Source organism: Mesorhizobium sp. B2-4-7, from assembly GCF_006442685.1.
Classification (GTDB): domain Bacteria; phylum Pseudomonadota; class Alphaproteobacteria; order Rhizobiales; family Rhizobiaceae; genus Mesorhizobium.
Map to the genome: position 1 here is coordinate 224,920 of NZ_VFVH01000007.1, position 56,736 is coordinate 281,655.

Below are 56,736 nucleotides of genomic sequence, written 5' to 3' on the forward strand. Positions count from 1 at the left end.
AGCCGCCAAGGGCTGTCAAGACCACCAGCGCGGCCGTGATACCAATACTCAACCTGACCCAAGGGTTTGTCGCTGAGAAGAGGCGTTCCGTCGACATTATCGGGCTCCAATGTAGACAGCCGGAACAGAGGTGCCCTGCCTGAACGCGAGTTGCAAGATTGGGAACCCATAATTGGTCACAGTGAGCCCGATCATCAGTGCCAGCCAAAGGCCATAGCTGTTAAGGGCAGCGGGCACAGAAACGGGAGCATGGACGGCCGTGCTGAAGCGATATTCGCCCGCATCCATCGCCGGGGCGCGCTGGCCTCGTATGAGGATGAGAATGAAGATCGCGCCGGAGATCAGCAGGATCAGCCCCCCAAAGGCCGACATGCTCACTGACATCGCTTCGGAGGCAAGTCCGGGGTCGGTATAATCGAAGTAAGCCATGCGGCGAGGCATGCCTAATATACCAACATAATGCCACGGGAAAGTTGTAATGATCATGCCCAGAAACCATAGCCAGAGCTGCAGGCGCATGAGGCGGAAGTCGATGAACGCGCGCCCCGTCAGATGTGGCCATAGATCGTAGGCGATGGCGAAATACATGATCACGATCGCGCCGCCGAAGATCAGATGGAAATGGCCGGTTATCCACTGCGTGTTGTGGATCGTGGTGTCGAGCTGATAGCTCATGTTAATGAGGCCTCCGGCGCCGCCGAAACCCAGAAGCACGAAGGAGAATGCCGTTGCCAGCATGATCGGATTGTTCCACGGCAATGTAGCGATCCATCCCAGTGGTCCTCTGCCCCCACGCAGGCGACCTGCGATTTCGACAGATGCGCAGATCGTGAAAACAGTCAGCAGGGTCGGCAGGGCCACAAGCGCCGTGAACGCCGAATGGATGAACTTGAAGCCGGCGCCGACCTGCGGATCGGCGAAAGCGTGATGGATGCCGATGGGCATCGCAACGACCAGAAAGAGGATGAAGGCAATCCTGCCCATGGAGTCGCTGTAGAGCTTCCCGCCAATGGCCCGCGGCACGATCGTGTAATAGGCGATATAGGTAGGCATCAGCCAGAAATAGACGATGGCATGAAGCGTCCATGAGAAGAAGACGCGGGCCAACCCAGCGTCTATGGTCGATTTCAAGCCGAGCGCTACCGGCAAAATCTGGAACAAAAGCTCTAGCGCCGCTCCAACGGCCGTCCAGGCCCAAAGATATGCGCCCGCTACATTGGCGAACATGGCGAGAGGCACCGGCGCGTCCGGGTTGTTTCGCTTCCAGATCCTCAGGTTGATGGACATGAGTGCGACCCATATCCATGACCCGAGCACCACCAGCACGACGCCGATATAGTAGAATGGGCTCCCAATCAGCGGCGGATAGAACGTGTAGAGTACGGATGCGCGGCCAAGCGACACGGGAACCATCGCCGTCACTGCGCCGATCACGATCAGCCAGAAGCCCGCCCAGGCCCATCGCCGTCCGATGAGTGGTTGCTTGAGCGCGCTTTCGGAAATGGCGTAGCCGAAGCCCATGGCCACGAGCGTCGGGAACACGTAACCCATAATGGTTCCGTGGGCCGTCAGCGAGCGATAATACCATTCCGGATTGGTGATCCAGGTATGAAGCGGGCTTCGAATGAACATCTGCCAGGCGCCCATGATAAGCGCGAGCCCAAAAACCGCAAACGCAAGCCAAAAATGAGCAAGTATCAGTCGCCGGCTATTTAACACAGCTCACCCTCTCTTGCTTGGTTGCCATGGTCATGAACTCGGCTTTGTCAATGACCTTGACTTTCCCCCACATTCCTTCGTGCCCGAAGCTGCAATATTCCTGGCATGGCATCAGGTACTCGCCCGGCTTGCGGAAGCGGGCGTTCTGCACGGAAATGTAGCCGGGGACGAGCATGGTGTTGACGTTCGTCCCCTGAATAAGAAGGCCGTGGATGACATCTGCACTGGTGGCGCGGATGGTTATCGTCGTGTCAGTCGGGACGAGAATGCACTGTGGCGCGAAGGAGTATTGTTGCCCGATTGCCCGGACAGTTACTGAACCGTCAGGCTCGATGGCGCTACCAAGGTTGGATTCGACGAACTCACCCGAAATGTGAAGCGTGGTTGGATCAGCGGTCTCCACCCGCGCCTGCGGCATCGTCGCCTGATGGATGCCGGCGAAGGCCGCCATGCCGGCGAGGAAGGCGATGATCAAGACCGCGATTATTGCCCAGTTTTTCTCGGCGCGAATCGCAGCCCCGGCATGGTCAACAGGATCCTCGGTCATCTGGATAGCCTCGAAGCCCTAAGGATTGGCGTGGGGGATGAATACGAGTAGGTAGAACGTCAACCACATGCCAAGCACAATGGCGGTCGTAATACCGGCGAGGAGAAAAGCTCCGCCTGGGCCCGATCGTAATATCCGCTCCAGTGCCTCCTTTTCGGATCCGGCTGCGCCTGTCGGCTCATCAGAGTTGATCATCCGGCCCTCAATTCAATGTCGCAGAGCGCAGCTGGTTTGCTTCCGACGGGCTGATCGCTGCTCCCCGATTGCCCCACGAGGTGCGGACATAAGTGACTACCGCCGCCACCTCGTTGTCTGACAAAGTGCCGGCAAACGGAGGCATGCCATACGGCATCGGATTGCCGGCGGTGCCGGGAGGATAACCGCCATTCAGTACCATCCGGATCGCGTTCACCGCCGACTGCATCTGGATGGACTGGTTGCCGGCCAATGGCGGGTAATGTGGCGGAGCCCCTTCGCCTCGCGCGCCGTGGCAGCTTGCGCATCGTTGATCGTACACCGTTTTGCCAAGGCTTATCAGCAGGCTTCCTTCGCTCGGCGGCACGGAAGGTTTAGCGACATCGGGGGCGCTGTCCTGAGCGATGCTCTTCAAGTAGACGGCCATTGCGCGCGTGTCTTCGTCGCTGAGATACTGGAGGCTGTTGTAAACGACTTCGGCCATCGGCCCGTAGACCGCGCCCCTGTTCGAGACCCCGGTGCGCAGCAGATCGGAAATGTCCTTGATGCTCCAGTCGCCGAGCCCCGCTTCCTTGTTCGAGGTGAGGGATGGGGCATACCAGTTCTGCATCGGGATAAGACCGCCCTTGAAGGCGTCGGACTGAGAGTTGCCTCCAAGGGCGTTGATCGGCGTATGGCACATGCCGCAGTGCCCGAGCCCCTCGACGAGGTAGGCGCCGCGATTCCACTCCTGCGACTTGCTTGGATCGGGCTGATATTCGCCTTCGGTAAAGAACAAGGTACGCCAGCCAAGGATTAGTGATCGGTTGTTGTATGGAAAACTGAGGTCATGGGGCCGGTTTCGCTGTTTCACCGCTTCGACAGACTTGAGATAGGCGTAAATCGCGTCGCTGTCTTCCCGGGTCACCTTGGTGTAGGAGGCGAACGGCATTGCCGGATAGATCAATCCCCCATCCCGTGAACGCCCGGTATGCATCATCCTGTAAAACTCGTCGGCCGTCCATTGGCCGATACCGGTCTCAGGATCCGGTGTGATGTTGGAAGTGTAGAGTGTGCCGAAGGGGGTGAGCATGGCGCGGCCGCCTGAAAACAACTTGCCTTCGGGCGCCGTATGGCAGGCGATGCAATCTCCGGCACGTGCCAGATACTCGCCTTTGAGAATAGTGGCCGCCGGGTTTGTCAATGTCCGTTCTTGCGCCCAGGCGGCGTCGTCCAGCTTGAGGGCGGCAAACGAAACCGCGCCTGAAAACGCCAGGAGGCCGACGAGAACTTTGGGCTTCAGCATAGCGTCCTCTCAGTTCGGCTGGCTTCCACAATCGAAGGGCAATGTGAAGGTGCCTTTCGGGGCTGGCGCGGCATTCGGCGGGGCCGGCAGGGAAGACAGCCACGCCGCCACGGATCTCACATCATCTTCCGTAAGGTGCCCTGCCACGACTTGCATGCAATCAGGAGCAGTCGCCGTCCGGGTCCCGTAGCGCCAGGCGCCGAGCTGAGCGCTTACATAGGCTGGGCGCAGACCAAGAAGGCCGGGAATTGCAGGCTCCATGCCCGTAAGCGAAGGGCCGTGACAGCTCGCGCACGCAGGTATGGAGCGCGCTGAGTCACCATGTGTCACCAGTTCCTTGCCATGCATCAAAGCGTCTTGCGAGACGTCGGGGGGCGCGGCAACAGGCAAGGCCGGCCGTTGGTCGGCAAAATAGTCCGCCATCTTCTTGAGATAGGACTGCGGCAGGAATTCGAGCAAGTAGTTCATCGGCGGATAATGGCGCCGTCCCGCTCTGAACGCGAGCAACTGATTATAGAGATATCCGGATGGCTTGCCCGCCAGTCGCGGGAAATAGACGTCGCTGGTGCCCTTGCCTTTGTCGCCATGACAAATGGTGCAGGCCTGCACGCGAGCTTCCATTGTGTCTGGAGCGTTGTTTGGCGGATTGTCTTGCGAAAGTGCGGAGACGGAGGTGAGCAACAGAGACGCAACAACAGCGAGCGGAATTGGGTTGCTCATACCTAAGCTCCATCGGCCTGGCTGAGACCATAACCAAGACAGCAAGGATATGGAACCCCCGCAGCGGCAACTCGCTTGTTTTCACAGACATGAGCTGATGGGCCACGGAAATTGCCGCAAACGGGTCGAGGAGCGCGTTGGAGAGGACGAGACGAAGCAGATGGAGCTTGAGCCGGAAAGGTAGCCTGAACCGCAGTGTTTGGCAGAAACGCGGGGTCGGAAACGGGCGGGGCAGCTTGGGGTTTCTCCAGGCGATTTCTGGGGCATCGACGCGTATTGTCAGCCAGACCGAAGGATCCTAGCTCATACTAACCCGCTTGAACCGGCAACTCCATGCGGAACCATTCTGCGCCGTACAGGTTGCTTTTGCAGAGTGTTCGATTCCCCGAGGATGCAGCCGCTTGAGGCCCGTTGTCCGTCCCTCCGGCAGCGGGCCTTCCTTGCTCAGTCAGCCCCCTAATGGGGCACCTCGGAATTTCCCCTCCTCGATAGCAGCCAGCTTGAAGCACTCTCGAGCCTTCCTGAGGTGTCGCTTGGCCAGCCAGAGCGGCCCAGCAAGCGCGCACCGCTTGTTTCCACTTAGGGCCACGCTTACTCCACTGAAGGAGATGCTCGGCGGCAGCCTCTACGCTGCTGACCATGTACGTCATGCCTGACGGGTTGCCGCTGACGGGACCGGTGGGGTGAACCAGTGGGTGGCCATCAAGGTGGCCATCAGCTGACGCTCCGATAGGAGAGCCTGCGTTTGAGTTCAGAGGCGTTCAGGAGCATCACGAGGTCCGTCGCGTAAGGTGACCTCAAGGCCGACCGCTGGGTGACCCTCGGGTTCAGCGGGTTTCCCGGTCTTTTGGTCGACCACCGTCCACCCCTTGGGGTCTCTTTTCCGTTCGTACCTTGGGGCCATGAGACCATTCGCTGTATTTCCGTCTCAGTTCTTCGAGCAGGGACCGATGCTCCTGGGGGAGATCGTGGTCTATCCGCAGCCCCAGCAACTGGCGAAGGTGGCGGCGGAACGCCTCTGTCTTGATCCACCGGCGAACAAGGTGGGCTATGGCCTGCTGCCGGGCTTTGTCGAGTTCTGCCATGGTCGGTCTGCACGAGTAGTTCAGCACCGAACTCCGGGTGCCCTGGATGGTTCCCAAGGCCAGAAAGCGCCCGAGAGCCCTGAGCTTCGTCATTCAGGCTAAACTGACGCCGGCAGGGACAACTACTTGCTGATGATCCAATCCACCAAGCCAACTTCGACCGGCACGCACCCGACGTATTCGAGTACCAGGCTCTTAGCCAGATCGCGCCATTGACACTCGGGCGCGTTCGTTCCCGAGACCAAATCTCGGAACACAGCGCGGAGAATATCGGCATCGAACGCTGAGATGGTAAGGGGAGCCGGGTCTGCATCTTCCCAAGGTCGGACGGTGTCATCGTTCTGGGACTGGTGAAGCCGTCTCAGAAGGTCGTGTGATGCCGTGGTTACGCTTCGGGTATGATTAATATCGCGCCGAAATGCGGCTCTTTCAGCAAAGGAGCGATGCCGCAGCAGGAAGGTGGCTTCGATGGCCGCGCGCGATGTCTGTATGCGCTGCAAGCATGGGGCTTCCTCCCCCTCGAAAGGATTTATTTACTCCCTGTTGAACGGACCCCACAAAGCAAATCAACACCCGAACCAAAGCGGCCGGGAATGTTTGAGCGCGAAGGATCAATCAAGCGTTGCCAAGCGTTCGCTTGCGATCAACCGCGTTCAAGACGGCCACCAAATCCTCGGCAAATTTCGGGACGCTTATGTGGTTCCTTACTCATGGAGGTCGAAGAGGACGAGCTTTTCACCTATTGACGCAAGGTGAACCACCCTCGTTCATCGGCGGAAGGATCGTTCCGAGTTTCACGCGCAACTGGCTCGTCCGCCAAGACACGACCGGCTGCCGACACAATTTGCCCAACTCGACATCGTGGCAATAGTCATCTCGGCCGTCGCGCTGGGCACGTGGTCGACCGCTCATGACGACAGCGCCTCAGGACTGTTTATGGCCGTGGCCGCTATCCGCCAGGCGTGGCGACCGTGGGCTGCGCTGGTCCTCCATCTTGCATGGGCCTCGTGCCGGTTGAAGTTGCCTTCATTTCGGCGCCGATCTTCTTTCCTGCCATGGTGCCGACCGCTGCCGGGCTATGCGCGCTCGGAACGGGTGCGGTGGGCGCTTTGACACCTGCTCTGATGACCAGCGCTCGGGCACACTGGGCGAGAGTTCAAAGCTGGAAATGGCGCCTTTGTTCATCTTCGTAGCCGTCCTTCTTGCGGGATCACTGGGAATTCTGATCGCCTTCGTCCCCAACTGGAGCGGCGGGTGCTGGCCGGATGGCGGCTTTTGCCGGCTTTATCCTGATCTATCGAACAGCATAGATGAGGCCAAAGACACCGTGAGCCCGGAGCAGCAATCGACCGACGAAACCAGAACGCAGCACTTGCTCCTGACTGTCAGGTAATGCCGAGATAGCTAAGGAAACGGTTGGCCCATCCACGATGCCCTCGCACCAGTCTGAATCCCAGATTGTCGGGGGGCAAGCCGACGGCGCAGCCTCCGCTTTTTCCGTCACTTACGAAATTCGACATATAGGCTCTGTGAAGGCCTTCAAGGACATGGACGCCACAATTGTCGACCGCGCTCACAACCCCGCTTCCGTCTTCGGCCAGCGTCGTGCGGACATAACAGGTCGAAGTCCACTCCCACACGTTGCCGGAAAAGTCGGCCAAGCCACGCGAATTCACACCAAAGGAACCCCGGCTCCTGGGCAACGGGTCCGGTTTGCGATTGAGGTCAAGCTCTGCCTGGTAGCTGGTGAGCCAACGCCTGGCAGGGTTGTTGGCATCGTTTTCGACACCTTCGAATTCGCCTGCAAACCGCTCAGCTGCCGCAAATGCCCATTCCTCGTCGGTGGGCAGCCGCCATTGGTCACCTGTTGCTTCTGAATACCACCGGGCGTAGGCAACGGCGTCGAGATAGCTCACTGTCGTTGCGGGTGCGTCATGCGGGATTGAGCGGGTCTCCTCCGCCGGCCGACAGGCCCCAGCCGACACGCAATCCGTATAGTCGGCTGCGCTGACCTGATAAGTCATGATCTCAAGCGGACCGTTGAGTTGCTGCTCGACCTTGGGATTGGTTTGCGGTCGTCCGTTCTTCAGGAACTCGCCGGGCATCGGATAGGTGATCGAACCGGGGAACAGGCTAACCGTTGTGGCAATGGCGTGGGGCTGTCGCTGGCCATCGGCGGCCTGTATCGAGAGTCCTACCGCTACCGCTGCGGCCACCACGGCCATTGGCACGAGCTTCAGGATGAAAGCCGACATAGTTCTTGTCCAAGCCCGGACAGGATCACTGTCCGGGCAAATGCGAGGGCCGTTCAGTTCATGGCGACGGGTTTGGGCGCTTCCACCTGCGTCATGAGGTCGTCGTTCCAATCGCCCTCGACCTTGAAGTGAGCGGTCGCTCCGAGCTCCACGGCCTCGATCAGATTGTGATTGACGTAGGCGTAGACGCCCGGCTGCAGGAAGGTGTAGAGCGCCGAGCCCGCGGAACCACCACGAATGAACCAGGTTTCCAGATCCTTGGCCGGCGGGTTGGCGAATTTACCCTGTTCCCAGACGTAATCGCCATGGCCGCCGATCAGATGCGGCCGCGTATCGCGGTTGGCCTGTGAGTGGACGATCAGCACGGTTTCGCCGACCTTCGACTTCATGGCGTTGTCGCCGGTGAGCGATCCGACCTTGCCGTTGAACACCACATGCGTGGGAATGAGCCCGCGCATCACCTTGACGGTGTCATCGTAGGCGTCGCCGGCGGATTCGTAGCTCTTGAAGTTGCCCTTCTCGTCGCGCGGGATATAGAAGTCACTCTCGCCCACGTAGAAGATCTTGTCGTACTTGACCGGTTCGCCCTTGTCGTTCCTCAAGCCGTCGCGCGGCAGCACCATGACCGCGCCGTTCATCCCAGACACGACATGCCAGGGGATCATCGCGCCGCCAGGGGCGCAGTGATAGATAAACGTTCCCGTCCGCGTCGCCTTGAAGCGCAGGGTCACCTGTTCGCCGGGGTTGATCAGCGTGAGCTCGCCGCCACCCAGAGCGCCGGTTGCGGCGTGGAAGTCGATGTTGTGGGCAAGCGAATTGGTTTCAGGATTGATGAGCGTCAGCTCGAGGTAGTCGTCCTGGTGCACGACCATCAGCGGGCCGGGGATCGAGCCGTTGTAGGTCATCGCGTTGAGCTTTGTGCCGTCGGCATCAATGACGATCGGCTTTTCTTCGATTGTCATGGTGAACTCGACGATCTTCGGTCCGCCCTTGGCAATCTGGTCATGCGAATGCACAAAAGGCGGCGCAACGAGCATGATCTTTTCGCGGGGCAGCCCCCGCACCTCTGCCTTTGTAACCGTTGCCGACAATGCGGGCAGCGCCGCAACGGCGGCAGCGCCAAACGCTGCTCCGAAGAGGGCTTCGCGTCGCGTAATCATGTCAATCTCCTGTCTCTCGACCATTGTGGATGAGGAGAAACTACCTGACCTGACCTAGCGTTTCTTTGCGTTGGCGCAAATTGGTGATGTTAATCGCGGAAACAACAGCTCGGAACGCAGCGATCTTATGTGTCACTATTTGAAGTGGAGAATTTTGGCGTCGCCGTTTTCTGCAAGGATGCGCCGTCACGGGCCACTTCTTGAATATCAGCGGCCGCTTTTATCTTCCGTATCGATCAGAATCCGTTCGGCGGCTCCGTCGAGATCTTCGTACTGGCCAGTTTTCAAAGCCCACAGGAAGCCCCCCAGGCCAAGCGCTCCAAGAAACAGCGCGACAGGTATGAGGTAGGTCAGTGTGGTCATTACGGTCCGACCCGTTCGTTGGAGTTGGACAGCCTATCGTGGCGAATATCGCTGGCCGGTGAGATTGGTTTCGACGATCGCAGTCGCAGCGCATTGCCGATGACAAGCAGCGATGAGGCGGACATGGCGATCGCCGCTATCAAGGGCGTAACGTGGCCAAGGATGGCGATCGGTACCGCGACCGCATTATAGACGATCGCGATGGCGATGTTTTGCCGGATCAGGCTTCCTGCCTTCCGCGAGATGTCCAGCGCGAGAGGCACGGCCAGAAGACTTTCGCGCAGGAAAACGAAATCCGCTGCATTCCGGCCGATATCGGCGGCGCTGGCCGGTGCGATCGAGACATGGGCCGCGCTCAGCGCCGGCGTATCGTTGAGCCCGTCGCCAACCATCAGAACCTTGTGCCCATCTCTCGCCAGACTCTCGATGCGTTCGACCTTGCCGGACGGCAGCAGGCAGGGAACGAAGTTATCGACACCCAGCACGTCCGCAACCTCGGCGCAGGCTTTAGCGGTATCGCCCGACAGCATTTCCACCGATACCCCGGCATCGTCCAACCGTTGGACGGCCGCTCTGGCGTGGGCGCGCAGCGCATCCTCGAAAACGAAGGATGCGGCAATCATGCCATTTTTCGTCAGCACCGTTCCGCCGTAGCCGTATTTGCCTTCGCCGCCAGTGCGAGCCTTCCAGCCGGCCCATCCGCGTCGACCCAAACGCCAGATGGTTCCGGCGTCGGTGGCTTCGATCCCGAAACCTGGTTGCTCGGTCACCGCATCGAATTTGTGCTGCCGGCTCGAAATGGCAAAGCCGGCTATGGCCTTTGAAAATGGATGACGGGAATGTGCGGCCAAGTCGGCTGCGATCGCCAGCATGCCTGGATCGATCGACGAAGCGTTGACCAGCCGGGGCCGGCCAAGGGTCAACGTGCCGGTCTTGTCGAACACCGTCGTGTCGATTGTCGCCAGGCGTTCCATGGCCGAACCATCCTTGACCATGATGCCGTTCTCGAACAGGCGTCGTGCTGCGACCACCTGAACGATCGGCACGGCGAGGCCGAGCGCGCATGGACATGTGATGATGAGAACCGCGATGGCGATCGTCACGGCCCGGTGCCAGTCGCCGGTCCCCGCCATCCAGCCCAGGAATGTCAAGAAGGCGGTGAGATGAACCACCGGGGCGTAGAGCGCCGAGACGCGATCGGCGACGCGGCGATAGCGCGCGCGACCGCCCTCGGCGGCCTCCATCAGCCGGACCATTTCCGCCAGGAACGAATCCTTTGCGGCGGCTGTCGCCTGAATCATCAGCGGGCCGGTAAGATTGAGCACGCCGGCCTGTACTGCTTCGCCCGGCGCCACGTTTTTCGGCGTGCTTTCGCCCGAGGCCAGCGAGCAGTCGAAATCCGACGTTCCCTGGATGATCTTGCCGTCGACGGGGATCCTCTCGCCGGCTGCGATCAACAATCGCATGCCTGGTTCGATCTCGCCGACCGGCAAATAGTCGCGCGCGCCGTCGCCGCGCAGCACCATGGCGCCACGCGCGGCCAGCTGAGACAGGCCTTTCACGGCAGTCCGGGCACGCTCCCGCATCACATGATCCAGCGTGCGTCCGATCAAAAGGAAGAACAGCAGCGATACCGACGCGTCGAAATAGGCGTGGTCGCCATGATTGACCGTCTCATAGAGGCTCATGGCGTAGGCGAGCGAAACACCGACCGCGATGGGCACGTCCATGTTCATGCGACCATGGCGCAGAGCATTCCAGGCCGAACGGAAGAAGATGCCGCCGGCAAAGGCGAGGGCAGGAATGGCGATCAACGCCGAGACCCAGTGAAACAGGTCGCGGGTAGCACCTTCGGCGCCGGACCAGACCGAAACCGAAAGCAGCATGATGTTGCCCGCCGCAAAGCCGGCAACAGCGACTGCGCGGATCAGTTCGGCAAGCGTCTTGTCCTTGTCGTCGATCTCGGGTGCGAACAGATGCGCCTCGTAGCCCAGCCTGCCAAGCGCGGCGACGAAGGGTGGCACCTCGTCTCCACGCCACCGGACCGCGACCCGTTTCGTCGACAGGTTGACGCGCGCGCTTTCGACGTGATCGAGCCTTCCAAGTGCCGCTTCGATCGTCTGGATGCAGGCGGCGCAATGAACCGTCGGCACTGAAAGGTCGGTCTGCCGAAGATCGTCGCCAAGCGATCGGCTCGCCAACCTGATCTCCTGGCTGGATGGCAGGACCGATGTGGCGCCGTTCAGATCTAGCGCCATTTCAGCGCCCGGTGCACAGCAGCTCACTGCAGCCTCCATGAGAAATCATGATCCTGCGGACGTCGCGATAGGGTCGTGCCTGGCCGGCATCGGCGTCGACTTCGACGATCCAGACACCGTCCTTCGGCATATGCTGCGCTGCGAATTCCTGGCCGGAGGCAAGCGCGAGCGTGACGGACTCGTCCTCTTTCTCGTAGGCGGGATGACGAAACAGCACCTTGACGCCGTGCAGAGGAACCGGCTTGCCGGCTGCGTCGGAGAGGCCGTAGCGGACTTCGCCCCATGCGATGGTCAGCTTGCCGGTCCAACCGAGCGCTGCTTGGGCGCGGCCGGCCTCGGCCTCCTTGTTGAATTGCTGGCTGGCCACATAGGTGTTTTCGACGACGAGGCCGGTCCAACTCGTATTGGCGAGCGTGGCCATGGTCAGGTTGACCGCGATGACCACCCCGAAAAAGGTGAGAATGATGGCCAGCATGTGCCTGCCGGTGAATTCGCGAGGCTTTTGGGCATTGGCGGTCATTTGGCGGCCTCTGGCGCGTTGAATGTGGCGGTGTACTCGTTCGACTCGAAGCTCGCCTTGTCCTCGACACGGAGCTTGAAGGTCTGGGCCGGGGCGTGGATCTGGTCCGCCGGCTGGCGAACGAAGACCTTCAACGTTTTCAGGCGGTCGGGTTCGACCGGGACGGCGAAAGACCGGCCGGCCGGGATGTCGTCGCCGACGACGACCATGTCGGCACCCTCCAGGCCCTGCATGGTGACGGCGATGGTCCTTGGCTCAGGGATCATGTTGAGCAGCTTGACGGTATAGCCGTTGCGGATGGAACCATCGGATAGCGTGACGAATTGCGGATTGCGGTCATGCAGCACGTTCAGCTCAAGCCGATTGCGCGTCAGCAGCGAATAGAGCAGGCCCAGCCCGATCAGCGACCACAGGCCCATGTAGACGTAGGTGCGCGGCCGGAAGATCTTGCGAATGTGAAAATGCGCCACCTGATCGGAGAAGGTGCCGACGGCAGTCCTGACCAGCGACGGATTGATTGAACTGGAGCCGCCTGCGGTCGCCAGCATCATGTTGGCGTTGTAGTCGGAGAGCGTCGCGTAGGAGATCAGCCCGCGCTCCTTGCCGAGCTTGTCCATGACGCCGTCACAGGCGTCGATACACAGCGCGCAGGTAATGCATTCGAGCTGCTGGCCGTCGCGAATGTCGATCCCCATTGGGCATACCGCAACGCAGGCATTGCAGTCGACGCAGTCGCCGACGGACTGCCCTGCGGCTTGCACCTTCTTGGCGTGACGCGAGCGCGGTTCGCCGCGCCAGTCATTGTAGGTGACGGTGAGCGAATTCTCGTCGAGCATGGCTGCCTGGATGCGCGGCCATGGGCACATATAGGTGCAGACCTGTTCGCGCATCAGGCCGCCGAACGTGTAGGTGGTCGCCGTCAACACGGCGATGGTGATGTAGGCGACAGGCGCGGCGGTACCGGTGAAAAGCTCGCCCACAAGTGTCGGTGCATCAGCGAAATAGAAAATCCAGGCGCCGCCGGTCGCCGCACCGATGACCAGCCAGACGGCGTGCTTCGATACGCGCAGCATCAGCTTGCGGGCGGTCCAGGGACCATCGTCAAGTTTCATGCGGGCGTTGCGGTCCCCCTCGATCGCACGTTCGATGACAAGGAACAGATCGACCCATACGGTCTGCGGACATGCATAGCCGCACCAGGCACGGCCGACAGTCGAGGTAATCAGGAAAAGTCCAACGCCGGCCATGACAAGAAGGCCGGCCACATAGTAGAATTCCTGGGGCCATATCTCGACAAAGAAAAAGTAAAAGCGCCGATTGGCGAGATCGAGCAGCACGGCCTGGTCCGGGGCAAATGGACCGCGGTCCCAACGCAGCCACGGCGTCAGGTAGTAGATGCCAAGCGTGATCGCCATCACCAGCCATTTGAAGCGGCGAAAGTTGCCTGAGGCGCGCTTTGGGAAAATTTTCTTGCGCGCAGCGTAAAGGGGCTGACGGGTCTTGGCGGAATTGACCGCCTCGGCTTCCAGCCGTTCTATCTGCGTCTTGTCCAGCACGAGTATCTCCACTTGCGCGCAGACCGTGACTTTGAGTGCGCTGGACAACCTTGCCGCGGCATGGACAGACCCGCGTTGATGCAGGTCAATCGAGGAATGCCGAAAAAATTGAGGCCCGGACTGGCCGGGCCGCGTCGCTCAGGCGGCGAAGGGCAGGAAAGAGGGCCCCCGACCTATTCCCCGCCGCCGAGCGAATGGATGTAGACCGCCAACTCCTTGACCTTGGTCTCGCCGAGACGCGCGCCCCACGCTGGCATCACGCCCTGCTTCGGTGCGCGAACCTGGTCGGCGATTGCCGTTTCGCCCGACCCGTAGAGCCAGATCGCGTCGGTCAGGTCGGGCGCGCCGAGCTCCCTGTTGCCTTTCGCATTGTCGCCGTGACAAGCGACGCAGTTTTCGGCGAAGACCTTGGCGCCGAGTTGAATAAGAGTTGCATCGCGGACCTTGCCGGACAGGCTGGCGACGTAGGCGCTGACCTGGGAGATCTGGTCGGCGGTGATGATGTCGCCGAAGGCCGGCATTTCCGACAGGCGCGTGTCCGGATCTGAAGCGAAGCGGATGCCGTGCGTGATCGTCTGCTGGATCTGCTCGGCCTTGCCGCCCCACAGCCAGTCGTCGTCGTTGAGGTTGGGAAAGCCCTTGGAACCCTGGGCGCCGGAGCCGTGGCACTGCGTGCAGTTAACCTTGAATGCGGCGCCGCCGGCCGCGACCGCGAATTCCCGCAAGACATCGTCCGCGGCGATTTCGGAGATGCTTTTCGACTCCACCGCCGCGACGTACTTGCCCTTCGCTGCTTCCGCCGCCGCCAGCTCGTTCTTGACGTCATTGCGGCTCGAATAGCCGAGAACACCCGTTGTCGCCGAGTGCAGCAGCGGCCATGCCGGATAGGCGATGGTGTAGCCGATCGCCCACACGATGGTGACGTAGAACGTTGTGACCCACCAGCGCGGAAGCGGGTTGTTCAGCTCCCTGATGCCGTCCCATTCGTGACCGGTGGTTGAGACGCCAGAGATTTCATCGATGTGCTCGTCGCTCATGATCACTCGTCCTCAAGGGGAATCCGGGCAGCTTCGTCGGCCAGCTTGCGGCTGCCAGGGCGCAGGGCAAAGACAATTGCTCCGACAAAGAAGAGTGCCATGGCGACCAGACCCCAGCTGTCAGCAAACTCCCGCATCAAATTGTAATCCATGGATAAACTCCTCAACGGTAGCCGGCGGCTTCGTCGTAGTTCTTGAAGTCGACCAAGGTCCCGAGCATCTGGAGATAGGCAACCAGGGCATCCATTTCGGTCACCTCCTGCGGATTGCCGTCGAGGTCACCGACCTTGGCTTTGGGATAGCGCTTCTCGAGGCCGGACGTGTCGGCATTCGGGTCGGCCTGCGCCTTCAAATCGGCATTGGCGTTGGCGATCATGTCGTCCGAGTAAGGGACACCAACGCGCGCGTTCGCAACCAGGTGCGTCGAGAAGTTCTTCACCTCGATCTGCGCGTCCTTCAGGAAGGCATAGCTCGGCATGACCGATTCCGGGACGACCGAGCGGGGGTCGGCAAGGTGCGCGACGTGCCAGGCATTCGAATAGCGGTCACCGACGCGGGCGAGATCCGGCCCGGTGCGTTTGGATCCCCACTGGAAGGGGTGGTCGTACATCGACTCCGCAGCCAGGCTGTAGTGGCCGTAGCGCTCGACTTCGTCGCGGAACGGCCTGATCATCTGGCTGTGGCAGAGGTAGCAGCCTTCGCGCACATAGATGTTGCGCCCGACAAGTTCGAGCGGCGAGTAGGGGCGCATGCCTTCCACCTTCTCGATCGTGTTGTCGAGATAGAAGAGCGGTGCGATTTCAACGATGCCGCCGATTGTCACAACAAGAAGGGAGCCCACAAGAAGAAGCGTGGCGTTCTTCTCGATTAGTGCATGTCTATCCATCAAGCCCATGTTCTGGCTCCTTATTCGGCAGGCTGAAGGGCGGGAACGGAGCCAGGCATCGGTTGCTCCTCGCGCTGGTGGCCGAGGATGGTCATGGCGATGTTCCAGGCCATGACCAGGGCGCCCGAGAGGTACATGGCGCCACCGATGGCGCGCATGACGTAGTAGGGGTGCATGGCTGCGACCGTTTCGGCGAAGGAGTAGACCAGGAAGCCCTGCTCGTCGTATTCGCGCCACATCAGGCCCTGCATGATGCCGGACACCCACATGACCGCGGCGTAGACGACGATCCCCAGGGTCGCCAGCCAGAAGTGCCAGGTAACCAGCCGCAGTGAATAGAGCCGGTTACGGTTCCAGAGCTTCGGCACCATGTAGTAGATCGCGCCGAACGAGATCATGCCGACCCAGCCGAGCGCACCGGAGTGCACGTGACCAATGGTCCAGTCGGTATAATGCGATAGCGAGTTGACCGCCTTGATCGACATCATCGGGCCTTCGAAGGTCGACATGCCGTAGAAGGCGATGGCCATCACCATCATACGGATGATCGGGTCGGTGCGCAGCTTGTCCCAGGCGCCGGACAGCGTCATCAGACCATTGATCATGCCGCCCCAGGACGGCATCCACAGCATGATCGAGAACACCATGCCGAGCGTCTGCGCCCAGTCGGGCAGGGCGGTGTAGTGCAGGTGATGCGGCCCGGCCCAGATGTAGAGAAAGATGATCGCCCAGAAATGGATGATCGAAAGCCGGTAGGAATAGACTGGCCGGTTCGCCTGCTTGGGCACGAAATAATACATCATGCCGAGGAAGCCGGCGGTGAGAAAGAAGCCGACCGCGTTGTGGCCGTACCACCATTGCGTCAGCGCATCCTGGACCCCCGAAAAGGCGGAGTAACTCTTGGAACCGAGCAAAGAGGCCGGCATCGAAAGGTTGTTGACCACATGCAGCATCGCGATGGTCACGATGAAGGACAGGTAGAACCAGTTGGCGACGTAGATGTGCGGTTCCTTACGCTTCAGGATCGTGCCAAGGAACAGGATGAGGTAAGCGACCCAGACGATAGTCAGCCAGATGTCCACGTACCATTCGGGTTCGGCGTATTCGCGGCTCTCGGTGATGCCGAGCAAGTAGCCTGTCGCGGCCATTACGATGAAAAGCTGGTAGCCCCAAAAGACGAACCATGCGAGATCGCCGCCAAACAGGCGGGCGCGGCAAGTGCGTTGCACGACGTACAATGAGGTGCACAGCAGCGCATTACCGCCGAAGGCGAAGACGACCCCGGAAGTGTGCAGCGGCCGCAAGCGGCCGAAATTGAACCAAGGCTGAATGTTGAGATCGGGGTAGGCCAGCTGCAGCGCGATAACCACGCCGACCAGCATGCCAACCACGCCCCAGAACATTGTGGCGATGGCCCCGTAGCGGATCGGACCGTCCATGTAGGCGGAAGGGTCGATCGGTGCGGTCACTTCGAAGCTTGAGTTGCGAATGAGGATGGCGACAAAACCGAGCAGCACGAAGAACAGCACCCACATGTGCTGCCGGAATGGCTGGTCCACGCCGAAGCCGGCGGCCACCAAAGCCGCGAATGTAAAAAGGCTCAACGCGAAGATTTGTGTGCCGAACTTCATGACATATCCCCGACCTCGGATTCCCTGCGCGGGCGCCAATCCGCGGCAACACCAATTCCGCAGCCGGCACGTCGCCGCCTTGATCCATGTCAAAGTCATTTGCATTTGGAGTGGGCAGGCTTGGTCCTGCGAACGATCAGGAGATTGCCGTTGAACTCGCAGACAGCAGGGGGACCATTTCCGCCGCATGCAGCCGGCAAAAATTCGATACCGACAGCGTTTGCTGCGGTGATGAAACGTGCACACCTAGAAAAACTGCAGCTCTGCGACGTCTTGGAAAGGATCGCGGACACGTTGCCCAAGGTCGACACGTTGGCGTGCCTGAGCGTAGCCAACGCAATCGTTCCGCTGTTGCGCGACAGTCATCGATACGAAGAGACGGTCATCTTTCCCGCCTACGAGGCCGCGTTGGCCAGCAGTGATGCCGACCTTGGTTCAGCAAGGCGATTGAGCGCCGAGCATATCGAGGACGAGTGCTTTGCCGGTGAGGTGACCGAAATGTTGCTGGCGATCGGCCACGGCAAGACGATCGACAACGCCGAGGCGGTTGGGTTCATGCTGCGCGGTTTCTTCGAAAGCCTGCGCCGGCATATCGCCTTCGAGCGCGAGCATGTCCTGCCGATGATCGGGTTTGTCGATTGAGCCTAGGCGCCGGAGCGGCTCTGCAGCCGATTCAAGCTATCGACACTAACATGCCGATTGTTCTCGATGCGGATCACGCCATCTGATCGCAGCCGGCTCAGCTGACGGCTGACAGTCTCGATCGTCAGGCCGAGGAAATCGGCGATGTCGGCGCGGGTCAAAGGCAGGTCGAAACGTGTCGACTGGGCGGTCGGATCAAGCGTGGGGTCGATGTTCTTGGCGATCATGAGAAGGAAGCTCGCCACCTTTTCCGAAGCACTCTTGCGGCCCAGCATCACCATCCAGTCGCGGGCATCATCGAGTTCGTTCAGCGTCTGCTTGAAGAGACGATGCTCCAGTCCCGGCGATTGCTTCATCATCCGTTCGATGACGGCCCTTGGAAACGAGCACAGGGAGACCGCGGTTGCGGCTTCGGCGTTGATCGCGCTTTCCACCTTGAAGGGCCGGCCCAGAAAATCGGGAGCAAATTGAAGCCCGACAATCTGCTGGCGTCCGTCCGAAAGGCTCTTCGTCAGCTTGACCACGCCGGAAAGCACATTCGCGTAACTGTCGATGGCCTCGGCATCACCGATCAATTCCACGCCCGCTTCAACGGTATGCTTCGATGAGGTCTTGGCGAGGCCCACCAGTTGGTCCGGATCGAGCGCGCCGCAAACGCCATGATGCCGCGCTTCGCATGACTGGCAAAGCACGGGAATGCCGGCGCTATGTACATCCTGACGCACTGTCATCGTGGTCGTCCGCGAACCCAAAGTACTGGCAGGATATAGTATCGGCCCGAGAAATCCGTTGCGGCAGTTTGTCCGCGGCGAGATATCATTGACCGAGATCAAGGCTGCCATTGTCCGATGTGAGCAGGATCGTGCAATACACATCGGAGCAGATATCGAGATGCGGCCAGAATTAATTGCCAGGCTTGGTGAAAACGTGCCGCGTTATACGAGCTACCCGACGGCGCCGCATTTTCATCCGGGCGTCGATGCCGCCGTTTGTCGCGACTGGCTGAAGGCGCTCAACAAGGGCGACGAGATCTCGCTCTATCTGCACATCCCTTATTGCGACAAGCTTTGCTGGTTCTGTGCGTGCCACACCAAGCAGACACGCCATTACGAACCGGTCACCAAATATCTGAGATCACTGCATGCGGAGATCGCCACCGTCTCAAGTCTCGCCGGAGGCAAGGGCCGGGTACGTGCCGTCCATTTCGGTGGCGGCTCACCGACGATGCTCAAACCACAGGACATGGTCGCGCTGGGAGCCGTTCTGCGCAACTGCTTCTCATTTCTTCCCGGCGCCAAGATCAGCGTCGAAATCGAACCCAACGATATGGACGAAGCCCGCCTCGACGCACTTGCCGAAATCGGCATGACGAGGGCGAGCCTCGGGGTCCAGGATTTCGATCCGAAGGTGCAGAAGGCCATCAATCGCGAACAGACCTTCTTGCAGACCAAGACAGTCGTCGACGGCGTTCGGTCACGCGGCGTCGAGTCGGTCAACCTGGACCTGCTTTACGGCTTGCCGCACCAGACCAGGGAGAGTGTCTTGTCCACTGTCATGCAGGCGCTGACGCTCGAACCCGATCGGATCGCCCTTTTTGGCTATGCCCATGTGCCATGGTTCAAGAAACATCAGACAATGATCGACGAGGCCTGGTTGCCAGGCCCGGAGGAGCGGTTCGCTCAATCGCAACTGGCAGCTCGCGCCATACTCGACCAGGGATACGAAGCAATCGGGCTCGACCATTTCGCCAAACCGGGCGATGCGCTGGCGCTTGCTGCGCACGCGGGGATGTTGCGTCGTAACTTTCAGGGCTACACCGAGGATCGCTGCGAAACCTTGATCGGCCTCGGCCCGTCATCCATCAGCCAATTCCGGCAAGGCTATGTACAGAACATGCCTTCGACCGCCGAGTATGGCCGCATGGTGGATGACGGTGGGTTGGCTGCGGTCCGCGGAATTGCTTTGTCCGACGACGACCGCGCTCGCGGGTGGATCATCGAGCGGCTGATGTGCGATTCCGGCTTTTCAGCGATCGACCTGGTCGAGCGCTTTGGCGAAGCTGGCCAAAGGCTTCTCGGCAGAGCGAGTTCCACCGCCCTTCTTGACCCTGCCCGGTTGCTTGAACTTGACGGTGACCGCTTCGTCGTGCCGTTGGAAAGCCGCCCCTTTGTCAGAAGCGTCGCGGCGAAGTTCGACAAGTATTTCGAAACCGGCAAGGCGAGGCATTCCGTGGCGGTCTGAACATCGGCTGCGGTCAGAAATGCTCGCCCAAATCGTATGGAAAGGCCTACATCCCGATCTGGACAGCGCAGATCGTCGACCGCGTCAGGAACCGCTTCTCCCTTCCGTTGTCCAGCGAGAACATGCCGCCTCGGCTTGGCACCACGTCGATAATGAGATCGTTATGCTTCCAGGCCTCGAATTGCGATGCGCCGATGTAGAACGGCGCATCACCGATATGGCCGAGCAAGACATCGCGATCGCCGACGATCAATTCGTCCAGCGGATAGCACATCGGCGAAGAGCCGTCGCAGCCGCCGCCGGATTGATGGAACAGCACTGGACCGTGCTCGGCAACGATCTCCGCGATCAGTTCAAGCGCTGCCGGCGTTGCCGTGACCTGGTATGCATTAGGTTTTCGATCCAGCTTGGGGCGCGGTCCCCTGCGGAGCCGCGCCCTTGAGCCGATCAGAAGAAGCCAAGCTTCTTCGGGCTGTAGCTGACCAGCATATTCTTCGTCTGCTGGTAGTGGTCGAGCATCATCTTGTGGGTCTCTCGGCCGATGCCGGACTGCTTATACCCGCCGAAGGCCGCATGCGCGGGATAGGCATGGTAGCAGTTGGTCCAGACGCGGCCAGCCTGGATCGCGCGGCCGAAGCGATAGGCACGGTTGGCGTCGCGTGTCCAGACACCGGCACCGAGGCCGTAGAGCGTATCGTTGGCTATGCTGAGCGCTTCGTCGTCGTCCTTGAAGGTCGTGACCGATACCACCGGCCCAAAAATCTCCTCCTGGAAGATGCGCATCTTGTTGTGACCCTTGAACACCGTAGGCTGGACGTAGTAGCCGCCGGCCAGATCGCCGGGCAGAAGACTGCGCGCTCCACCGGTCAGCAACTCGGCTCCTTCCTGGCGGCCGATATCGATATAGGACAGGATCTTTTCCATCTGCTCGGACGAAGCCTGGGCGCCGATCATCGTTGCCGGATCGAGCGGATCACCCTGCACGATCGCCTCGACGCGCTTGAGGGCGCGTTCCATGAACCTGTCGTAGATCGATTCCTGGATGAGCGCGCGGCTCGGGCAGGTGCACACCTCGCCCTGGTTCAGCGCGAACATGACGAAGCCTTCGACCGCCTTGTCGAAGAAATCGTCGTCTTCGGCGACGACATCCTTGAAGAAAATGTTGGGTGACTTGCCGCCGAGCTCGAGCGTCACCGGGATCAGGTTTTGGCTGGCATACTGCATGATCAGCCGGCCCGTCGTTGTCTCGCCGGTAAAGGCGATCTTGGCAATGCGCGGCGACGAAGCCAGCGGCTTGCCGGCCTCGAGGCCAAAGCCGTTGACGATGTTGAGCACACCCGGCGGCAAAAGATCGCCGATGAGATCGGCCCAGAGCAGGATGGCAGCCGGGGTCTGCTCGGCAGGTTTCAGGACGACGCAATTGCCGGCCGCCAACGCGGGAGCAAGTTTCCAGCATGCCATCAGCAACGGGAAGTTCCACGGGATGATCTGGCCGACCACGCCGAGCGGCTCATGGAAATGATAGGCGACAGTGTCGTCGTCGATCTGCGAAAGGCTGCCTTCCTGGCCACGCACCGCGCCGGCGAAATAGCGGAAATGGTCGATGGCCAAAGGCAGGTCGGCCGCGGTCGTTTCGCGGATCGGCTTGCCGTTGTCCCACGTTTCGGCGCATGCGAGGAGATCGAGGTTTTCCTCCATGCGATCGGCGATGCGGTTGAGGATAAGGGAGCGCTCGGCCACGCTGGTGCGCGCCCAGGCGTCCTTGGCGGCATGGGCGGCGTCCAGGGCCGCCTCGATGTCCTGGCCGTCCGAGCGCGCTACCTCGCATAGCAGCTGGCCATTCACCGGCGAGAAGTTCTCGAAATAGCGGCCAGAGCGGGGCTCGGCCCGTTTGCCACCGATGAAATTGCCATAGCGCTTGTCGAAGGGCGCCTTGACCGAGCGTGAGAATTCAACCTTGTTCATGCGTCTTCCTCCCAAAGCTGACGTCGCGGGATGCGACGCTTCGAAAGACACTTGCGATTTTCGGCGGTGCTTGTCACCGCGCCGGTCACGCTGGTCGGGTAGGATGTGTCGCAGAATTGCGACAGTTATGAGAGCTTGGGCGTCAGTGTGACCGGCGGACATCCAGACGGTTGAGCTTGCGGTGAAGCGTCGCCCGGCTGATCCCCAGCGCCTGAGCTGCGGCTGAGACGTTCCCGTCAGCGCGCGCGAGCGCACGCTGGAGGGCTCCACGCTCTGCCTCAGCGAGAACTTTAGGGCCGATCTCAGCCCAGCCGAGCAGATCGGCGGCAGGCATTGGTTTGTCGAAACACTGCTGTGTGATGCCAAGCGCCAGGCGGGCCGAACGGGTCGCGCCGACCACGAGATCGTCCGCGTCAACGGCGATCAGCGCGCCAGAGCCTTTGTTGGTCACCGGCGCCAGCAGAATTCGCGCCTTCGGGAATGCCATCTTGAAGTTCTCAATCTCGATCCGGTGCACCGCGTCGACCACAGCCATCGAGATGAGATTGACAAAGGCTTCGGTCAGATCAGCCCGGCAGGACGACACGTCAAGCACGGCTACAAGATTCCCCTCATGATCGTGGATCGGAGCGGTGGTGCAACTGAGCAGCGTATTGCGCGTATGGAAATGCTGGTCGCGGTGAATTGTCAGCGGGCGTCGCTCAACCAGACAGGTGCCGATCCCGTTGGTGCCCTGCCTTTCCTCATTCCAGACGGAGCCAGTCCACAAACCCCAGGAATAAAACGTCTCGTCGTCCACGAGCGCGCCGCGCCGTTCGACAGGCACGCCGTCGCGATCGGCGAGCAGGACACAGCATCCCACGCCGCCTACTGCGAGATAGAGACGGTCGAGACTCGCTTGGGCAGCGCAAATGAGAGGTTCGATTCGTTGCCGGGCCTGTCCCAGTTCGGCCTCCGTCAGATAATGTGGAGGCCTGCAATCGGCTGGTTCGAGTCGATGCAAATTGGAAGACCGTCGCCAGGAGGCAACCAGGGCGGATTTCGCCGCAGCGTCCGACGCAATCGCCGCCTGGATGCGGTCGGCATGATGACCGAATAGATCTTCTCCCATGCTTATCCTCCCAACTCTGATGTCTTTCCTCCCGGTCTGCGGTTCGATCAGGTCATAGTCAATTCGTCCAAAGAAGCAGAAAGGCAGATCTCTCCCTCCTGCTGATCGTCGGCCAAATCATGGCTGACCCGATCGTAAGAGCGTACCAACAGAATGCCCGTACAGTATTGATCGGGAGCAAACCTGAGCACCAACTGGTCAGAAATGCTCGCCCGCCTTGGACGGTCCGATGCGGTGCCGGCTGCGATGAGACAGGCGGTCGACCAGCCGATGAGCAAGAACCCGTTAACGCATTCGAGTGCCGCCAGGACACGCCACGCAAGGGCAGGCACTATGTCGCCGTAGCCAACAGTCGAGAAGGTGATGGTGGAAAAAGTACAATGCAGTTTCAAAGTCGGCGAAGATGTTGAGCATCCGGTACAACCCCGCCCAAAGCCAGATCTTTGCCGTCATGACGGCAAAGAGACCCATCACCACGCGTCATCGCGACGATGCGGCTGCGGCGCCCGTGCATGCGAAAACGGGACACAAGGCACCCCCCACCGGGTGTGTGACCTCGATGAGGCCAAAGATATGAATCAGTACCGTCAGGCTGATCACGATGGTACCGATAAGGAGATTGAGAGCCACAGGCGAGTCTCTACCATTCGAGCTCACGACCAGACGTCGTGCGAGATCAAATCTGTAACGGGCATGCAGTGTCGTTGCCCCTCCCGAAGCCGCCCTGACTGATGCTCTGGAATTGCCGCCCCTTTGTCTCGGCCCAAGTGAGGTGAAGAGCGTTGAGGCGCCAAAACCAAACTCAATGTTGAATTACCTCGGCCCAAAGCTTCTTGGCGAAGCCGCGCTCGTCGAGTGCCCAAGTATCACCCGTGACCACAGCTTTGCCGTCCTGGCATTTGTAGGAATAGACGGTATCGTGGCCGCTCGCCGCGGCCGGCACGAAGTCTTCATTCGGGTTCGCCTTGCAGAATTCGTCAGCGCCAGGATTGTCGCGTGAGGCGTTCATCTTGGTGCAGGGCAGATTGGCGCCCACGAAGCAGGCCAGCAGCTTGCCATTCATGCAGCGATAGTGAACCTGGGTTTCGAGTTCCGGTTCCTCCGGCACGATCTTGGCATCTGGAAACAGCTTTTTGAACGCCCTGACCGTGCCGGCGTAAAGCGCGTGCGAATAGGGGAGGACCTCGTCGTCGTTCTTCACTTGGCGGCAGAGCTTGTAGAGATCCTTCGCCGGCGCCGCCATAGCGCTGCCGGTGGCGATGGCGAGCAACGCTAATGCCGACAGCGTAAAGAACCCCAGAGTTGAAAAACGCAAAAGAGATGTAAGGCGCAAAGCAGACATTTTGATATCCTCAGGAGAACACGCAGGGTTTGGCGTCGGGGCCGCAGATCAGGCGCCTGGCGAACTGGATGACAGCGGCGCGCAGACGGATGGTCACCAGCCAGTAGCCGGCACCGTATCCAGCGGCCATCATCAGCGGTAGTGCCAGCGCGAAGGCACTAGCCGGACGGGGTGCTGTGGATGCGGGGCCGATATAGACCGCCATCGTGACGAAGGCGCCGACGACATAGAGCCAGATCGATCGGGACCCGACCAGCCGGCGCACGATCTCAATGCCGACGGCGAAGACCAACATCAGATACGTGATGCCCAAAGTGTCGAGCAGGGCATCCGTCAGGAAGGACTGGTGGCCGATCCAGGTGTTCGCCACAAACCCAGCACCTAATGAGAAGAGACGCATCAGCCCGGCGACAGGAAAGCCGACCGCGTAAGGCACCGTGAGCATGGCCAGGTAGAAGAAGGCGATCGTGGCGACTATGTCAAAGGCGATCTTGAGCAAGGTTTTCAGGGCCGGGCGCATCTCGCCATCCTTCTTTGCCGTCCGCCATCGGCGGTCAGCCTTGTCTCCCGCCCCTGTAGCCCCGATCGAATTCGTTTCGTCATTTAGGTAATCAGCTTATCGTCAATGCGTCAACAATTAATTGATTGCCTAATCGACTTGCTGTCGTGTAGCATTGTCGTATGTCCATCCAACTCATCTTTGAGGCGCTGTCCTCGCCGGTACGCCGCAAGATCCTTGCCTATGTTGCGCATCACGAACTAAGCGCGGGTGACATCGCCGGGCGCTTCGACATGTCGAAGCCGTCGATCTCGCAGCATTTGCAATTGCTTGAGCATGCCGGCCTGGTGTTGAGCGAAAAGCGCGGCAAGTTCGTCTATTACCGCCAGGCGCCTAACACGCTGGCCTCGACGTTAACCGGCTTTGTGCAGGAGATCTGCCCGGTAGGCCGGCCGATCCGCCGCGAGAGCAAGGCACTGGCCAGGAAGGCAAAGGCGCCCGGCGCCAAGGATCAGCAAGTCGCCAAAATCCCGGTGGCAAAGGCCTCAGCCGCGAAGAGCTTGGCTGCAAAGGCCAAGGCGACGGCATCCGCGCCGCCGAAACGCGCAAGGCCCAGAACCAACAAGGTCAAGGAAAGGACTGCCTGATTGCCGCTGTCAATCCTGAATAGGGCCGGCGCGGCTGTGAATGGGCGGGCAGCAGAAAGGAGAGAACCATGCTTATGACCAGATCGGTCATGCTGAAAAGGCAATCCAGCTCGGACAGCCATCGCCGCGCCGGGGCTAAGCGTTCGCTCGCGGTCCTTGTCGCACTGGCGTCGTTCCTGCCGGCAGCCGTCCAAGCCAAGATGCCGAACGACTTCCTCGGCAAATGGTCGACCGATCCGCTGCGCTGCGAGCAGGAGAACGGGGAAGTCGATGTGCTGGAGGTTCTGCCGTCGGGATTGACCTTTTATGAGGTCGGCTGCGAATTCGGCGAACCGCACGTTGACGGAAAAACGCTGCGCGTTGCCGCCCAATGCTACAAGGGCGGCAGCCCGATGAGCGCAGGCACGGTCGAGCTCTCGCGTTCGGAGCCCAACAGGATAAGCCTGTCCCTGCACGGCTTTTCCTGGTCGTCCGATGATCCGGAAACATTCCAGCGCTGCCGCGCGCGATGAGCCGGATGAAATTGCGCTTCGCCTGACCGCCCTTGCCCGGAGAACTGTGGAGAAGTAATCTCCAAGCCCAGATCCTCATCACAGAGGCGATCAAGGCGAGCGCATCGTCCGTCGCCGGCTTCAAGGAAAGCCAGCGAGGTTTCGGAACATCAAGGCACCGCGGCGAAGGATGATTTGAAGATCCGGCCGCGACATGTCCGCAATGGCACTCGGCCGCACTCTCAAGCTCTTCGGCGAGAGATTCTCGGGTCATGGCACCGTTTGGCCGTACTGAAGACGACAGGGCCAGCGACATCTTTCTGAGTCCTACAAACGGCTGGTGCCGAATACAGTCGCCTTGTGCTCGTCCATCATCCAATCGACTGGCTCTTTGACGGAGGCGCTGTGAACGATGCTTTGACCTCTCGTGCAATCCTGCACCTCTTCGGCCACAAGCACAGACACCGTGCCGTGATGGAGGCAGTATATCCGCCTTGGAGCGGGCGCGGTGAAGCCTTCGCGGCACGACCAGCCGTACGATCCTGGCTACAACCTCATCCGTCTCGAATGCGGCGTTTCGGCTGTCTTATCGGCGAGCACTTCCATGGTTGCGCCGGGTCGTTTCTGAAGAGCCAAGCTCGACAAAGATTGCACGCTCAAAACAAAAAGATCCGGGGCTTAGCTAGGCGCGTCCATAAAGCCGCTGGTTGAGATAAAGCAGCAGGCTACTGGAGACGCCCGCAATGACGACGAGCAGGAAAGTGAGCGCCATGATGAGGTCTATGTTGTGCAAGCCGATTGCGTTCATCAGGAGGAAACCGAGGCCGCGCTGTGAGGCGAACATCTCGCCGAGCAGCGTCCCGATCAGCGTCAGCGAAAAGCCAATCCGGATGCCGGCGAAGATCTCCGGCATGGCGGCCGGCAGGACGATGCGCGCGATCATGTCGGCAGGGTTCAGGCGCATGACGTGCCCGGTCTTGACGTAAACGCGCTTGACGTTTCGCACTGCATTGATCGTGAAGAGTGCGATAGGAATGACGCCGTGGATCGTGCCGAATGCGACCTTCGCCGACATGCCAAGCCCAAAGGCGAGCAGCAGGATCGGGTAGAGCGTGATCTTGGGGATCGAATAGACTGCGACGAGCATGGGCTCGAGAACCTCGGCGATGGCGCCGTTCAGGCCAAGCGTGAAACCGATCGCGAGGCCGATGACGACCGCCAACAGGAGCGCGAGGCCGAAGGCCTGGGCGGTCTCGGTAAGATGAACCCAGAACTGCCCGGTTGTGACGAGATGGGCCGTGAAGCCGAGCGTCTCGAGCGGCGAGCGCAGCGCGACCTCTCCCACGATCCAATAGAGGATCTGCCAGAAGACGAGCAGCGCGACAACGAGGGTGACGCCGTTGCGCAGGCCGTCGGGAATATGGAAGTCCTGTGCGGCTGACCGGGTCTCGGTCGACGCAACCGTATCGACCTTGCCGGAGACGACCGCGTTGAGAGGCAGTTTGCTGCTCATCGAAGCCCCCGCCGGTTCATGAGCTTCTTCTCCCAGCGGGCGAGAAGCGCGTTGATGGTGATCGAAACGATCAGGATCAGCAGAATGAGCGGATACATGATCGCATTGTCGAAGTTGTTGTAGGCGAAGCTGATCTCGTAGCCCATCCCCCCCGTCGACATGATGAATTCGGCGCCGATGATGCCGATCAGCGAATAGGCGACGGCGAGTTTGGCCCCCGTGAGGATATAAGGTGCTGCACAAGGCAGGGTGATGCGCCACGCGGTCTCGACCGCAGACATATGGCCCATCTTGGCGGTCTTGAGGAACACCCGCGGCACCCGGTCCAGGCCATTCAACGTATTCACGATGACAGCGACGACGCCCAGCATGGTTCCGATGAAGATCTGCGGTGCGTCACCAAGCCCGAAGAGGATAATCAGGAGCGGGTAGAAAGCAAAGACCGGGATCGCATAGTAGGTCGCGAAGACCAGGTCGAGTGTGTCGCGCACACGCTCGAACTGATGGATGACGATAGCACTCGCGACCCCGGTGACAACGGCAATGACGAAGGCGATTGCGGCGTTGCCCAACGTCTTGGCAATCGCGGCATTGAGCGCGCCCGAGGCCAACATCTTGACGAGATCGATGACGATGCGGTGCGGCGGCTGCATCGTGAGGTGGGGGATGACCCCAACAAAGCACAAGACTTCGAGCAGGCCGACGAAGCCGACGACGATACCGATCCGCCAGAATGTGGCGCTCTTCATGCCGCCCCCTCCATCTTGCCGATCGCCTTGAGCGATTCCTCGCGCAGCGAACGCCAGAGCCGGGCTGTAATTGTCCCGAAGCGCTCCTCCTGCACGATGCGGCTGTCGCGATCCTTCGGCCAGTCCGTTTTAACGATATCGATGAGCCGTCCGGGTCGGGCCGACATCACCCCGATGCGATCGGCAAGCATGGCGGCTTCATCGAGCGCATGGGTGATGAGGAAGACCGTCGCGCCGGTCTTGCGCCAGAGGTTCAGCACCTCATCGCCCATCAGGAGGCGGGTTTGCTGGTCGAGCGCGCCGAACGGTTCGTCAAGCAGAATGAGCCGCGGCTCCGTCACTAGCGTCCGGGCGATGCATACGCGTTGGCGCATACCTCCAGACAACTGGGCAGGATAGCTCTTGGCAAAGAATGTGAGCCCCATCATCGCGAGCGCCCGCGCGATCCGTTCTTCGCGCTCCTGATGCGAAATCTTCATGCGCCGCAGCCCGAAGGCAATATTGTCGGCGACCGTAAGCCAGGGGAAGGAGGCATCTTCCTGGAAGACGACGCCGACGCCATCCGGTATCTGGCCGGCGATCGGCCGGCCTTCGAAGGTGACTTCGCCGCGGGTCGCGGTCGAAAGTCCCGCGACGAGTTCCAGTAGGGTAGATTTGCCGCAGCCGGACGGCCCCACCACGGCGAAGAATTCGCCCTGCTTCAACTCAAGATCGATCGCGCCGAGTGCGTGAACGGTGTCACCCGGCCGTCCCGGCCGGGTGAACACCTTGTCTACGCCGCGCAGCGCGACCTGTGCGCTTTGCGAAATGGTCATTTCAATTCCTTGATATCGTCTGGCAGGAACTGGGTATCGATTATTGCCTTGAGGTCGACGTCGCCGCTCAGGGCGCCGATCATCTTCTGCACCTCGACGGACTTCTCTAGCCCGTCCAGGTGGATCTGCCCCGTGCCCCAATATTCGATGCCGTTGGTACGGCTGTCCACGAGGTTCTTGACCGCGCTGCGCGCTACTTCTGGCTCGAGATTATACACCTTGGCGATGATGTCGCCTGCCTCATCGGGATTCTGCGCCATGAACTCCACCGCGCGACGGCGGGCGCGGATCACCGCCTTGATGAAATCGCCCTTTTTCTCGGCCGCCGAGCCAGCAGCGGCACCGAGCACATTGGCGATGGGCGGCAGCAGATCGGAGGCCTTGGCGATAGGCCGATACTTGTCCTTGAACTTCGACCACAGCGGTTCTGGAATGGGCGCGACGTCGACAAGCCCGGTGTCCAGCGCCGCAACGCCTTCGCCGAAACCGCCAGTCTTCACGAGCTCGGCGTCTTCAGTCTTGAGGCCGCCAGCCTGCAAGACCAGCGCTGCCAAGCCTTGGCTGGTGGAGCGAGGGTTGGTAAAAGCGATCTTCTTGCCCTTCAGGTCCTTGACCGATTGGATCGGCGAATCCGGCTTCACTGCCCAGATGAATTCTGCAACTGTCAGCACGTTGTCGCTGATGATCTTGATATCGGCGCCCTGCTGGATCGCCGCGATGATGGCATTCGGATTGACTTCCGCATATGGCGCGTCGCCAGCGAGCATATTGCGCAGCGTCGTGCCGCCGCCGGCCGAGGAAAGGATGCCTGTAACGTCGGCGCCCTCTTCCTTGAAGAAGCCCTTCTCCATGGCCACGGCAAAAGGCATTCCGTTTGCCGAGACGCCGTAGTTGCTCACAACGATCTGTTCGGCTTGCGCCGTGCCCGCCAGCGCCAGGCTGGCCGCAGCGAGAACCGCTAGACGCGAGAATGCATTCGATACTTTCATAAGTTCCTCCCTTTTCAATTCTCCGGGCGTCGCTAAGCCCGTGACTCTCTTTGCCATGCCAAGGCCACTGCTTGCGCGGCATTCATACCCTCGGAAAGGCGACTCCAGTACGTCCTACCTCGCCCCGGGAGTTTCGATCGCCCGCCAGTGGTCGAGATTGACTGCCTGATCCAGGATCCCGCGCACGGCCACGCCGTTGGCGAGCGGCTGCAGTGTTTCCGTCCCCTCGGCATGGCGCCGCAGCGCGGAGACTGCCTGCTGCATGACCGCGACCACGCGAAAGATGATGCTTGCCGGAAAGGACACCTGCGTAAAGCCCATGGCGCCGAGTTCGGCGGGGCTTAGCCAGGGCGTATCGCCGCCCTCGAACATGGCAGCCGACAGATAGGCGCCCTTGAAGGCGGCACCAACCTTCCGGTAATCCGCTTCGGTGCGGAGCCCCGCGATGAAGATGCCGTCAGCTCCCACGGAAAGAAAGCGTTCCGCCCTGTGCATAGCCGCGTCGAGGCCGAGCGGGCCATAGGCGTCCGTGCGGCCAATGATAAAAGTCTCGGGATACCTCCGTGCACCGAGGGCGGTACGAAGCTTCGCCTCGATCACCGCTTCCTCGACCACCGCGGCCGCCTTGTCGGCACGCTGCTGCTTATGGTCACGACTCTGGTCTTCCAGGAGAAGTCCGCGAACGCCGATCGCTTCATAAGCGGCGATCGTACGCGCCACGCTCTTCACGTCGCCATAACCGTCATCGGCGTCGGCAAAGAAGGGCAGCGATGATGCAGCCGCGATATCGCGAATGCCCTCGACCATGTCGGTCAGCCCGATCAGTCCAATGTCGGGATAGGCATGGCGGGCGGCGAGCAACGCCGATCCGCCTATGGCGAAGGCCTTGAAGCCGGCCTGTTCGATCAGCCTGGCGGAGAGCGCGTCATGTGCTAGCGGCGTAACGAGCGGCGTCTCCTGTGCCAGCGCCTCACGGATGGTCGTACGCGTCATGTGTTCCATTCCCCTTCCACGGGCCGGTAGATCCAGCCGCGACCTGTCTTGCCGGCGGCATAATAAGCCTCGATCTCGGCGGCGTGGCGAAGCGTCGTGTCGATTTCATCGTCGCCACGCACCAACGCCTCAGCGCGCATCGCCGGCACCCGGAAAGCGTAGATGTGCCCGTCCGGCGCAGCGATCTCCGACATCGTCAGATCGACCGTGAACACTGGGTTGCTGGGACGGCTCTCGACCGTTGCGGCCAGCGCGGCGAATGTCTCTGCGTCGATCAAGCCGGCAAGCAGGCCATTGCGAAAACTGTTCTCGTAGAAGATGTCGGCGAAGCTCGGCGCCAGCACGCAACGGATGCCGAACTGCTGCAATGCCCAGACGGCCGCCTCGCGTGAGCTTCCACAGCCGAAGTTCTCGTCCGCCAGGAGAATGCTTGCAGCGCGGAACGGCGGCCGGTTGAGCACGAAATCCGGCCGTTCGCGGCCGGCCTCATCATAGCGATGGCCGCCGAAGAGGCCTTTGCCGAGGTCGGCCATCGCGGACCGCAGATAGGCCGACGGGATAATCGCGTCCGTGTTGACGTTGCTCAGCGGCATCACTGCCACCACGCCATTGACACTGGCGAAGGGCTCTCTCATGCATTCCCCTTACGGACATCGGTGATGTGACCAGCGAGCGCCGCAGCGGCGACCATGGCGGGGCTCGCAAGATGGGTGCGACTGCGCGGCCCCTGCCGGTTCTCGAAATTGCGGTTACTGGTCGCCATGCAGCGCAGGCCCGGACCGACCACATCCTCATTAATGCTTACGCACATGGAACAACCCGCATCGCGCCACTCGAAGCCCGCTTCACGGAAGATGTGGTGCAGGCCCTTGTCTTCGGCTGCGCGTTTCACCGACATGGAGCCCGGCACGACGAGCGCGCGAACATTCGGAGCGACTTTCCGCCCGCGCACGACGGCCGCCGCCGCTTCGAGATCCGCAAGACGTGAGTTCGTGCAGGAGCCTATGAAGGCGATGTCGATCGGGATACCCTCGAGTGAACTGCCAGGCTCGATCCCCATGTAGCGAATTGCGGCAGCAGCGAGTTCGCGGCGCTTCACATCGGCAAAGGAGGCGGGGTAGGGGACATGCCCGTCGATGCCCGTGACGTCTTGCGGCGTCGTTCCCCAGGTAACCTGTGGAACGATCTTGTCGCAATCGATGGTGACGTCGCGATCGAAGACGGCGTCCGCCTCTGTCCGCAGCGTTCGCCAATAGGCCAGCGCGAGCTCGAAATCCGCCTCGGCGGGTGCGAATTCGCGGCCACGGACATAGTCGAAGGTCGTTTCGTCAGGGGCTATGAGGCCGAGGCGCGCACCGAACTCGATCGACATGTTGCAGAGTGTCAGCCGCGACTCTGCGGAGAGCGCCCGCACCGCCGGCCCCGCGTATTCGACCGCCGCCCCGCGACCTGCGGCGATGCCGTATTCGCCGATGGTGCGCAGGATCATGTCCTTGGCGGTTACGCCCGGCCCGAGCGTACCCTCGTAGGAGACACGCATGGTCTCCGGCCGCGCGAGCGCAAGCGTCTGCGTCGCGAGCACATGCTCGACCTCGCTGGTGCCGACACCGATGCCAAGCGCGCCGATCCCTCCGACGGTGGAGGTGTGGCTGTCGCCGCAGGCCAGCACGCTGCCCGGCAGTGCAACTCCCAGTTCCGGCGCAATCACGTGCACGATGCCTTGGCGCGGATCGCCGACGCCGAAGTGGCGGATGTGGTGCCGATACGCATTCGTCCGCATCAGGGAAAGGAGCTCGCGGCCTTCCGGATTGGTGTTCTCGGTACGACCCGGCGCCGTGGAGATGATGTGGTCCTGGGTTGCAAGGGTAAGCTCCGGATGACGCACTTGCCGTCCGGTTTTTTCCAAACCCGCGAAAGCGGCGGCGCACGTCGTCTCCTGCAGCACGTGCCGGTCGACGAAGATGAGGTCGCGCCCGTCATCCAACTGCCGAACGAGATGGGCGGTCCAGATCTTCTCGAAGACGGTCTTCGGCCCAGTGGAGGAGGCCGAAGCTCGCGCCGAAGACGTTGCAACGGCTGCTAAGCCATCTGCTTGCGTCGGCGGCGCGTGAACTGGCATGACTTTTCCTCCCACATGAGTCGTGAAACCCGCGACTTCTGGCTTTTGGCTCCGCCCGGTGTTCGCGCAATAATGCGTCCGTTAGAGTAGATTTCTGCTGACGGTAACCTCCTCCGGCCCTAGGGTACACCCACAATTTACTCTTTTGCCATCAGGAAAAGGCATAGCACATGTCGCGCCGACTTCCTCCCTTGAATGCCTTGCGCGCCTTTGAGGCGACGGCGCGCAACGGCAGCCTGACACGCGCCGCCCAGGAACTCTCAGTGACCCAGGGTGCGGTCAGCCGCCATCTGCACCAGCTTGAGAACTGGCTCGGCACAACCTTGTGCCTACGGCTCAGGCGCGGAGTAGAGACGACGTCCGAGGGGGCGGCTCTGGCTGCTGTGCTGCGCGTCGCCTTCGACCAGATCGAGGCGCAGACGCGGCGCATTCAGGAAAAACCGGAAGGCAACAGATTGCGCATCAAGCTGCCCCCGACCTTCGCCATCCGCTGGTTCGTGCCGCGGCTCGCCCGTTTTCACGCACTCAATCGGGATGTGGACGTGCAGATCACTACTTCGCACCAGCAGGTCGATTTCGATCGCGAGGAGATAGACGTCTGCATCCATTCCGGCTCGGAGCCTCCACCGGGCCTCTATTGCAGGCGATTGTTCGGGGAGATCGTGCTGCCGGTCTGCAGCCCTGGCCTGATTGGCAGCTCATCGCCTCTCGTCGAGCCGAAGGATCTGGTCCGTTACGTCCTGCTCTGTTCGATGCACAGACCGGATGACTGGCCTGCCTGGCTTCATGCCGCTGGCGTGACGACGGTCGACGGCAATAGCGGCCTCAAATTCGAGAATTCGGCGCTCGCCTACCAGGCGGCTACCGATGAACTCGGCATCGTGATGGCGCAGCGCGCCTTCGTCGAGGACGATCTGCGCACGGGACGCCTGATCGCACCCTTCGGTTTGAGAGTGCCGACGCAGGGCGCTTACTATCTGGTGTATCCGCGCGCGACGCGGCGGACGCTCCTGATCCGCACTTTCGAAAACTGGATTGTGCAGCAGGCGACCGAGTTGGAAGAGGCCGCCGATGGAGCTCGTTGAAGTCGGTGACTTGCTTGAGGTTGGGTGGCGCCGGTCGCAGGGGTTTTGAAATGTGTGGCGCGACCCGATCAATCGCACCGTTTGCCCGTGGCTGTCGGTCCCGGATTTGTGCTGGCTCGAACATTTCCAAAGCCGCTCGCGTAGCCGACCGGACTTGCATCTATTTGCCGGCAACATAGTCGAGCATCGCTTTCGGTGGAACCTCATTAGGGGCCAGTGGCCGGCCGGGGTAGCGCATTAGGCAAAGTTGGATGGCAAAGCCGAGTTGATTGGGTTCACGGCGCCGTAGCTGGTTTTCCAGCAAATCGGCCGGGCGAAAGAGAATAGTGGCGGATCATGCCAGCCGTCGCGACTCGCTGATCGGGCGCATGAATCTGGGCCAGAAGCTCACCGACGATGCTGTGACGATGTTCATCAAACTGATGAGTCGGCTGTTCTCGCAAGCTAATAACCGCAAGAAGCAGCGGCACGTTGGCGGATGGCCTCATGCCTGCTGCAATCGATGCACGCACCCCATGTAGTCGTCAGCCGAGGTGAACTGCCAGTCTATTTTCCGGCTCTTCCGGTCGCCGACGCCGATAGGCTGTGATCTCTATCTCGACTTTCAGTTCGGGCTTTCCCAAAGGCATACACAGTGTCGTGTTTGCTGGATGGATACCGCGGAACTTTTCGGCCACAAGCCGGTTGACGATCTCCTTGTCCTGACGATCGGGCACAAAGACGTGTACGACGACGACATCCTTCGGAGAGGTCCCGACCGAAGCAAGCGCGCCTTCTATATTGAAGAACGCATGCTCGGCACTTCACTCTTGGGCCGTTGCGGGGTTCCCCATCGGCCGAGACGTGGGGCTCGGCCGCAGGAGACGGCATTCCCCTTGCGCATCCGCCGAGGTTTGATCTGCGTCGGGTCGAAAACCGCTTTGCGCGAACTATGCGCGGAGTATCTTGTCCATCACTTTGCCCTTGGCGAGCTCATCGACCATTTTGTCTAAATATCGGATCTCCCGCATTGTGGGTTCTTCGATAGTTTCGATCCGGACTCCGCAAACGACGCCGGTTATCATGGACCTCGATGGATTCATTTTGGGCGCTTGTGCGAAGAAGTCCTCATAGGTCGTCTTTTTCTCAATTTGGCCATTGAGCGCTTTTTGCGAGTAACCTGTCAGCCAACGAATTACCTCGTCGACGTCAGCCTTTGTGCGGCCGTTCTTCTCCGCCTTGGCGACGAGAAGGGGATACACCTTGGCGAAGCTCATCGAATAGATGCGGTGTTTCGTCATTCATCGCCCTCTTGGTGCCAAGTGGTATTTTAGATCATCCCGACGAGGCGCAGGAAACGATAAGTTCACGGCGTGTCGTAGCAGCCTGTTCTTCGGGCGCAAGGTGCCCGCAATCCTTAATAGTGGCGCAGCGGATGCTGCGAATGCCAACGCTACGAAAAGCCGTCGATATAACGATTGATGTCGCCAGGCTCATCCGCGCCGCGAATGTAAAGCAGCGGTGTTTCGACAAAATCTTGAGCTTCTCCCCCCGCCCTGTTCTGGGCAGCTGCGGTGAGAATGCGCGACTACCAATCAAATCCGACGCGAAGGGCATCTGGTCTTGCATAGGCCGCGCATAAAGCGTGGTCAGGGGCAGGTCCCGCCATCGACGTAGATAAGCCCGACATCGGCTGGAGTGGCACGCGCCGTCAAGTGGAGCGTGGATGAGCTGCTCGATGCCGACAGCCGACCTCTCGCTTGCGGCCCCTAATTTCACCTTGACGGAAGAATCGCTCAGTTTTCAGACCCGGACGGAAGTCGCATCATTCTTGCGGAGCCACCCTCGAGGCTTTTCAAAAGATAACAAGCCCGAAGCGCGCCCTCTCATCAGAACGATAACCATTGCGGTGTTCGGACGTTGTGGCCCACTGGCGGGAGAGGTGCTCTCATCGGACCGATCGGGCAAAGCGGAGTTGCTCCGGCTAGAGGAACTGCCCTATGATCCGGTGCGGGGATGGCCGACGGGAATCGGCGGCTGGTTTGTCCGGGCCGGCATGAACCGCTGCAATGCCCGGCTGAACAGCTACGCTTTCGATCAATTGCAGTTGGTTCCGGAAGATCGGGTCGTGGAAGTCGGATTCGGCGGTGGGACGGTACTGCCCCGGCTTCTCCGGGACGCAGTATTCGTCTGCTCCTTGCAGAAATAGATGATTGCTCCAAGAATTTGTCCTTCCGCACCCAAGGCCCATGCCGTCTTGTCATCACCCAACGCGTCCGGGATCGCGCCGTCAGTGGTAACGAGCTTCTCGTTCAGACAGCCAGCATAGGCGTCATCGCCCTCGGAAGTGACGCGCGCCAGCTGAGTATTCACCGCGATCGTGGCAGCACCCAGCCTGGCGGCATCGTCCTGGTACTCGGAATGGAAAGCGTCGGTAGGATGAACGCTCACGTTATCGCGCGCCAGGTCGGGGTATGCCGCCAGCGCGGCCGGATTGCACGTTTCGGAAATCGCCTCAACGATGGACTGTTCGACGCCGGTTTTTGCGGGGGTGATTGTCGAATAAAGCTTGATTTTGAAGGCATCGTAGACGGGCAGGAAGGCCGGGCCGTGCTTCACAAAGTTCTTCTCGATACAGCCGGCCAGCTTTCCGTTCTGGAGCCGCGCGCTGCGCAAAACCTCTGTAGAGAATGCGATCTGAAGATCGGTATCCTGCCTGCGGTAGTTGACAAAGAAGTCGTAGAGGGATGTCGCCCGTGCCGGCGCAAGCGACATGCCAACCGACAGCATGGCAACTATCAGTCGCGCGGCCAATGTACCAGAAGAACAAGGTGGTGCTACTGCTGGCACTTTCTTAGATCCTCACTGACGCTCGGCAGAAGGTTGACCACGGTCGAGTAGTTCCGGCGCGGATCGGACTTCAGGTAAGCGCCTTCAACCGCAGTCAACCGCTGTTCAAGAATAGGACCTGCGCAAGCACAATAAGGCGCCGTCTCGGGTTGGTTTGCAGGTAGGGCCTTCGTACACATCTCGGCTACGCCCAGTTTATCATTTGGAATTCCGCTTGTCGGGTCTGCGAGGAATTCCTCGGCATTTGCAAAAAAGGTTTGCATGTCGGGGTCTTTACAGGAAATGTCGGTGACGAGTTGTCCATCGGCCTCGGCGCGATCCTGAGCGGCCGCGTCTCGGACCATGTCGTTCATGAACTGCCCGGGGTTATTGAGGGCTTTTCCAAGCCACTGCCCCTCCTGCAACAGGAACTCTGCATTGTTGTTCTGAGCATCTTCGCTGGTCCCGAATACGCCCGATCCCAGTCCTCGCTGAAGCACTGCTCGCAATAATTTTTCCGTGAGGGTTCCCGGGCAGGCCTGATTGATCGGCCTGACCATCCCCACGATAGCGGCGAAGGCGTCCGCCTGATCGTTTCTGAGCGCTAAGAAATCGTGATCAAAAATCGCCCCCACAAGCTGCCGATTCTTCAACTCGGGGGAGTGGAAGATCGAAGCCACATTCTGGCCATGGCTGGCTGGTGATGTCCCGGCGACCGCGGCACTGCCCGTCGTATGGGCCGCAAACCATCCGTCGAGGCCGCGCATGTAAGCCTGCCACATGGGAGATGTCATGACGTCGGAATGGCCGGATTGGAGCTCCGCGACGGCGCTCGATATGGTCCCGATCTCGCCGATGTCCGTGGCTTGGGTCACGACGCTCGCCAGCCCGGCCACGACTTGCGGAATTACGCCGTCTATCTCCTGCGAGGCAGATTGCATGGCGGTCTTGTAGGAAGCGAATTCTGAAAATCTCCCGAGCTCGTTTTCGGTCTTGCTCTTCCACTGTTGCAGGTGGCTGAGCGAGAATATGTCCGCCCCGACGTACTCGACATGGGTGCGGCCGAGCGCGATTATCTCCGTCAAATCCGCATTGACGATCCCGATAGCGACGGTCTCAGCCGAAGCGACTTCTGCGGCTTGGTCCGCACTTCTCAGGGCGTCGATCATATCCGCAATGACGCTCAACCTGTCGAGCGGTCTTGGACTGCCTTGCTTTGCCGGTGGCTCCGCATGCACGGCGACGATTGCGATCTCCGCCTCGCGGTCGATCAGGGGCTTGAGCACGGCTTGGCGAACCTGCATCAGCACCGGCTCCAATTGCATCTCGAGCGGCGAGACATATGCCCGCAATTTCATGAAGCCATCGGCCGTCGCACTGAAATTTGCCCCAGCCTGGGCCACCTGTTTGACGCGGTTCTCCACGGTGGAGATGATCGCCAATTCGCCATCTTCGTCACCTAGATGGTTCAAGTACGGAAGTATTATTTTCACCAGCGCGGGGCTGTCGTCGAAATAGAGCGGATGAGCCAGGCACTCGCGCGCAAGCTCCGTCCATCTGAACCAGATTTCCTGGTCTCCTTTCTGTCGCGTATCCAGTGTGGTCAGCGGACGCCCCAGGAACTTCCTGGTCATCGAATCGTGGAATGCGCTGGCGATCAGCAGCTTCATGGGGGGGTCTGTCGTAATGTTCTTGGTCAGGTCGAGTTTAGGCGCGCCAGTTTGAATCTGATGCGACCACGCCAACATGCTCACGCAGAACGGAAGGCCTTGCGCCGGTACATATGCCGGATCGGCTTTAGCGTGCGAGATCGCCTGCAGGACCGCCTCAGGAAACTTCTTTCTCTGCAAACGCACCTCACAGGATGGCGCAAGATGCATCGCCAGCGTGGATCCGCCATCCTCAAGTTCCACGTTCGCGGATTTGGGAAGCGTGACGAAATCATTGTTGCGGATGATGCTCATTTCGGAGAGATCGATGGTGCCGATGGTCAGGTCGTATTTTGCTGCGTATCGCACGATCGTCTGCTGATCTCCCCGCGACATCACATAGGCGGAATTCGCCTTATCGATCGACCCAAGGACAACGAAGTCATACGTCGTATTCTTCGGCGCGCACGGCGCAGTGCCTTCCCAAATCTCCCGATCCGTAGGCTCGACAGCAACTCCGTCCTCGATCGATAGCGTGTCCGCGTTCGTAAGGGCGGGACCGGGACCAGAGGAAAGAGCACTGCCCACTAGTTCGCGCAATTGCGCCTGACGCTCAGGAGGGAAATTGGGCGCGATAAGTTGTAGGAGAGTGATGTCGCTAACAGCAATGGGATGCCCGCCGATTTCTTTCAAGGTTGTCTGCCACCAATCGTCCATTACCTTGGAATATCTTTGCTGCTGATCTGCGGTAAGGAATTGAAAATACGATCTTAACCTTATGTCGTAATTCTGGAAAAATCGGAGATCACGAATGTCCCTTGGCAATTTTTGAATCAATTGAACAAGCACGTCGGCGTTCTGAACGTAAATATCGTTTTGGCTCGGAAGCTTCAGAACCTGCTTGCGAGCGTCCCCCGCCAGTCTTGCAGCAGGTGTCGTAGACGCAGATGCCGCTGTGCTGCCTGGAACTGCCTGCGCGGTGGCACCCAGTTGGGACAGTTCGAAAATCCGCTCCCTGTACAAAGTGGAAACGCATGTCGGAGCGGTGCATTTGTTTCTCTGCTTGATCCAACGTTTCTGAGCAGCCACGAGTTCCGGTGCCTTCCGGCCGTCAATCGCTTGAAAAGCCGCGTACAGTTTCTCGTCCAGATCGGAGAGCAATGCATCAGCACAGATCATGCGCTCGACGGAAAGTCTCGCACGAGAACAATCAAAGCTTGCTCCTGCAGCCTTTTGTGGCGCATCCAAAAGGAGAGCGGCGGCTGCGACGCAGAGCGTCATAAAAATTCGCATAGCCGCCCTCCGGAAAAGTGTCGTTCCAGCACAACCACTGCCGCAACCGCCATGCCGCAGATCGGGATCGGTTGCCTGCAGAAGGATGCTCCCGCCCAAACCTCCGCGCCACCTGATACCCAGAATCCCGCAGTATCGACGTACAAATCCGATTATAGGCAAGGCAGGATAGCCTCGGTCATCTCACGTATCGACACAAGTACGCCTTTCGGAGAGCGACTCTGTCCGACGAGCGAGGCAAGCTCCCTTGTCTTGGTTTTGATCTGCGTTCGGAAACCCTGCTCTCTTGCAGCTAGTCTTGACTTCTCCGCAGCCGCGCGAGTTCTCGTCTCATTGCCAAAAATGCCCGCTTGCCCAGCGCGCGCAAGTTGTGCACTTGAGACTATCTTGGCTAGTCTCGTCAGTGCCGGCGGCGACCTCGTCTGGGTCCACACCACCCTGTCGTTTTCGAGCCTTCGTAGCTATTTCGTCTTTCGAGGATCGTCGGCCGGATTGATGTACTTTATGCCCCACGGGCCGTTAGTGGTGAGCTGGAGCACCGTCTCTTCGTCGAAATATGCAAAATGCGCCATGCCTGGCGGCAAAGCGAAGTAGCTGCCCGCAGGAATTGCTTTGACGGCGCTACGGTTGGCGGTCTCGCCCATGCCAAGATTAATGGTTCCCGATATTACTGTGTCAACTTCAAGCCCCGGATGCGTATGGGGCGCGATCGCATACCCAGCCGGCTATTTGAGCCGAAGGGCAAACGGACCTTCCTTGGCCGGATCGCCGTACAGGATTGCCAACTCTGCTCCAGCAGGAAGCGTTTTGGGGCCCGGACCCCACTTAACCTCGCTGGGAGTGGTCACAGTGTGCGCGTCCTCGGCCGAAGCAAAGGGGGCGATTGCGCAGGATATGATCCAGCCGACTGCAAGTAGCGATGCAACTTTCATGGTAGCCTCCCGTCTAGGCGGGCTACCCATTCCGGCGGCGTGCCGGGTTGGGCTCGCCAAGGTCCGCGCGTCACACCTAGGCAAGCGATTTGTCGGCTCAGTATAACCGCTGCCCTTGGCGAAAGCGCATGCGAGTCTCGCGCATGCGCTTCACCCAAGGGAATTTTCGAGCACGCTTCTCAAACGATATTGACGTGCCGCGTTACCTGGCCATTGCTCTCCCAGTATGTGTGCTTTTTTGCAATCAAAGGATCGTCCATAGCCGGTTGAACTTGCCCCTCTGTACTGACCGCCCGCGAGGTGACGCTGTGCTCCCCGGCGGAGGGCTTGGGCCAGTTGACCGACCATATCTTCCAAGCAAAGTCCGCCTTGTCCGTCTCATCGATGGCCGCCAGCATCCACGGCCCATCGTCGACTTTCACCTCAACCCGGTCGATCGGCGCGCCCCAGGCGGCCCCGACAATGCGATAGTCATTGCCGATATGAGTGACCCGGGCCGGTGCCGATTTCAGCCGCGCCCGCCCGACAGAAGTCTCCACCCATACAGTCTCGCCGTTGTGGTCCTCCTCGCGCCGTGTGACGTAGTCGCGTCCCATGAAACGGTTCTCGAAGCGCTGGTCGCGCACATCGATACGCTGTAGCCATTTCGCATTCGCGATCCCATACCAGCCAGGCGCTATAAGCCGCAACGGGAAGCCATTATCAGGCGGCAAGGGAGTCCCGTTCATCTCGTAACAAAGGATGTTTTTGGGATCCATGGCGTCGGCCAGCGACATGCTGCGGGCGCCCCATTTGTTGTCGTGGCGAGGGTTGCGGCTCGGAATCTTCCGCATCACGCCTTACACTCGGTTTGCGGTTCAACAAGCTCCGCCACAGGCGAAATGGACAGGACGGATACGATTGAACGGCAATGACCGTGGAATCGGACCCCGCATTTCGCGTAAAAGGGGATACTCGTGTGGTTGTGTTGGAATTTCATGCGAGTGTCGTTCCAAGTACCTGAAAACGCTTCCATCCGGCCACGCTGCAAGTTGGCGGCTATCTGAAGCCAGCTTTAAAAGCCATTTAGGATCCACGGATCGGTGTCGTATCCGAGGCGCGGCTTTTCCGGCGTTGTTCCATCCGGCAATTTGGCCGTGCCAGTCAAACCGCAGTCCAGATCTCTCACCGGCTTCTTGGTCGAATGCTTCGTAGAACACAGGGCCGCAGCATCACCGACCACCACTTTCTTCTCCTTGGCAAAGGCACCACCAGTCGCAGCGATCACGATCGCCGCGAAAAATATTGCTACTCTCATCGGACTTCCCCACCGGTCGCGCATCCCCGAGATGCCAAACATTACGTCAAGGCGGGCTGCTCTTCCATTTCGCGATGGCTTTTACGCTAAGCTCGTCCGCTGCCGAAACCGCACCGCGCCGCCAGTGGTGCGTCCACAGAAGCCCGCCGCCTATTGGGAGCATCGGCAACGGGGCAGATAGGCGGACCGGTGTCGAAGGGCCTGAAAAGAAAAGGCCGAATGGCTCAAGCCAGGCCTTGTCGGTCGGGTCAAATTCTTCAAGGGTGAAGAAAAAGCTTCGCCCGCGCGAAACTACTGGATTAAAGGGAGACGTGAATGGCGGTTGCGAAAGAGGTACCTGGATGACCGCCGTCGGAAAACCGGTCCTCTACCCAGTCACGGAAACGGAGTTTGTGGCGAGTCTGATCAAGCACGCCAGTGATCAGCCGACGGTACAGTTTCTGCAGTACACCTATAGGGTCCAGCAAACGCTCGACCAGGATATCGAAAATTGGGAAGAGCCCGCCGAGGGCAAGGTCGATCAAACGATCGAATGGCTCCAGGAGCGCAACACCAATCCCGACGTCGTGATCACGCCGGATAATTATCGCATCTACGCCCGGAGCCTCGCGGTAAACCTGCTTTTCGTGATCAGTAACGACCGTCCCATCCAGCAGGACCACCGGGTCGCCAATGAGAGCAAATGGGAGGAGAGGCAGCAGGGCGAATATTGGCGATGCGTGGCGATTTGCTCGACCGGCTGGCGGGAGACTTAGAGCGGCTTGCCGGCGCGGAGCATGGTGCGCGACAGCCAACTGTGCTTCCGTCCTGGCGTTCTCTTTCTGGGTCATTTTATCGACCGCGATGAGCCGTCGTTCGCGGTCGTGTAAGCGTGCGGGTTGCGTGCACCGATGACCGCGAACAAGGTGGCGAGGAGGGCAAGCCCTCCGTACCCGACGGCTATTTGCGGCAGCGAGAAAGTGTTGGACAGCTTGCCGGAGATGAGGCTGGGGAAGGCGGCGCCGCTGTAGCAGAGGAGATAGATCGCGCTGAAGATCGGTGCGCGGTCGGCTAGCGTGCTGCCGCGCAACAGACCGCGTGTCGCGGCGCTGATGGCGATGCCTTGGCCGGCGCCCGCAAGGATGGTTGCGATGATGAAAAACACAAGTGTGCCGGCGGCGATCGCCGTGATGACGCCGATCATTCCGGTCAGGAAGATGACCATTCCGACGCGTTGGGCGACCGCCGATGTGAACCGGCCGCCGATAGGAGCGCCGAGAACGCTGGGCGTCATATAGGCGGCGAACACCAATCCGAGAATGAGCGGGCTGCGGGTCTGGAGTTGATCTTCCACCAGCGCAGGCACGAACGCTTGGTAGAAGGCTCCGGTCGCCCAGGTGGCCAGGAACACCGCTGCCGCCACAGGGAGCAGATGCCTAACGTGGGCCGGTACGCCCACCCGAGGCAACAGCGATCGCCAAGCGCCCGGGGTCAGAGTTGCGGTTTCCGGGCTGATTGAGATGAGTCCACCAGACAGCAATAGAAAGCCGACGCAAACCAGATAGATGAGGTCGCGTGGCCAAGGGCCGAACTGGACCAAAGCACCGGAGGCGATGGCGCCGACAGTGAGGCCCAGCATCGGTCCCTGGCTGGAGGCGACGGAGGCCAACCATTCTGGCCTGCTGGGCGCGGCGTCGACGATGTAGGAAGTCAGGCTGCTGCTGGCCAACCCAGTGCCGACACCCACCAGGAGCCGACCGGCCAGCAGGATTTCGATGTCGCGCACATTCAGCAACAGCAGACAGCCCAGCAGCAGCAGACCGAGGCTAGCGATCGAAGTGAGCCGGCGGCCCAGATGATTGGACAGACGTCCCAGCACCAACAGTGAGGCGATAGTGCCGATGGCGTACGCCACCACGGCCATAGAGATGCCGGCGTTGGTGAACCCGTCCTCCGCCCGGTAGGTGTTGTAGAGCGGGATTGGAGCGGCCGCTACGGCAAAGGAAGCGACCAGGGACACCATGGCGGATATGAAAGCCAGCTGGCGCATTCCGCCCCGGCGAGCCTCATTGATCACTGGTGGCACGTCTTGCACCGAGCCGTGCATTTCTGCCTCACGCAATTGAGCTTTGTCCGTTCCAGGCTGCGCTGCGCGTCACTCGAGAAGATCTGCGGAAGCGATAGGCATCGATTGCAGCGAGGAACGAAACCTTCCACTAGCCGGTGCATATGGTTTTCTTAGCGGCGCAGAAGAGCGCTGCGACAATCGTCGCCCTCAAGCCGCCCTACGCCTGTCCGCTCCCAAATGCGTCGCGGCTGGCTCCTCAGGCGCGTTAAAGACCGACGTGGTGAGTAGGACAGCGGCAGCGAGGACCCAGTAGTACCAAGCGTCGAGCCCAGCAAACTTGAAGGCGAACGGTGCGATGACAAACACGACGCCAACGGCCCGGTCGACCCAAAGATGCAGCCAGTAGGGAATGATATGGACGAGCCCGGTGGGATGGTCGGTAAGGGCGGGCAAGAGTAGCGCCGCGACACCGACAACAACCGAAAGCCACACCGCGATCGGTCCGCTCTGGCCGAGCTTCAGCACAAACGGTGCTGCGATCAAGACGACAGCGACGGGATAATCGATGAGGTAGGCGTGCATAGACTTGGTGATGAAGCGGAACGACATTGGTGACTCCTATGGCTTGTTTGCTTGGGCGGGTCCTTGCGACGTGGATAGCGCATCATCTAAGAGGGCGATCACGACGCCTTACGCTAGCGGCCACTCCATGCGTCTCTCGGGTCAGCTCGGTTAATTGCACAGAGCTATCCCGAAAGGCTGACCATTAGAAATGCCGGGTTGTTATCGTTTCCATTCCAGTCGCCCGGCGCGCCATGGAAGCGTTAATGCGGCGTAGAGCGTCGGCCGACAGTAAGTGCGGAGTGCACTTCAGGCGCACGACGTGACCGTGCTTCAGACCTTACGTCATCAGCTTATTCCCTAGCCACCCCACAAGAGCCGGATCACTTGCCGCGCGTTATGCCGGGGTGCTTGCCTTCAACATTCGGCGTCGCAGCCGTCAGGCGACCTCTTCGATCACGAGGTCCCTTCCATTGAACGAGACCGTGTCACCGGCGCGCTTGCCTTCCAACTCAGCATAGATCGGCGCTTGCGTGGAGATGCCCATAATTTCGTTGCCGTCGCACGCAAATTTGGCCGTCGGCACGGCAACAACGAAAAACCGACCGTGTAGCTTCAGCATTGCGCCTTCTTCGACCTTGCTCTTTGGTCCGAAGTCTATCGTCGAGCTTCTCGATCTTGTCGGAGTGCGAGTGAACAGTGTCGTCGAAGGCTTCAGACAGGTCGCTTGCGAGCTCCGCCTGCGCTTGTTCATCGTATTCGATCGGCTCACTTCTATCCAGCCGGGCGCTCGCGACATACTCCAGGTATTTTTCTCTCGCGCTCTCGAGGTCGCGCGCCTCGAGCGACAGCATTGTTTGCTTCACGATCTGCTTATTCATCTCACGTCGTTTTAAAGGAGGCGCCGCGGGCCGGCGCTGTGGTGACAGTGTCGGCAAGCCCGACCACTGCGCGCTCATTCGTTGTCGGGAACGTCAGCCCCCTGGTAAGGGATTCTCTCAACCCTGGAATCTCGTAGGATGCTGGCGACCAGACAGACGTAGGATTGCTTCACCGTGTCGAACCCGAGCATGGAGGATGACTGCCCTAACGGACACGGGGGGGAAGTCAGGAAACCCGATGCGCAGCACAAACCGCTCGGGATCCCGATCGAATTCCTCCTTAAATATCTTTCGCAGGCCATATCGGCTCGCTATTTAGTCTCCGTTGTCGTGACGTGTGGGGCGGTTCGCGTTTAGCTGTTCGTCAAGCCCCCGCGAGCGCTCCTGGTCCAAGGCATCAAAGGTATCGATCAACAAGCCCTTGCTGCCGCCCCCCCTGTCGGTGATCGCATAGATGTTGGAACCGTCTCCCGCTTCGGGCGGGCTCTCGAACCTTATCGCGCCATCAACGCGGGCGCCGCCGCCACCTACGGGCTTCTCGGCAGTCAGGTCGTAGAGTTGGCCATCCTTATCCGGTATTTGTGGTCGTAGCCGCGTCTCAAGAGATCTGAAACAGCCACGACCATGTCCCTCGCGTCGAGGTTCATCTACATCCTCCTAGATTTTCGCCGCTCAGGCGGCAAAATATATCGGTCACAGGAACAGACCCGCGAACGCGACACCACACGACAAGTGGTCCCTAGACACCCCGCACCGAACGCTAAGTTTCGTAACAGACGTTGGGAAATGCAGTACTGTTCTGGTTTCCATTCTCGCAATTGCGGCCGGATGAGATCCGGTCGCCTCTGGTCTAGCCGTCGGCCGCGACGTAGTTCGACGGGAAGAGCGCACGCATCGTTTCCTCGTCGTTCACCTTCTTGAACTCGTGATCCGTTCCGACCGCACGCGCCCTCGCGACGGCGGGCCGACCATCGATTGCGGCGAACCAGCGTTTGACGTTCGGGAACGGCGCCAAGGGATCGTCGGCGCCCTTCATCACACGTGAGGCATGGTCTATCCAGCCCCAGGCGGACATGTCGGCGATCGTGTAGTCGGACCGGACGATATAGTCGCGGCCGACGAGTTGACTGTCGAGTACGCGATAGTGGCGCTCCACTTCGCGGCGATATCTGTTGACGGCGTAGTCCAGGCCGTCGGGAGCCGCAAACTGGAAATGCACAGCCTGTCCCGAGAAGGGCCCCAGGCCTGTTGCTAGGAAGAAAAGCCATGACAAAAGCTCACCCCGGTCGGCGGGCTGACCAAGGAAGCGGCCTGTTTTCTCGGCCAGGTACAGCAGAATTGCGCTGGAATCGAAAACCCGCACCTTTTTTCCGCCTGGGCCTTCTGGGTCGACGATCACAGGGACCTTGCCATTGGGATTGACGGCGCGAAATGAGGGCTGGTGTTGTTCGCCTTTGCTGGTGTCGACCGGCACCAGCTCATACGTTAGCTCAGACTCCTCCAAGAACAGGGCCACCTTGGCTGGATTGGGCGTAGGGTGGAAATAGAAGCTGATCATCGCACTCACCTTCAGGATTTCACAGACTGCGCACAAGGGCCGGGCGCCGGGTCGACGGAGCCACTGGACCAAGCCGCCGACGCCACATTGCCAATGCGTTCGTCCCTACGGAAGTGCCGCTGCATTATCGATTTCATTCCCGACCGCCTGACGCCTACACTCGATCGCGACCGGCACCACGACCTGCAGCCCTCGGCGAGCATCACCTTCGCGCCGGGTCCCGACGCCACGCCCGCGGCGCGGACGTCTCCTGACCCGCCCCCGATCACGAACAAGGTCGACATCGAATTCCACTTCACCGGAAGGCGCTGAAGCGGCGGGCGCCAGTCTCGACGCGGCTGGAGGTCACTGCAATTCGTCCGTGTCGCTCAACTCAGGCATCCGATCCATTCTGTGGGCGGTCGAAATGCGTGCGCTGACCGTATTTGTCCGCGCACGCCGATTTCCGCCTAGACCAGAGCTCACTCTGGATATGAACGAATGTGAGTCCTGGCGAACACGCCGCCGCTTCAGACTCGCGCCATCGTGTTTTGAACTTTCGGCTCAGTGCATCCGTCGATGATCAGTGCGGCTGCGCCGCCTCGCGCAAGAACCACGCGCGCTTCTCGGCGGCGTCTATGTACCCTTCGAGAAGGCTTGCCGTCGCAACGTCGTCCAACTCGTCGCAGAGCTTGTGCGCCAGCCGCATCGAAGCCGCCAAGGCCAAGTTGCCCTCCATGAGCTCGGCGAGCATAGCGACCGGTGCAACGCCATCGGCATCGTTGTCCGCAATGGTTCGCAGCCGCGCCGCCTGCCCAAGCGAGCGGATCGTCCTGCTGCCGGCCGCGCGGACGCGCTCCGCGAGTGGGTCGATCAGGTCGAGAATGTCGCTCGCCTGCTCGTCCAGCATGAGGTGGTAATCCCGGAAATGGGGGCCGCTCACGTGCCAGTGGAAGTTTTTGGTTTTGAGATAGAGCGACAGAGCGTCAGCAAGGAGCTGGTTGATTTTTGCCGCGAAGGTCGCAATCGAGTTTCGCACCGCCGGCTCGTCTCGCTCGCCGTTCGGCAGCTCTTGGACATTTGTTGTCATGTTGGCAGCCCTTTCATTGTCTTTGTACGTGGGAGTCCCTGGCGTGCGTGGAACGAGCGGGGAGGGCGCGTGCTCGTCAAACCGCCGGTTAGGGCGACGATCGCTTTATTGACGTTCTCGAGCGCATAGCCGCCGACCTGTTCGAGCGATGTGGAAGGTCCGGCATTTCGTCAGGCGCCACGCCGCACGCGACGATCCCAGGGCGGGGGGACGCAAACGCCTCGATCAAGTCGACTCGAGCAGCTTATGATGAGCCGTCTTCCACTGACGGAGTGTTGCCGTTCGATGTAGGCTTGCAGCCAAGTCATGCACGACGGGCGCGAGGCCCGTCGCCGATCAAGGGCTTCGGCCTAATGGTTCGCGCCGCCTAGCGGCTTTAGGTTCGCACAAAATTCCGCGTAAGGCTTGCTCATTGCCTCATCTTGGCACTCTTTCATCATCGCGTCCTGATCGCTCTTCGACATGCTTTTCCACGCGGCCTCGAATTCGGCCTTGGGCTTCATCGTTTTCATTCCTGCATCATTGAAAAACGGCGCCATCATCGCTGGCGAGTCGAGAGCGCCTGCGAAAGCCCCGCCACCAAGCGTTGAAAAAGCCAATGCTCCGAACAGAATGGGTCTCAGGTTCATTAGTAGGTGTCCTTCTGGTTTGCGGGAGTTCTTCTGCAATGTGTGTTTGCCCAGGATCGAAAATTGCGTTGTTTCTGGCGCGCTCAGATTTCGCCCGAAGCCGCCAATCCAGGCCAATGAAAACGTTGTATGGATTTCATGCCGGTCGGGAATTGTAGGCGACGAATTCTTCCACTTTCGCCAAAAGCAAATGATGTCAGACAAAGATCACGCTCATCAGATACCGGCGGTCAGCCTTCAAAACCGCCCAAGCCGCTTGTAAGTTCGTTCTCCGCTTTCCACGTAGCGAGCTGCACGTCAGAGCCGGTCGTGGAGGCGCCCTGTCGGAGGCTGGGTAGCAGGACTGTCCGTGACGACCTCATCCCGGCCGGTTATCGATTGGATGTCCGCTTTCTATGATCTTACCATGTCGGCGACCGGTACTCTCACTACGGCGTGTGGCCGGTCAGAGGAACTCCAACATGGCGACGGAAAAGGCGGTGTTGGCTGGTGGATGCTTCTGGGGCATGCAGGCCATGTCCCGGCGAGTGCGAGGCGTGGTCTCGACACGCGTCGGCTACACTGGCGGCGACCTCCCCAATCCGACCTACGGCAACCATCAAGCGCACGCAGAGGCAATCGAGATCATCTTCGATCCCGCGGTGGTAAGCTACCGGGCCATCCTTGAACGCTTCTTCCAGTTTCACGACCCGACAACCTACGAGCAGGAGCGACTTTGGACCAAGCTAGCTGCCATCTTCTACCCCCGACGAACGGCAGAAGGAGACGGCGCTCGCGACGGCCGCAGAAATCGATGTCTCTGGGTTGTGGCCCGGTCCTGTCACGACTGAAATCAACTCCGAGGAGCGGTTCTGGCAGGCCGAGGCCGAGCACCAGGACTACCTGCAACGGCACCCGGGCGGCCAAAGCTGCCATTATCCGGCCAAACTGGCGACTGCCGTCGGCTCGTGCATGCCAGGCGACGCGGACCGTCGAGGGACCGGAGGACTGAGGCGCCTTCCAGGAGCCTGCCATATCCCCTTGTGCCCGAACCTAAACGAGAGGGTCGATACCCGCAGCTCCCAGCTCGGCTATATCGGCCTCAAATTCAACTAAGCCTTGTCGCGCGCCAATGACCTCTCGCAACTCGCTCACTACTGATGTGCCTGGAGCTCGTTTCCAGGCTTGAAGGCATCGGCTGTTATCGTGCGTCGCGCCACCACCTCACGAGTAATCACCGCCGCTCTGCTGAGTGAGGTTACCGAGATAGTCGCGCTTCCCAATAGCCGCACCGAGCCGCCTGAGGATCGCGTGAGCAATCGAGATGTGGAAGAAGAAGTCAGGCAGAACCAGGTGCCGGATATAGTCGTCGCCGCCGTACCACCCGCGCACGATAGGCGGCGTCAGCTCGTATGTGTGGGACTGCGCGCCGGCAATTTCCTCCGGCTGCACGTTTTGTAGAAAGCCGCGCGTCTCAACGAGCCGCCCCTTCAATGCTGGATACATCATCGCCGTGGTGCGGGGTGCCGGCGGGTGGCGCTGCATCAACTTCGCCATGTGCGCGTCGACCTTGTTGCAGCTTACGGAGAACTGTCCTCCGAAAGACAGCATGCTGGGCGTGAGCCGTTCGCCAAGGATCCTCCCGGGATCGAATCCCTTGCTCCGCTCGAGCGCTTGAGCGTGGTCGAGATAATCATCCATCACGTTCAGGCCATGTACCATGACAGGGACAGTGATGTCATAGACCGAGAAGGACACGCCAATCTCCATGCGCTCGTTTGTACTTTGAACGTCCGTCGGACCCGAAAGGTCGCTGACGGGAACGAGTGGTCACAATAAGCCCATCAATCTTCCGATTTAGCCACGCCAGTCTGCCGGACTCGACATTGGCTCGGAGAAACCGCCGCAGCAGGTGAGCGCCTACGCGTGCGGCAGGCTGGAGCCGCTCCGCTGACCTGTGCGAGCGCCACTGCGGTGCCGGCGACCGGCGCAATGGCAACGCCCAGGCTGACAGTCCTCGGTAACTTCATTGGAGGTCTCCTTTGTCGCTCGCTGAAGACACTATGACTTGGCTGGCGAATTCAATCGCTTTGGAGGCGGCCACGCATCGCGACCGGGCGAATGGACGTCAGCATCCGACTCAACCGACGAAATTAGAAATTCCTTTTGGATATGCATTTGATAGGAATGGGATATCGTTGTCCAAAAGCTCCGGTCGCAACCGGCGTCGCGTCGGTCTTCGATCAGCCGTCGAGGAACGCACCGTACTCAGGGTGCGGCGCGGCGTAGGAAGACATGAAGGGGCACTTCGCGATCGCTCTTTTGCCGTCGCGTTGCAATGCTTCGAAAACGCCATGCGCCAGCCGCGATCCGTACCCAGGCCGGACAGCTCTTATGACACCAATGTGTGCAGGACGACCCCGCCGTCTTCGAATCTAGAGGCAATGCAAACCGGCTCATGGCGGATTGTCCCGGATCTCCCTTTTCACCTTCTGTCTCCTTGCTCATCAGCCTAACAAAGTTAGCAGCCAATAGGCGGTGGTCTGCCGGCAGACGGCGAGCGAAGCGTGTGCCTGGAAGCACGGCGATCGAATAACGCGGCGCAACGCCCCACCGTCAGGACGTTGGCAACGCGGGCCACGAAGACGCTTCGCAGCTCATAAGGCAATTTCTATCGACCGCTCTAGGACATCTCGGATCGCGCCGTTATCCATCAAGACCCATTGAGGAACTCCTTGCCACAAGCTTGCGGAGCCGCATTGTTTGGAGCCACTCCCTCGAATGGTGCATCGTCCGGTATGGCCCCCATGCGGACGAATCGGCTCCCGACCGTCACCCTGCACTCACGGCGACAGGAACGGTATGACCGGTAAGGATTAAGGCGTCGGCTGGCTGCGTGCATCGATCGGCACGTGTCTCTCACGGGCGAACGCGGATGACCGTTTTCCCCGCGCGTCGTTCGGTCGAGTTGAAGGCGGCGATCGCCTCGTCGAGGGGCGCGACTTTGCCGATGTTCGTCCGCAGCCGTCCGTCCCGCACCCGCTGGACGATCTCGCTCAGCTGGGCACGATCGGCTTCGACGACGAAGTCGACCGCCAGGCCCTCCACGGGCCGCGTCTCGGCCGGGCCGACGACGGTCACCAGCGTGCCTCCGGCTCGGATCAGCGCCGCGGACCGCTTCTGGATGTCGCCGCCGATGACATCGAACACCAGATCGACTGCGCGCACGTCTTCCAGGGTGTCGTTCTCGAGGTCGACGAATTCGTTTGTGCCGAAGTCGAGCGCCTTCTGGCGGTCGGCAGAGCGTCCGGTGCCAATGACGTAGGCGCCGGCCTCTCGTGCGAGCTGCGTCACCATCGACCCGACGGCGCCGGCCGCACCATGCGCAAGGACGCTCTGCCCCGCCTGAAGACGGCCGTGCTGAAACAGTCCCTGCCACGCGGTCAGGCCCGAGATCGGCAGGCTAGCGCCCACCGTGAAGTCGATATCGCCCGGCAATGGCGCGAGGTTGCGCGCTTCCATGGCTACATACTCCGCCAGGGTGCCGTCGCGATACCAATCGGCGAGGCCGAACACCCGCTGGCCCACCGACAGTCCCGTCGTACCGTAGCCCAGGGCGGTGACCACTCCGGCCAGTTCGTGCCCGGGGATCGATGGCGTCCGGTCGCCGTCGACGCGATCGGTCCAGGTCGAGGGCCACGTCAGCTCGGTCGGGACGAACCCCGACGCATGGATCTCGACGACGACATCGTTTATCGCCGCCTGCGGCTCGGGCCGCTGCACCAACTTCATCCCGGCCGTTCCTGCAGCCTGGTCCGTCACTACGATCGCTTTCATGGGAATTGTCTCCTCGGGTCTTTTGTCTGCTTAGCGGAAATGCTTCATCGATGAGCGCGATTCGCTCACGGACGAATGCGGATGATCGTCTTCCCCTTACGTCGCTCGGTCACGTTGAACGCGGCGATCGCCTCGTCGAGGGTTACGACTTTGTCGATGTTCGTCCGCAATCGTCCGTCCCGCACCCGTTGGACAATCTCATTCAGTTGGTCACGATTGGACTCGACGACAAAGTCGACCGCCAATCCATTGGTGGGCCGTGCTCCGGCCGGGCCGGCGATGGTCAGCGGGCGCGGTATCAGCGCTTCCGCAGGAAACATCACGTTGGCCGTTACCTCGACGAAGCCGGCTTCGTTCCGGCCGAATGAAAGATAGAAGGGCGTTGGCGATGGCAATCTGGTGGCGATAGTACTCGCGGAAGCATCCACGGCTTGGGAGGAGGTGGGTTGGGATGCTTCCGCGAGAGCGGCGATCTTTGCCGCCGTTCCTGCCAGGACGCCCGGCGCCAGCGAAGCAGCGCCCGCGGGGAGCGGCAACGTCGAGAAAGCCGCGACGGACGTATGGAAAATTTTGTCGCTCTGTTCGTTGCTCAGGAAGTTGCAAACCACTTTTTGGTCGCGGCATAATCGCGAGTCCATAGAGCGCTCCTTTGCAGCCCACGCGCGACGCGCTGCAATAAATTCAATCGATGTCAAGGCGGCCGCGTGTGCTCGGCCGGCCCAGCCAGACTCAAAGATCGGACGCGGCGGACGAAATTAGAAATTCCCTTTGGACATGCTTTCGATAGGCGCGAGGTATCGTCATCCAAAGGTGCCATGCTCACAATTGCCCAGGGCCGTTGCAAGGACGCTCATTGCCGGACTGTCCCGGATACTGTCGCAGACCGAGGAGCCGCGTGGCCGCGCGGCACGCACAGTGTAGGTATGACGCTGACGTCCGATACTGGTGCGTCGCGATCGGTCGGTCGCGAATTCGGCCGTGCGACCGAGACTCGGGGCTTCCTGTTGAGGCGCCTGGGCATCGGTTTGTGTGAATTTATAAAGTTTGCCGGTCGCTGAGACGCTCAGCAGGATCATTCATGTTGCGCCTGAATATATCTAATTCGACTTCAGCCACTACTCCGTCAGCTGCAACTGAGTGATTGTTCAGCGTCTTCAGTTGAAGGCAGTGAAGATCGAACCGATCAATCCCACATCAGGTGGGAGCGTGAATGGCCCTTCGCCCGGTTGCGCAGGCCGAAGGCGTGGGCGAGATGGCATCGTCCCGCTGTCTCGCAGTCGAGCTGGGCCTGAGCACCATAAAGAAGGCTTCTGGACGTGGCAGGCGAGCCGTTCTGGCGTATATCGCGACAAGACCTCGACAAGTTGATGACCACTTTGGACGTCACCCTAGTCAGCCTGTCGGAGTGCACGCTTGCGGCGGGAGCCCACTTGGCGGTTGCCCGCGCGGCAACCTCCACCATCCACTACTGCTTTCGAGGCGCCGGGTTCATTCTCCGTGATCATGAAACGCCCATACGCCTGATACCGCACACGCTGGTAGTCGTCCCTCCTGGGCGAGCGATGACGATCACCGCAACGGAGCATCCGATCGCACTAAGGAACGCCGGCAAACACAACAACGGCGGCTTCACACTGGGGTCGTCTCAGCGGCACACCGTCGGAGACGGTGATCCGACACTGGTGCTTGCGTGCGGGGCCTTCCGGGCCACTTATGGTCCGGCGCTCGACTTGTTCGCCTCCTTGGCAACGCCCATTGTCGAGAGGTTCGACGTGCACGACCAGCTCGACCAAGTGATGACCTACGCGATGGCCGAGCTCGCAGCCCAGGAGGTTGGTGGAGGGCCGATGTCGGCGGCACTGCTGAAACTTGTTCTCCTCGCATTGCTCCGGCGCAGCCTGGTGTCGACGAACGCGTGGGTGGAGCGGTTTTCGAACTTGAGCGATCCTCCGATCGCACGGGCATTTGCCGAAATGGCCTCGCGCCCATCCGCGCCGCACACTGTCCAGAGCTTGTCTCATGCCGTCGGTCTCAGCCGCTCGGCTTTTATGGCTAGGTTTTCCGCCGCCTTCGAAGAGTCTCCAATGTCATTGCTCCGCCGCGTGAGGATGCGTCACGCGGCGGACCTGCTCGCGGCCAATGCGCTGTCTGTCGATCAGGTCGCCCTGAACGCCGGCTACCAGAGTAGAAGCAGCTTCACGCGCACTTTCCGCAGATATTACGGCAGCGACCCATCAGAGTACCGCGCCAAGGCGCAGCGAGCCTGGTCCAACAGCGCTACGCCGATCGAAGACGCGATCGAGGAATCCGACGCAGCCTGACGCCGGTGTTCGCTCCGGGATTGCGTAGGCGCGACCGCGGTAAGGTGCGCTGGACGCACCAGCGCCCCCAGCAGCCACGGGACGCTTTGAGACATCAAGGCTTTCAGGTGGTACACGAAGATCATCACGGCTCCGCGTTTTCTCTCAGCCGAGGCGACGTCGCGGAACTCACAGAAGGCTTTCGGCGATCCTCCGGCGGAGCGCCTTCAAGTCGTTCGCGAACAGGCGGACCGAGCTGTCCGCCGCCAAGCGAAGTCCTGAGAATTGCCAACGCGTGTGCCGGAAAGAAATTGCGATAGCTCGCGCGGAGGTATCCCGGCGGCGTCACGCAAGATCCGCCGCGTAGAACGAACTGCCCGGACATGAACTGCCATTGTATTCGCCGACCGCGCCCTCGACCGCGCGGAACCCCGGTGAGGCGAGGACGGGCTGTGCGTGTCCATTCCCAGGCGTCGCCGAACATCTGATGCATCCGCGCTTGGAATCTGAAAGCTGTGTCCGGCCGTCCAAATCTCGCAGCCTTGTCGTGTGTGGGCGACTTCGCGGCGGCGGGAATATTTAACAAAACGGTTTGTGAGGCACATGCAGTCAAGATGTGCCCGCCGCAGGTCACACGTACCGCAGCCGCCCTCAGGCGGCGTTCCTTCGCGGCAACTTCCAACCCGGCCGGACGAAGTGACAGGTGTAGCCGTTCGGGTAACGTTCCAAGTAGTCCTGGTGCTCGGGCTCCGCCTGCCAGAAATCGCCAGCGGGATAAATCTCGGTCACGACCTTGCCCGGCCACAGTCCTGAGGCTTCAACGTCGGCGATCGTGTCTTGCGCGACGCGTAGCTGTTCGTCGTTGGTGTAGAAGATCGCAGACCTGTAGCTCGTGCCGCGGTCGTTCCCCTGCCGGTTGGGCGTGGTCGGGTCGTGTATCTTGAAGAAGAACTCCAACAGGTCGCGGAAGCTCGTCTTGCTTGGATCGAAGATGATCTCGATAGCTTCTGCATGCGTGCCGCGATTGCGATAGGTGGCGTTCTTGACGTCACCGCCGGAATATCCGACCCGTGTCGACACGACGCCGGGCAAACGCCTCATCAGCTGCTGCATTCCCCAGAAGCAACCGCCGGCAAGGATCGCTCGTTCTGTACTCGCTGCCATTGTCAGACCTCCTGTTTTGCAACGGGCTTCGCGTACTGGCCGTACCCTTCGCTCTCCATTTGATCGCGGTGGATGAAACGAAGGGAGGCCGAGTTCATGCAGTATCTCAACCCGCCCTTGTCGAGCGGTCCGTCCGGGAAGAGGTGGCCCAAGTGGCTGTCGCCGTGCTTGGAGCGGACCTCGGTCCGTGTCATGCCATGCGAGCTGTCGTCCTTCTCTACGACGTTCGCGGCCTCGAGAGGCCGCGTGAAACTCGGCCACCCGGTGCCGCTGTCGGACTTGTCGAAAGATGCGAACAGCGGCTCGCCGGAAAC

At 60.4% G+C, this 56,736-nt stretch carries 52 protein-coding genes and 7 pseudogenes (2 of these 59 cut by a window edge); 8 read left to right on the forward strand and 51 right to left on the reverse strand.

The window, feature by feature from the left end; genetic code table 11:
• From FJ946_RS20105 to ccoN, 18 genes are all read right to left on the reverse strand, one after another.
• Positions 1–97, reverse strand: partial view of a c-type cytochrome gene (locus FJ946_RS20105; protein ID WP_140522828.1) — the start only. It extends 719 nt beyond the left edge of the window; 97 of the gene's 816 nt are visible here — the first part of the coding sequence; it begins with the start codon at positions 95–97; its stop codon lies off the left edge, out of view.
• The gene (locus tag FJ946_RS20110; RefSeq protein WP_140522826.1) at positions 97–1,719 is read right to left on the reverse strand and encodes a b(o/a)3-type cytochrome-c oxidase subunit 1; all 1,623 of its coding nucleotides are present in this window, start codon (positions 1,717–1,719) and stop codon (positions 97–99) included. Before FJ946_RS20110 ends, FJ946_RS20105 begins: the two co-directional genes overlap by 1 nt.
• Positions 1,709–2,266 carry a cytochrome C oxidase subunit II gene (locus tag FJ946_RS20115; RefSeq protein ID WP_140522824.1) on the reverse strand — a complete coding sequence of 186 codons (558 nt, stop codon included), beginning with the start codon at positions 2,264–2,266 and terminating at the stop codon, positions 1,709–1,711. The genes FJ946_RS20110 and FJ946_RS20115 overlap by 11 nt, the downstream gene beginning before the upstream one ends.
• A gap of 202 nt (positions 2,267–2,468) precedes the next feature.
• Positions 2,469–3,746, reverse strand: a complete 1,278-nt coding sequence (locus FJ946_RS20120) for a cytochrome c (RefSeq protein WP_140522822.1) — start codon at positions 3,744–3,746, stop codon at positions 2,469–2,471.
• Between the two features lie 9 nt (positions 3,747–3,755).
• Positions 3,756–4,466, reverse strand: a complete 711-nt coding sequence (locus tag FJ946_RS20125) for a c-type cytochrome (protein ID WP_140522820.1) — start codon at positions 4,464–4,466, stop codon at positions 3,756–3,758.
• A 308-nt stretch (positions 4,467–4,774) separates the two neighbouring features.
• Positions 4,775–5,116 carry a DUF982 domain-containing protein gene (locus FJ946_RS20130; protein WP_140522818.1) on the reverse strand — a complete coding sequence of 114 codons (342 nt, stop codon included), beginning with the start codon at positions 5,114–5,116 and terminating at the stop codon, positions 4,775–4,777.
• Between the two features lie 177 nt (positions 5,117–5,293).
• A complete protein-coding gene (locus FJ946_RS30815) occupies positions 5,294–5,551 on the reverse strand; it encodes a hypothetical protein (RefSeq protein ID WP_181165394.1) in 258 nt (85 codons plus the stop codon).
• Positions 5,552–5,673: 122 nt separating this feature from the next.
• On the reverse strand, positions 5,674–6,051 hold the full coding sequence (locus FJ946_RS20145) for a hypothetical protein (RefSeq protein WP_140522814.1): 378 nt from the start codon (positions 6,049–6,051) through the stop codon (positions 5,674–5,676).
• Between the two features lie 885 nt (positions 6,052–6,936).
• Positions 6,937–7,806, reverse strand: coding sequence for an SUMF1/EgtB/PvdO family nonheme iron enzyme (locus tag FJ946_RS20150; RefSeq protein WP_140522812.1), 870 nt, complete (start codon positions 7,804–7,806; stop codon positions 6,937–6,939).
• Positions 7,807–7,859: 53 nt separating this feature from the next.
• Positions 7,860–8,966 (reverse strand): copper-containing nitrite reductase, encoded by a 1,107-nt coding sequence (gene nirK / locus FJ946_RS20155; RefSeq protein ID WP_140522810.1) that lies wholly within the window; start codon positions 8,964–8,966, stop codon positions 7,860–7,862.
• A gap of 207 nt (positions 8,967–9,173) precedes the next feature.
• A complete protein-coding gene (gene ccoS / locus FJ946_RS20160) occupies positions 9,174–9,329 on the reverse strand; it encodes a cbb3-type cytochrome oxidase assembly protein CcoS (protein WP_140522808.1) in 156 nt (51 codons plus the stop codon).
• Positions 9,329–11,614: a cation-translocating P-type ATPase gene (locus FJ946_RS20165; protein WP_140522806.1), complete on the reverse strand. Its 2,286-nt coding sequence runs from the start codon at positions 11,612–11,614 to the stop codon at positions 9,329–9,331. Before FJ946_RS20165 ends, ccoS begins: the two co-directional genes overlap by 1 nt.
• Positions 11,589–12,107 (reverse strand): FixH family protein, encoded by a 519-nt coding sequence (locus FJ946_RS20170; protein ID WP_140522804.1) that lies wholly within the window; start codon positions 12,105–12,107, stop codon positions 11,589–11,591. The genes FJ946_RS20165 and FJ946_RS20170 overlap by 26 nt, the downstream gene beginning before the upstream one ends.
• Positions 12,104–13,663, reverse strand: a complete 1,560-nt coding sequence (ccoG, locus tag FJ946_RS20175; RefSeq protein WP_140522802.1) for a cytochrome c oxidase accessory protein CcoG — start codon at positions 13,661–13,663, stop codon at positions 12,104–12,106. The genes FJ946_RS20170 and ccoG overlap by 4 nt, the downstream gene beginning before the upstream one ends.
• A gap of 173 nt (positions 13,664–13,836) precedes the next feature.
• Positions 13,837–14,700 (reverse strand): cytochrome-c oxidase, cbb3-type subunit III, encoded by an 864-nt coding sequence (ccoP, locus tag FJ946_RS20180; RefSeq protein WP_140522800.1) that lies wholly within the window; start codon positions 14,698–14,700, stop codon positions 13,837–13,839.
• A 2-nt stretch (positions 14,701–14,702) separates the two neighbouring features.
• Positions 14,703–14,852, reverse strand: a complete 150-nt coding sequence (locus FJ946_RS20185; protein ID WP_140522798.1) for a cbb3-type cytochrome c oxidase subunit 3 — start codon at positions 14,850–14,852, stop codon at positions 14,703–14,705.
• Between the two features lie 11 nt (positions 14,853–14,863).
• Complete coding sequence (gene ccoO, locus FJ946_RS20190; protein WP_140522795.1) at positions 14,864–15,595, reverse strand: cytochrome-c oxidase, cbb3-type subunit II; 732 nt, start codon at positions 15,593–15,595, stop codon at positions 14,864–14,866.
• 11 nt (positions 15,596–15,606) lie between these two features.
• Positions 15,607–17,217 carry a cytochrome-c oxidase, cbb3-type subunit I gene (ccoN, locus tag FJ946_RS20195; RefSeq protein ID WP_140522793.1) on the reverse strand — a complete coding sequence of 537 codons (1,611 nt, stop codon included), beginning with the start codon at positions 17,215–17,217 and terminating at the stop codon, positions 15,607–15,609.
• A 105-nt stretch (positions 17,218–17,322) separates the two neighbouring features.
• Between ccoN and FJ946_RS20200 the strand changes: the two genes are divergently transcribed.
• Positions 17,323–17,859: a hemerythrin domain-containing protein gene (locus FJ946_RS20200; RefSeq protein WP_224680308.1), complete on the forward strand. Its 537-nt coding sequence runs from the start codon at positions 17,323–17,325 to the stop codon at positions 17,857–17,859.
• Positions 17,860–17,861: 2 nt separating this feature from the next.
• On the opposite strand, the gene FJ946_RS20205 is transcribed toward FJ946_RS20200, so the two are convergent.
• Complete coding sequence (locus FJ946_RS20205; protein WP_140522791.1) at positions 17,862–18,590, reverse strand: Crp/Fnr family transcriptional regulator; 729 nt, start codon at positions 18,588–18,590, stop codon at positions 17,862–17,864.
• A gap of 160 nt (positions 18,591–18,750) precedes the next feature.
• Between FJ946_RS20205 and hemN the strand changes: the two genes are divergently transcribed.
• Positions 18,751–20,100, forward strand: a complete 1,350-nt coding sequence (hemN, locus tag FJ946_RS20210) for an oxygen-independent coproporphyrinogen III oxidase (RefSeq protein ID WP_140522789.1) — start codon at positions 18,751–18,753, stop codon at positions 20,098–20,100.
• A 46-nt stretch (positions 20,101–20,146) separates the two neighbouring features.
• Here hemN and FJ946_RS20215 read toward each other — a convergent pair whose 3' ends face one another.
• The 6 genes and pseudogenes from FJ946_RS20215 to FJ946_RS20240 all read right to left on the reverse strand — a co-directional run bounded on the left by FJ946_RS20215 (position 20,147) and on the right by FJ946_RS20240 (position 25,038).
• Entirely contained in the window at positions 20,147–20,506 is a 360-nt protein-coding gene (locus tag FJ946_RS20215; RefSeq protein ID WP_140732257.1) for a DUF779 domain-containing protein, read from the reverse strand.
• 41 nt (positions 20,507–20,547) lie between these two features.
• Positions 20,548–22,065 carry an aldehyde dehydrogenase gene (gene adh / locus FJ946_RS20220; RefSeq protein ID WP_140522785.1) on the reverse strand — a complete coding sequence of 506 codons (1,518 nt, stop codon included), beginning with the start codon at positions 22,063–22,065 and terminating at the stop codon, positions 20,548–20,550.
• Positions 22,066–22,207: 142 nt separating this feature from the next.
• Positions 22,208–23,176 carry a GAF domain-containing protein gene (locus FJ946_RS20225; protein WP_140522783.1) on the reverse strand — a complete coding sequence of 323 codons (969 nt, stop codon included), beginning with the start codon at positions 23,174–23,176 and terminating at the stop codon, positions 22,208–22,210.
• 198 nt (positions 23,177–23,374) lie between these two features.
• Positions 23,375–23,806 (reverse strand): annotated as a pseudogene (locus tag FJ946_RS31250) (ion channel).
• A gap of 172 nt (positions 23,807–23,978) precedes the next feature.
• A complete protein-coding gene (locus tag FJ946_RS20235) occupies positions 23,979–24,518 on the reverse strand; it encodes a hypothetical protein (protein WP_140522781.1) in 540 nt (179 codons plus the stop codon).
• Positions 24,519–24,528: 10 nt separating this feature from the next.
• The gene (locus FJ946_RS20240) at positions 24,529–25,038 is read right to left on the reverse strand and encodes a hypothetical protein (RefSeq protein WP_140522779.1); all 510 of its coding nucleotides are present in this window, start codon (positions 25,036–25,038) and stop codon (positions 24,529–24,531) included.
• Positions 25,039–25,199: 161 nt separating this feature from the next.
• Between FJ946_RS20240 and FJ946_RS31565 the strand changes: the two genes are divergently transcribed.
• Complete coding sequence (locus FJ946_RS31565) at positions 25,200–25,664, forward strand: metalloregulator ArsR/SmtB family transcription factor (protein ID WP_210239480.1); 465 nt, start codon at positions 25,200–25,202, stop codon at positions 25,662–25,664.
• Positions 25,665–25,732: 68 nt separating this feature from the next.
• A complete protein-coding gene (locus tag FJ946_RS20250; RefSeq protein WP_140522777.1) occupies positions 25,733–26,176 on the forward strand; it encodes a hypothetical protein in 444 nt (147 codons plus the stop codon).
• A 661-nt stretch (positions 26,177–26,837) separates the two neighbouring features.
• Here the strand turns inward: FJ946_RS20250 and FJ946_RS20255 are convergent.
• The 7 genes and pseudogenes from FJ946_RS20255 to leuC all read right to left on the reverse strand — a co-directional run.
• Entirely contained in the window at positions 26,838–27,668 is an 831-nt protein-coding gene (locus FJ946_RS20255) for an ABC transporter permease (RefSeq protein WP_140522775.1), read from the reverse strand.
• On the reverse strand, positions 27,665–28,417 hold the full coding sequence (locus FJ946_RS20260; protein ID WP_140522773.1) for an ABC transporter permease subunit: 753 nt from the start codon (positions 28,415–28,417) through the stop codon (positions 27,665–27,667). Before FJ946_RS20260 ends, FJ946_RS20255 begins: the two co-directional genes overlap by 4 nt.
• Positions 28,414–29,184: an ABC transporter ATP-binding protein gene (locus FJ946_RS20265; protein ID WP_281405704.1), complete on the reverse strand. Its 771-nt coding sequence runs from the start codon at positions 29,182–29,184 to the stop codon at positions 28,414–28,416. The genes FJ946_RS20260 and FJ946_RS20265 overlap by 4 nt, the downstream gene beginning before the upstream one ends.
• A gap of 44 nt (positions 29,185–29,228) precedes the next feature.
• Positions 29,229–30,221, reverse strand: a complete 993-nt coding sequence (locus FJ946_RS20270; protein ID WP_181167710.1) for an ABC transporter substrate-binding protein — start codon at positions 30,219–30,221, stop codon at positions 29,229–29,231.
• A gap of 114 nt (positions 30,222–30,335) precedes the next feature.
• Positions 30,336–31,214 (reverse strand): isocitrate lyase/PEP mutase family protein, encoded by an 879-nt coding sequence (locus FJ946_RS20275; protein WP_181165395.1) that lies wholly within the window; start codon positions 31,212–31,214, stop codon positions 30,336–30,338.
• Positions 31,211–31,849 carry a 3-isopropylmalate dehydratase small subunit gene (gene leuD / locus FJ946_RS20280; RefSeq protein WP_140522766.1) on the reverse strand — a complete coding sequence of 213 codons (639 nt, stop codon included), beginning with the start codon at positions 31,847–31,849 and terminating at the stop codon, positions 31,211–31,213. The genes FJ946_RS20275 and leuD overlap by 4 nt, the downstream gene beginning before the upstream one ends.
• Positions 31,846–33,252 (reverse strand): annotated as a pseudogene (leuC, locus tag FJ946_RS20285) (3-isopropylmalate dehydratase large subunit); the annotation flags it as partial. The pseudogene leuC and the gene leuD, both read right to left, overlap by 4 nt.
• A 251-nt stretch (positions 33,253–33,503) precedes the next feature.
• On the opposite strand from leuC, the gene gcvA reads away from it, so the two are divergent.
• Complete coding sequence (gene gcvA / locus FJ946_RS20290; protein WP_140522762.1) at positions 33,504–34,418, forward strand: transcriptional regulator GcvA; 915 nt, start codon at positions 33,504–33,506, stop codon at positions 34,416–34,418.
• Positions 34,419–34,587: 169 nt separating this feature from the next.
• Here the strand turns inward: gcvA and FJ946_RS20295 are convergent.
• The 7 genes and pseudogenes from FJ946_RS20295 to FJ946_RS20340 form a co-directional block, all read right to left on the reverse strand.
• A pseudogene (locus tag FJ946_RS20295) lies at positions 34,588–34,756 on the reverse strand (DUF4158 domain-containing protein); the annotation flags it as partial.
• A 591-nt stretch (positions 34,757–35,347) separates the two neighbouring features.
• Positions 35,348–35,698 carry a DUF2200 domain-containing protein gene (locus FJ946_RS20310; protein ID WP_140522758.1) on the reverse strand — a complete coding sequence of 117 codons (351 nt, stop codon included), beginning with the start codon at positions 35,696–35,698 and terminating at the stop codon, positions 35,348–35,350.
• A gap of 796 nt (positions 35,699–36,494) precedes the next feature.
• Positions 36,495–37,187 (reverse strand): hypothetical protein, encoded by a 693-nt coding sequence (locus tag FJ946_RS20320; protein WP_140522756.1) that lies wholly within the window; start codon positions 37,185–37,187, stop codon positions 36,495–36,497.
• A gap of 47 nt (positions 37,188–37,234) precedes the next feature.
• Entirely contained in the window at positions 37,235–40,168 is a 2,934-nt protein-coding gene (locus FJ946_RS20325; RefSeq protein WP_140565795.1) for a lysozyme inhibitor LprI family protein, read from the reverse strand.
• Between the two features lie 461 nt (positions 40,169–40,629).
• Positions 40,630–41,100, reverse strand: a pseudogene (locus FJ946_RS20330) (cupin domain-containing protein).
• A 179-nt stretch (positions 41,101–41,279) separates the two neighbouring features.
• A pseudogene (locus tag FJ946_RS20335) lies at positions 41,280–41,891 on the reverse strand (molybdopterin-dependent oxidoreductase); the annotation flags it as partial.
• 263 nt (positions 41,892–42,154) lie between these two features.
• Positions 42,155–42,397 (reverse strand): hypothetical protein, encoded by a 243-nt coding sequence (locus FJ946_RS20340; RefSeq protein WP_140522750.1) that lies wholly within the window; start codon positions 42,395–42,397, stop codon positions 42,155–42,157.
• 341 nt (positions 42,398–42,738) lie between these two features.
• Here FJ946_RS20340 and FJ946_RS20350 point away from each other — a divergent pair, with 341 nt between their 5' ends.
• A complete protein-coding gene (locus FJ946_RS20350; protein ID WP_140501470.1) occupies positions 42,739–43,152 on the forward strand; it encodes a hypothetical protein in 414 nt (137 codons plus the stop codon).
• 71 nt (positions 43,153–43,223) lie between these two features.
• Here FJ946_RS20350 and FJ946_RS20355 read toward each other — a convergent pair whose 3' ends face one another.
• The 6 genes from FJ946_RS20355 to FJ946_RS31570 all read right to left on the reverse strand — a co-directional run bounded on the left by FJ946_RS20355 (position 43,224) and on the right by FJ946_RS31570 (position 49,346).
• Complete coding sequence (locus tag FJ946_RS20355) at positions 43,224–44,498, reverse strand: MFS transporter (protein WP_224656239.1); 1,275 nt, start codon at positions 44,496–44,498, stop codon at positions 43,224–43,226.
• Positions 44,499–44,651: 153 nt separating this feature from the next.
• Entirely contained in the window at positions 44,652–45,053 is a 402-nt protein-coding gene (locus FJ946_RS20360; protein WP_140522749.1) for a hypothetical protein, read from the reverse strand.
• Between the two features lie 391 nt (positions 45,054–45,444).
• A complete protein-coding gene (locus FJ946_RS31265; protein ID WP_224656240.1) occupies positions 45,445–45,627 on the reverse strand; it encodes a hypothetical protein in 183 nt (60 codons plus the stop codon).
• Positions 45,628–46,736: 1,109 nt separating this feature from the next.
• A complete protein-coding gene (locus FJ946_RS20375) occupies positions 46,737–47,444 on the reverse strand; it encodes a glutathione S-transferase N-terminal domain-containing protein (RefSeq protein WP_140565792.1) in 708 nt (235 codons plus the stop codon).
• 562 nt (positions 47,445–48,006) lie between these two features.
• On the reverse strand, positions 48,007–48,513 hold the full coding sequence (locus FJ946_RS20385) for a DNA starvation/stationary phase protection protein (RefSeq protein WP_140501480.1): 507 nt from the start codon (positions 48,511–48,513) through the stop codon (positions 48,007–48,009).
• A 350-nt stretch (positions 48,514–48,863) separates the two neighbouring features.
• Positions 48,864–49,346 carry a hypothetical protein gene (locus FJ946_RS31570; RefSeq protein ID WP_318013163.1) on the reverse strand — a complete coding sequence of 161 codons (483 nt, stop codon included), beginning with the start codon at positions 49,344–49,346 and terminating at the stop codon, positions 48,864–48,866.
• A gap of 257 nt (positions 49,347–49,603) precedes the next feature.
• On the opposite strand from FJ946_RS31570, the pseudogene msrA (FJ946_RS20395) reads away from it, so the two are divergent.
• Positions 49,604–50,133, forward strand: a pseudogene (gene msrA / locus FJ946_RS20395) (peptide-methionine (S)-S-oxide reductase MsrA).
• A 212-nt stretch (positions 50,134–50,345) separates the two neighbouring features.
• Here msrA (FJ946_RS20395) and FJ946_RS20400 read toward each other — a convergent pair.
• The 3 genes from FJ946_RS20400 to FJ946_RS31575 all read right to left on the reverse strand — a co-directional run bounded on the left by FJ946_RS20400 (position 50,346) and on the right by FJ946_RS31575 (position 53,596).
• Complete coding sequence (locus FJ946_RS20400) at positions 50,346–50,879, reverse strand: DUF1993 family protein (protein WP_181165396.1); 534 nt, start codon at positions 50,877–50,879, stop codon at positions 50,346–50,348.
• Between the two features lie 1,161 nt (positions 50,880–52,040).
• On the reverse strand, positions 52,041–52,958 hold the full coding sequence (locus tag FJ946_RS20405) for an NADP-dependent oxidoreductase (RefSeq protein WP_140501484.1): 918 nt from the start codon (positions 52,956–52,958) through the stop codon (positions 52,041–52,043).
• 65 nt (positions 52,959–53,023) lie between these two features.
• Complete coding sequence (locus tag FJ946_RS31575; RefSeq protein ID WP_347439607.1) at positions 53,024–53,596, reverse strand: zinc-binding dehydrogenase; 573 nt, start codon at positions 53,594–53,596, stop codon at positions 53,024–53,026.
• 729 nt (positions 53,597–54,325) lie between these two features.
• On the opposite strand from FJ946_RS31575, the gene FJ946_RS20415 reads away from it, so the two are divergent.
• A complete protein-coding gene (locus FJ946_RS20415; RefSeq protein WP_210239479.1) occupies positions 54,326–55,279 on the forward strand; it encodes an AraC family transcriptional regulator in 954 nt (317 codons plus the stop codon).
• A gap of 234 nt (positions 55,280–55,513) precedes the next feature.
• Here the strand turns inward: FJ946_RS20415 and FJ946_RS31270 are convergent.
• The 3 genes and pseudogenes from FJ946_RS31270 to msrB all read right to left on the reverse strand — a co-directional run.
• Positions 55,514–55,751: pseudogene (locus FJ946_RS31270) on the reverse strand (SUMF1/EgtB/PvdO family nonheme iron enzyme); the annotation flags it as partial.
• Positions 55,752–55,909: 158 nt separating this feature from the next.
• On the reverse strand, positions 55,910–56,422 hold the full coding sequence (gene msrA, locus FJ946_RS20425) for a peptide-methionine (S)-S-oxide reductase MsrA (protein WP_140522743.1): 513 nt from the start codon (positions 56,420–56,422) through the stop codon (positions 55,910–55,912).
• A 2-nt stretch (positions 56,423–56,424) separates the two neighbouring features.
• Positions 56,425–56,736, reverse strand: partial view of a peptide-methionine (R)-S-oxide reductase MsrB gene (gene msrB, locus FJ946_RS20430; RefSeq protein WP_140501490.1) — the 3' portion only. Its footprint extends 141 nt past the window's final position; only the last 312 of its 453 coding nucleotides appear in the window; its start codon lies off the right edge, out of view — the gene reads right to left on this strand; the stop codon is at positions 56,425–56,427.

What these genes read in the sequence shown, in the direction of transcription:
- FJ946_RS20115 (WP_140522824.1), bottom strand. Translation starts at nt 2,266, where the DNA reads ATGACCGAGGATCCTGTTGACCATGCCGGGGCTGCGATTCGCGCCGAG.
- FJ946_RS20120 (WP_140522822.1), bottom strand. Translation starts at nt 3,746, where the DNA reads ATGCTGAAGCCCAAAGTTCTCGTCGGCCTCCTGGCGTTTTCAGGCGCG.
- FJ946_RS20125 (WP_140522820.1), bottom strand. Translation starts at nt 4,466, where the DNA reads ATGAGCAACCCAATTCCGCTCGCTGTTGTTGCGTCTCTGTTGCTCACC.
- FJ946_RS20130 (WP_140522818.1), bottom strand. Translation starts at nt 5,116, where the DNA reads ATGACGTACATGGTCAGCAGCGTAGAGGCTGCCGCCGAGCATCTCCTT.
- FJ946_RS30815 (WP_181165394.1), bottom strand. Translation starts at nt 5,551, where the DNA reads ATGGCAGAACTCGACAAAGCCCGGCAGCAGGCCATAGCCCACCTTGTT.
- FJ946_RS20150 (WP_140522812.1), bottom strand. Translation starts at nt 7,806, where the DNA reads ATGTCGGCTTTCATCCTGAAGCTCGTGCCAATGGCCGTGGTGGCCGCA.
- nirK (WP_140522810.1), bottom strand. Translation starts at nt 8,966, where the DNA reads ATGATTACGCGACGCGAAGCCCTCTTCGGAGCAGCGTTTGGCGCTGCC.
- ccoS (WP_140522808.1), bottom strand. Translation starts at nt 9,329, where the DNA reads ATGACCACACTGACCTACCTCATACCTGTCGCGCTGTTTCTTGGAGCG.
- FJ946_RS20170 (WP_140522804.1), bottom strand. Translation starts at nt 12,107, where the DNA reads ATGACCGCCAATGCCCAAAAGCCTCGCGAATTCACCGGCAGGCACATG.
- ccoP (WP_140522800.1), bottom strand. Translation starts at nt 14,700, where the DNA reads ATGAGCGACGAGCACATCGATGAAATCTCTGGCGTCTCAACCACCGGT.
- FJ946_RS20185 (WP_140522798.1), bottom strand. Translation starts at nt 14,852, where the DNA reads ATGGATTACAATTTGATGCGGGAGTTTGCTGACAGCTGGGGTCTGGTC.
- ccoO (WP_140522795.1), bottom strand. Translation starts at nt 15,595, where the DNA reads ATGGGCTTGATGGATAGACATGCACTAATCGAGAAGAACGCCACGCTT.
- ccoN (WP_140522793.1), bottom strand. Translation starts at nt 17,217, where the DNA reads ATGAAGTTCGGCACACAAATCTTCGCGTTGAGCCTTTTTACATTCGCG.
- FJ946_RS20205 (WP_140522791.1), bottom strand. Translation starts at nt 18,590, where the DNA reads ATGACAGTGCGTCAGGATGTACATAGCGCCGGCATTCCCGTGCTTTGC.
- hemN (WP_140522789.1), top strand. Translation starts at nt 18,751, where the DNA reads ATGCGGCCAGAATTAATTGCCAGGCTTGGTGAAAACGTGCCGCGTTAT.
- adh (WP_140522785.1), bottom strand. Translation starts at nt 22,065, where the DNA reads ATGAACAAGGTTGAATTCTCACGCTCGGTCAAGGCGCCCTTCGACAAG.
- FJ946_RS20225 (WP_140522783.1), bottom strand. Translation starts at nt 23,176, where the DNA reads ATGGGAGAAGATCTATTCGGTCATCATGCCGACCGCATCCAGGCGGCG.
- FJ946_RS20235 (WP_140522781.1), bottom strand. Translation starts at nt 24,518, where the DNA reads ATGTCTGCTTTGCGCCTTACATCTCTTTTGCGTTTTTCAACTCTGGGG.
- FJ946_RS20240 (WP_140522779.1), bottom strand. Translation starts at nt 25,038, where the DNA reads ATGCGCCCGGCCCTGAAAACCTTGCTCAAGATCGCCTTTGACATAGTC.
- FJ946_RS31565 (WP_210239480.1), top strand. Translation starts at nt 25,200, where the DNA reads ATGTCCATCCAACTCATCTTTGAGGCGCTGTCCTCGCCGGTACGCCGC.
- FJ946_RS20250 (WP_140522777.1), top strand. Translation starts at nt 25,733, where the DNA reads ATGCTTATGACCAGATCGGTCATGCTGAAAAGGCAATCCAGCTCGGAC.
- FJ946_RS20255 (WP_140522775.1), bottom strand. Translation starts at nt 27,668, where the DNA reads ATGAGCAGCAAACTGCCTCTCAACGCGGTCGTCTCCGGCAAGGTCGAT.
- FJ946_RS20260 (WP_140522773.1), bottom strand. Translation starts at nt 28,417, where the DNA reads ATGAAGAGCGCCACATTCTGGCGGATCGGTATCGTCGTCGGCTTCGTC.
- FJ946_RS20270 (WP_181167710.1), bottom strand. Translation starts at nt 30,221, where the DNA reads ATGAAAGTATCGAATGCATTCTCGCGTCTAGCGGTTCTCGCTGCGGCC.
- FJ946_RS20275 (WP_181165395.1), bottom strand. Translation starts at nt 31,214, where the DNA reads ATGACGCGTACGACCATCCGTGAGGCGCTGGCACAGGAGACGCCGCTC.
- leuD (WP_140522766.1), bottom strand. Translation starts at nt 31,849, where the DNA reads ATGAGAGAGCCCTTCGCCAGTGTCAATGGCGTGGTGGCAGTGATGCCG.
- gcvA (WP_140522762.1), top strand. Translation starts at nt 33,504, where the DNA reads ATGTCGCGCCGACTTCCTCCCTTGAATGCCTTGCGCGCCTTTGAGGCG.
- FJ946_RS20310 (WP_140522758.1), bottom strand. Translation starts at nt 35,698, where the DNA reads ATGACGAAACACCGCATCTATTCGATGAGCTTCGCCAAGGTGTATCCC.
- FJ946_RS20320 (WP_140522756.1), bottom strand. Translation starts at nt 37,187, where the DNA reads ATGCTGTCGGTTGGCATGTCGCTTGCGCCGGCACGGGCGACATCCCTC.
- FJ946_RS20325 (WP_140565795.1), bottom strand. Translation starts at nt 40,168, where the DNA reads ATGCGAATTTTTATGACGCTCTGCGTCGCAGCCGCCGCTCTCCTTTTG.
- FJ946_RS20340 (WP_140522750.1), bottom strand. Translation starts at nt 42,397, where the DNA reads ATGAGAGTAGCAATATTTTTCGCGGCGATCGTGATCGCTGCGACTGGT.
- FJ946_RS20350 (WP_140501470.1), top strand. Translation starts at nt 42,739, where the DNA reads ATGACCGCCGTCGGAAAACCGGTCCTCTACCCAGTCACGGAAACGGAG.
- FJ946_RS20360 (WP_140522749.1), bottom strand. Translation starts at nt 45,053, where the DNA reads ATGTCGTTCCGCTTCATCACCAAGTCTATGCACGCCTACCTCATCGAT.
- FJ946_RS31265 (WP_224656240.1), bottom strand. Translation starts at nt 45,627, where the DNA reads ATGCTGAAGCTACACGGTCGGTTTTTCGTTGTTGCCGTGCCGACGGCC.
- FJ946_RS20375 (WP_140565792.1), bottom strand. Translation starts at nt 47,444, where the DNA reads ATGATCAGCTTCTATTTCCACCCTACGCCCAATCCAGCCAAGGTGGCC.
- FJ946_RS20385 (WP_140501480.1), bottom strand. Translation starts at nt 48,513, where the DNA reads ATGACAACAAATGTCCAAGAGCTGCCGAACGGCGAGCGAGACGAGCCG.
- FJ946_RS20405 (WP_140501484.1), bottom strand. Translation starts at nt 52,958, where the DNA reads ATGAAAGCGATCGTAGTGACGGACCAGGCTGCAGGAACGGCCGGGATG.
- FJ946_RS31575 (WP_347439607.1), bottom strand. Translation starts at nt 53,596, where the DNA reads ATGGACTCGCGATTATGCCGCGACCAAAAAGTGGTTTGCAACTTCCTG.
- FJ946_RS20415 (WP_210239479.1), top strand. Translation starts at nt 54,326, where the DNA reads ATGACCACTTTGGACGTCACCCTAGTCAGCCTGTCGGAGTGCACGCTT.
- msrA (WP_140522743.1), bottom strand. Translation starts at nt 56,422, where the DNA reads ATGGCAGCGAGTACAGAACGAGCGATCCTTGCCGGCGGTTGCTTCTGG.